The sequence below is a fragment of the Aeromonas sp. sif2416 genome, assembly GCF_019218665.1.
Classification (GTDB): Bacteria; Pseudomonadota; Gammaproteobacteria; order Enterobacterales; family Aeromonadaceae; genus Aeromonas; species Aeromonas encheleia.
In genome coordinates, this window is record NZ_JAHUXC010000002.1 from 456,445 (window position 1) to 513,760 (window position 57,316).

49 protein-coding genes and 1 pseudogene (2 of these 50 running past the window's edge) are annotated in these 57,316 nt (G+C 62.1%); 23 read left to right on the top strand and 27 right to left on the bottom strand.

Translation table 11 applies throughout. The features are described from left to right. The 5 genes from KW821_RS05485 to KW821_RS05505 form a co-directional block, all read left to right on the top strand. A protein-coding gene (locus tag KW821_RS05485) for a heme lyase CcmF/NrfE family subunit (protein WP_218290696.1) crosses the window boundary here: on the top strand, positions 1-1,220 show its 3' portion. It extends 736 nt beyond the left edge of the window; only the last 1,220 of its 1,956 coding nucleotides appear in the window; its start codon lies off the left edge, out of view; its stop codon occupies positions 1,218-1,220. Beyond that, positions 1,217-1,747, top strand: coding sequence for a DsbE family thiol:disulfide interchange protein (locus KW821_RS05490; protein WP_218290697.1), 531 nt, complete (start codon positions 1,217-1,219; stop codon positions 1,745-1,747). Before KW821_RS05485 ends, KW821_RS05490 begins: the two co-directional genes overlap by 4 nt. An 11-nt stretch (positions 1,748-1,758) precedes the next feature. Further along, complete coding sequence (locus KW821_RS05495) at positions 1,759-2,238, top strand: cytochrome c-type biogenesis protein (protein ID WP_218290698.1); 480 nt, start codon at positions 1,759-1,761, stop codon at positions 2,236-2,238. Continuing rightward, entirely contained in the window at positions 2,235-3,515 is a 1,281-nt protein-coding gene (ccmI, locus tag KW821_RS05500; protein WP_218290699.1) for a c-type cytochrome biogenesis protein CcmI, read from the top strand. The genes KW821_RS05495 and ccmI overlap by 4 nt, the downstream gene beginning before the upstream one ends. Before the next feature lie 79 nt (positions 3,516-3,594). Next, the gene (locus KW821_RS05505; RefSeq protein WP_218290700.1) at positions 3,595-4,404 is read left to right on the top strand and encodes a VacJ family lipoprotein; all 810 of its coding nucleotides are present in this window, start codon (positions 3,595-3,597) and stop codon (positions 4,402-4,404) included. 104 nt (positions 4,405-4,508) lie between these two features. Here the strand turns inward: KW821_RS05505 and sodB are convergent, their stop codons facing one another. Then, entirely contained in the window at positions 4,509-5,093 is a 585-nt protein-coding gene (gene sodB, locus KW821_RS05510) for a superoxide dismutase [Fe] (RefSeq protein WP_218290701.1), read from the bottom strand. A 286-nt stretch (positions 5,094-5,379) separates the two neighbouring features. Between sodB and KW821_RS05515 the strand changes: the two genes are divergently transcribed. Next, positions 5,380-5,724: a Grx4 family monothiol glutaredoxin gene (locus KW821_RS05515; protein ID WP_042652575.1), complete on the top strand. Its 345-nt coding sequence runs from the start codon at positions 5,380-5,382 to the stop codon at positions 5,722-5,724. 65 nt (positions 5,725-5,789) lie between these two features. On the opposite strand, the gene KW821_RS05520 is transcribed toward KW821_RS05515, so the two are convergent. Next, the gene (locus KW821_RS05520; RefSeq protein WP_042652574.1) at positions 5,790-7,001 is read right to left on the bottom strand and encodes an RsmB/NOP family class I SAM-dependent RNA methyltransferase; all 1,212 of its coding nucleotides are present in this window, start codon (positions 6,999-7,001) and stop codon (positions 5,790-5,792) included. A gap of 213 nt (positions 7,002-7,214) precedes the next feature. On the opposite strand from KW821_RS05520, the gene KW821_RS05525 reads away from it, so the two are divergent. The 4 genes from KW821_RS05525 (at position 7,215) to KW821_RS05540 (ending at position 11,280) form a co-directional block, all read left to right on the top strand. After that, on the top strand, positions 7,215-9,203 hold the full coding sequence (locus tag KW821_RS05525; RefSeq protein WP_042652573.1) for a reprolysin-like metallopeptidase: 1,989 nt from the start codon (positions 7,215-7,217) through the stop codon (positions 9,201-9,203). Beyond that, positions 9,200-9,526, top strand: a complete 327-nt coding sequence (locus tag KW821_RS05530; protein WP_218290702.1) for a hypothetical protein — start codon at positions 9,200-9,202, stop codon at positions 9,524-9,526. Before KW821_RS05525 ends, KW821_RS05530 begins: the two co-directional genes overlap by 4 nt. A 156-nt stretch (positions 9,527-9,682) precedes the next feature. Next, on the top strand, positions 9,683-10,321 hold the full coding sequence (pdxH, locus tag KW821_RS05535) for a pyridoxamine 5'-phosphate oxidase (RefSeq protein WP_042652571.1): 639 nt from the start codon (positions 9,683-9,685) through the stop codon (positions 10,319-10,321). Next, complete coding sequence (locus tag KW821_RS05540) at positions 10,321-11,280, top strand: LysR substrate-binding domain-containing protein (RefSeq protein ID WP_218290703.1); 960 nt, start codon at positions 10,321-10,323, stop codon at positions 11,278-11,280. Before pdxH ends, KW821_RS05540 begins: the two co-directional genes overlap by 1 nt. 207 nt (positions 11,281-11,487) lie before the next feature. Here the strand turns inward: KW821_RS05540 and KW821_RS05545 are convergent, their stop codons facing one another. From KW821_RS05545 to KW821_RS05555, 3 genes are read right to left on the bottom strand one after another with little or no spacing between them, the layout of a single operon-like run. Next, a complete protein-coding gene (locus KW821_RS05545; RefSeq protein WP_218290704.1) occupies positions 11,488-12,669 on the bottom strand; it encodes a M20 family metallopeptidase in 1,182 nt (393 codons plus the stop codon). Then, complete coding sequence (locus KW821_RS05550; RefSeq protein ID WP_042652568.1) at positions 12,669-13,118, bottom strand: hypothetical protein; 450 nt, start codon at positions 13,116-13,118, stop codon at positions 12,669-12,671. Before KW821_RS05550 ends, KW821_RS05545 begins: the two co-directional genes overlap by 1 nt. Then, positions 13,115-13,933 (bottom strand): DUF3100 domain-containing protein, encoded by an 819-nt coding sequence (locus tag KW821_RS05555; protein WP_218290705.1) that lies wholly within the window; start codon positions 13,931-13,933, stop codon positions 13,115-13,117. The genes KW821_RS05550 and KW821_RS05555 overlap by 4 nt, the downstream gene beginning before the upstream one ends. Before the next feature lie 311 nt (positions 13,934-14,244). On the opposite strand from KW821_RS05555, the gene KW821_RS05560 reads away from it, so the two are divergent. Together KW821_RS05560 and KW821_RS05565 are read left to right on the top strand one after the other, a co-directional pair. Then, positions 14,245-15,501, top strand: a complete 1,257-nt coding sequence (locus KW821_RS05560) for a GNAT family N-acetyltransferase (RefSeq protein ID WP_218290706.1) — start codon at positions 14,245-14,247, stop codon at positions 15,499-15,501. Between the two features lie 144 nt (positions 15,502-15,645). Continuing rightward, positions 15,646-16,152 (top strand): GNAT family N-acetyltransferase, encoded by a 507-nt coding sequence (locus KW821_RS05565; RefSeq protein ID WP_042652566.1) that lies wholly within the window; start codon positions 15,646-15,648, stop codon positions 16,150-16,152. 72 nt (positions 16,153-16,224) lie between these two features. Here KW821_RS05565 and KW821_RS05570 read toward each other — a convergent pair whose 3' ends face one another. Continuing rightward, the gene (locus KW821_RS05570; RefSeq protein WP_042652565.1) at positions 16,225-16,725 is read right to left on the bottom strand and encodes an SRPBCC domain-containing protein; all 501 of its coding nucleotides are present in this window, start codon (positions 16,723-16,725) and stop codon (positions 16,225-16,227) included. Positions 16,726-16,906: 181 nt separating this feature from the next. Between KW821_RS05570 and KW821_RS05575 the strand changes: the two genes are divergently transcribed. Further along, positions 16,907-17,338 carry a GNAT family N-acetyltransferase gene (locus KW821_RS05575; RefSeq protein WP_042652564.1) on the top strand — a complete coding sequence of 144 codons (432 nt, stop codon included), beginning with the start codon at positions 16,907-16,909 and terminating at the stop codon, positions 17,336-17,338. Between the two features lie 195 nt (positions 17,339-17,533). Here KW821_RS05575 and KW821_RS05580 read toward each other — a convergent pair whose 3' ends face one another. From KW821_RS05580 to KW821_RS05620, 10 genes and pseudogenes are all read right to left on the bottom strand, one after another. Beyond that, the gene (locus KW821_RS05580; protein WP_218290707.1) at positions 17,534-19,024 is read right to left on the bottom strand and encodes a DUF1254 domain-containing protein; all 1,491 of its coding nucleotides are present in this window, start codon (positions 19,022-19,024) and stop codon (positions 17,534-17,536) included. 17 nt (positions 19,025-19,041) lie between these two features. Next, positions 19,042-20,520: a DUF1254 domain-containing protein gene (locus KW821_RS05585; RefSeq protein ID WP_218290708.1), complete on the bottom strand. Its 1,479-nt coding sequence runs from the start codon at positions 20,518-20,520 to the stop codon at positions 19,042-19,044. Positions 20,521-20,560: 40 nt separating this feature from the next. After that, positions 20,561-20,731, bottom strand: a pseudogene (locus tag KW821_RS21665) (IS3 family transposase); the annotation flags it as partial. A gap of 302 nt (positions 20,732-21,033) precedes the next feature. Further along, on the bottom strand, positions 21,034-22,440 hold the full coding sequence (gene uhpT / locus KW821_RS05590) for a hexose-6-phosphate:phosphate antiporter (protein WP_218290709.1): 1,407 nt from the start codon (positions 22,438-22,440) through the stop codon (positions 21,034-21,036). Between the two features lie 450 nt (positions 22,441-22,890). After that, on the bottom strand, positions 22,891-24,795 hold the full coding sequence (locus tag KW821_RS05595) for a fructose-specific PTS transporter subunit EIIC (protein ID WP_218290710.1): 1,905 nt from the start codon (positions 24,793-24,795) through the stop codon (positions 22,891-22,893). Between the two features lie 444 nt (positions 24,796-25,239). Then, a complete protein-coding gene (locus tag KW821_RS05600) occupies positions 25,240-25,698 on the bottom strand; it encodes a GNAT family N-acetyltransferase (protein WP_218290711.1) in 459 nt (152 codons plus the stop codon). 526 nt (positions 25,699-26,224) lie between these two features. Next, positions 26,225-27,019 (bottom strand): hypothetical protein, encoded by a 795-nt coding sequence (locus tag KW821_RS05605; RefSeq protein ID WP_218290712.1) that lies wholly within the window; start codon positions 27,017-27,019, stop codon positions 26,225-26,227. A 65-nt stretch (positions 27,020-27,084) separates the two neighbouring features. After that, the gene (locus KW821_RS05610; RefSeq protein ID WP_218290713.1) at positions 27,085-27,633 is read right to left on the bottom strand and encodes a hypothetical protein; all 549 of its coding nucleotides are present in this window, start codon (positions 27,631-27,633) and stop codon (positions 27,085-27,087) included. 504 nt (positions 27,634-28,137) lie between these two features. After that, positions 28,138-28,419: a hypothetical protein gene (locus KW821_RS05615; RefSeq protein WP_218290714.1), complete on the bottom strand. Its 282-nt coding sequence runs from the start codon at positions 28,417-28,419 to the stop codon at positions 28,138-28,140. Positions 28,420-28,592: 173 nt separating this feature from the next. Next, positions 28,593-29,807: an ROK family transcriptional regulator gene (locus tag KW821_RS05620; protein WP_256353329.1), complete on the bottom strand. Its 1,215-nt coding sequence runs from the start codon at positions 29,805-29,807 to the stop codon at positions 28,593-28,595. A gap of 119 nt (positions 29,808-29,926) precedes the next feature. Between KW821_RS05620 and KW821_RS21820 the strand changes: the two genes are divergently transcribed. The 4 genes from KW821_RS21820 to KW821_RS05640 all read left to right on the top strand — a co-directional run bounded on the left by KW821_RS21820 (position 29,927) and on the right by KW821_RS05640 (position 38,199). Beyond that, positions 29,927-33,205, top strand: coding sequence for a DUF5107 domain-containing protein (locus KW821_RS21820; protein ID WP_218290715.1), 3,279 nt, complete (start codon positions 29,927-29,929; stop codon positions 33,203-33,205). 92 nt (positions 33,206-33,297) lie between these two features. Beyond that, positions 33,298-34,728 (top strand): sugar porter family MFS transporter, encoded by a 1,431-nt coding sequence (locus KW821_RS05630; RefSeq protein ID WP_256353330.1) that lies wholly within the window; start codon positions 33,298-33,300, stop codon positions 34,726-34,728. Further along, entirely contained in the window at positions 34,725-35,582 is an 858-nt protein-coding gene (locus KW821_RS05635; protein WP_218290717.1) for an aldose 1-epimerase, read from the top strand. Before KW821_RS05630 ends, KW821_RS05635 begins: the two co-directional genes overlap by 4 nt. A 286-nt stretch (positions 35,583-35,868) precedes the next feature. After that, the gene (locus KW821_RS05640) at positions 35,869-38,199 is read left to right on the top strand and encodes an Ig-like domain-containing protein (protein ID WP_218290718.1); all 2,331 of its coding nucleotides are present in this window, start codon (positions 35,869-35,871) and stop codon (positions 38,197-38,199) included. Between the two features lie 128 nt (positions 38,200-38,327). On the opposite strand, the gene KW821_RS05645 is transcribed toward KW821_RS05640, so the two are convergent. Further along, positions 38,328-40,223, bottom strand: a complete 1,896-nt coding sequence (locus KW821_RS05645; RefSeq protein ID WP_042653869.1) for a PTS fructose transporter subunit EIIC — start codon at positions 40,221-40,223, stop codon at positions 38,328-38,330. A 675-nt stretch (positions 40,224-40,898) separates the two neighbouring features. On the opposite strand from KW821_RS05645, the gene KW821_RS05650 reads away from it, so the two are divergent. Further along, positions 40,899-41,048 (top strand): hypothetical protein, encoded by a 150-nt coding sequence (locus KW821_RS05650; RefSeq protein ID WP_218290719.1) that lies wholly within the window; start codon positions 40,899-40,901, stop codon positions 41,046-41,048. A gap of 139 nt (positions 41,049-41,187) precedes the next feature. Here KW821_RS05650 and KW821_RS05655 read toward each other — a convergent pair whose 3' ends face one another. Both KW821_RS05655 and manA read right to left on the bottom strand, forming a co-directional pair. Then, positions 41,188-41,736 (bottom strand): YgjV family protein, encoded by a 549-nt coding sequence (locus tag KW821_RS05655; RefSeq protein WP_218290720.1) that lies wholly within the window; start codon positions 41,734-41,736, stop codon positions 41,188-41,190. Positions 41,737-42,031: 295 nt separating this feature from the next. Further along, positions 42,032-43,231: a mannose-6-phosphate isomerase, class I gene (manA, locus tag KW821_RS05660; protein WP_218290721.1), complete on the bottom strand. Its 1,200-nt coding sequence runs from the start codon at positions 43,229-43,231 to the stop codon at positions 42,032-42,034. 129 nt (positions 43,232-43,360) lie between these two features. On the opposite strand from manA, the gene KW821_RS05665 reads away from it, so the two are divergent. Beyond that, a complete protein-coding gene (locus tag KW821_RS05665) occupies positions 43,361-44,236 on the top strand; it encodes an AraC family transcriptional regulator (protein WP_042653866.1) in 876 nt (291 codons plus the stop codon). Positions 44,237-44,438: 202 nt separating this feature from the next. Then, complete coding sequence (gene icd / locus KW821_RS05670) at positions 44,439-45,692, top strand: NADP-dependent isocitrate dehydrogenase (protein WP_218290722.1); 1,254 nt, start codon at positions 44,439-44,441, stop codon at positions 45,690-45,692. A 73-nt stretch (positions 45,693-45,765) separates the two neighbouring features. Here icd and KW821_RS05675 read toward each other — a convergent pair whose 3' ends face one another. From KW821_RS05675 to dsdX, 3 genes are all read right to left on the bottom strand, one after another. Further along, the gene (locus KW821_RS05675; protein ID WP_126623380.1) at positions 45,766-45,942 is read right to left on the bottom strand and encodes a hypothetical protein; all 177 of its coding nucleotides are present in this window, start codon (positions 45,940-45,942) and stop codon (positions 45,766-45,768) included. 330 nt (positions 45,943-46,272) lie between these two features. Further along, positions 46,273-47,604, bottom strand: a complete 1,332-nt coding sequence (locus KW821_RS05680) for a D-serine ammonia-lyase (RefSeq protein ID WP_218290723.1) — start codon at positions 47,602-47,604, stop codon at positions 46,273-46,275. 16 nt (positions 47,605-47,620) lie between these two features. Continuing rightward, on the bottom strand, positions 47,621-48,958 hold the full coding sequence (gene dsdX, locus KW821_RS05685) for a D-serine transporter DsdX (RefSeq protein ID WP_042653863.1): 1,338 nt from the start codon (positions 48,956-48,958) through the stop codon (positions 47,621-47,623). A 230-nt stretch (positions 48,959-49,188) separates the two neighbouring features. Here dsdX and dsdC point away from each other — a divergent pair, with 230 nt between their 5' ends. The 3 genes from dsdC (at position 49,189) to KW821_RS05700 (ending at position 51,221) form a co-directional block, all read left to right on the top strand. Further along, a complete protein-coding gene (dsdC, locus tag KW821_RS05690; RefSeq protein WP_042653862.1) occupies positions 49,189-50,133 on the top strand; it encodes a DNA-binding transcriptional regulator DsdC in 945 nt (314 codons plus the stop codon). 422 nt (positions 50,134-50,555) lie between these two features. Beyond that, the gene (locus tag KW821_RS05695) at positions 50,556-50,963 is read left to right on the top strand and encodes an H-NS family nucleoid-associated regulatory protein (RefSeq protein WP_042653861.1); all 408 of its coding nucleotides are present in this window, start codon (positions 50,556-50,558) and stop codon (positions 50,961-50,963) included. 33 nt (positions 50,964-50,996) lie between these two features. After that, entirely contained in the window at positions 50,997-51,221 is a 225-nt protein-coding gene (locus tag KW821_RS05700; protein ID WP_218290724.1) for a hypothetical protein, read from the top strand. 243 nt (positions 51,222-51,464) lie between these two features. Here the strand turns inward: KW821_RS05700 and KW821_RS05705 are convergent, their stop codons facing one another. The 5 genes from KW821_RS05705 to KW821_RS05725 form a co-directional block, all read right to left on the bottom strand. After that, positions 51,465-52,571: a 3-deoxy-7-phosphoheptulonate synthase gene (locus tag KW821_RS05705; RefSeq protein WP_218290725.1), complete on the bottom strand. Its 1,107-nt coding sequence runs from the start codon at positions 52,569-52,571 to the stop codon at positions 51,465-51,467. Positions 52,572-52,831: 260 nt separating this feature from the next. After that, positions 52,832-53,638: a siderophore-interacting protein gene (locus KW821_RS05710; RefSeq protein WP_218290726.1), complete on the bottom strand. Its 807-nt coding sequence runs from the start codon at positions 53,636-53,638 to the stop codon at positions 52,832-52,834. A gap of 132 nt (positions 53,639-53,770) precedes the next feature. Next, positions 53,771-55,186, bottom strand: a complete 1,416-nt coding sequence (locus KW821_RS05715) for an efflux transporter outer membrane subunit (protein ID WP_218290727.1) — start codon at positions 55,184-55,186, stop codon at positions 53,771-53,773. A gap of 2 nt (positions 55,187-55,188) precedes the next feature. Then, positions 55,189-57,201 carry a MacB family efflux pump subunit gene (locus tag KW821_RS05720; RefSeq protein ID WP_218290728.1) on the bottom strand — a complete coding sequence of 671 codons (2,013 nt, stop codon included), beginning with the start codon at positions 57,199-57,201 and terminating at the stop codon, positions 55,189-55,191. Then, on the bottom strand, positions 57,198-57,316 hold the end of the coding sequence (locus tag KW821_RS05725) for an efflux RND transporter periplasmic adaptor subunit (protein ID WP_042653856.1). It continues 1,045 nt past the right edge of the window; 119 of the gene's 1,164 nt are visible here — the last part of the coding sequence; the start codon falls outside the window, past its right edge; it ends in the stop codon at positions 57,198-57,200. Before KW821_RS05725 ends, KW821_RS05720 begins: the two co-directional genes overlap by 4 nt.

The window sequence follows — 57,316 nt, forward strand, 5'->3', positions numbered from 1 at the left end:
AAAACGCCTCCTTCATGCCCTGGCTGGCGGGCACGGCCCTGCTGCACTCGCTGGCGGTGAGCGAGAAGCGCGCCACCTTCAAGGCCTGGACAGTGCTGCTGGCGCTGTCCGCCTTCTCCCTGAGTCTGCTCGGCACCTTCCTGGTGCGCTCCGGCGTGCTGGTGTCGGTGCATGCCTTCGCCTCGGATCCGACCCGCGGCCTGTTCATCCTGGGCTTCCTGCTGGCGGTGATCGGCAGCTCCTTGCTGCTGTTCGCCTTCAAGGGTTCCCAGGTGAAGAGCCATGGCAAGCATGAGCTGTGGAGCCGCGAGACCCTGCTGCTTGGCAACAACATCTTGCTGGTGGCCGGACTGTTGACCGTGCTGCTCGGCACCCTGCTGCCGCTGGTACACAAGGAGCTGGGGCTCGGCAGCATCTCCATCGGCACCCCCTTCTTCAACCACATCTACAGCTGGCTGATCATCCCGTTCGCCCTGCTGCTGGGGGTAGGCCCGCTGTTCCGCTGGCGCCGCCAGGAGCTCGGTGAGCTCAAGGGCAAGGTGGTGCTGGCGCTGGGACTGAGCCTGGTCGCCGCCTTCGGGCTGCCGCAGCTGTTTGCCGGGGAGTTCAAGCCCTGGGCCGCGCTCGGCATAGGTCTTGGCAGCTGGATCATCATCACCAGCGTGCAGGAGACCTGGGTGCGTGCCACCCACAAGCACAGCTTCAGCACCGGGGTACGCCGGCTCGGCAACAGCCACTGGGCCATGATCCTGGGTCACGTGGGGCTGGCGGTCAGCATCATCGGCATCGCCTGCACCCAGAACTACAGCATCGAGAAGGACCTGCGCATGCAGGCCGGTGATCGGGTGCAATTCGCCGATTACGAATTCGTGTTCACCGGGATCAGCGAAAAGAACGGCCCCAACTACGATGGCTTCAAGGGTGTGCTGGAGGTGCACAAGGATGGCAAGCAAGTCGCCCTGCTCAAGCCCGAGAAGCGGATGTACAAGGTGAGCCGCATGCCGATGACGGAAGCGGCCATCGACGCCGGCATTACCCGGGATCTCTATGCGGCGCTCGGCGAGCAGCTCGACAACGGCGCCTGGGCGGTGCGGATCTACTACAAGCCGTTCGTGCGCTGGATCTGGTTCGGCGGCGTCTTCATGGCCATCGGCGGCGTGCTGGCGATGCTGGACAAGCGCTACCGTTTCGGCCGTCGTGAAGAGGAGGCCAAGCCATGAGCAAGAAGACCTGGTTGTTTCTGCTGCCCTTCATCATCTTCCTGCTGGGGGCCGTGTTCCTGTTCAAGGGGCTCTATTCCGACCCCACCAAGCTCGAATCCGTGATGGTGGACAAGGAGGTGCCGGTGTTCACCCTGCAGGATATCTATGACCTCAACAAGCAGCATGACAGGAGCATCCTCAAGGGGCGCCCCATGCTGCTCAACGTCTGGGCCACCTGGTGCCCGACCTGCTATGGCGAGCACACCTACCTCAAGCAGCTGGCGGGGCAGGGCATCTATATCGTTGGCATGAATTACAAGGACGAGCGCGACAAGGCCATCAAGTGGTTGGCGGAGCTCGGCAACCCCTATCAGATCAACCTCTATGATCCCGATGGCATGCTGGGGCTGGATCTGGGGGTCTACGGCGCACCCGAGACCTTCTTCATCGACAGCCAGGGCATCATCCGCTATCGCCATGTGGGGGATATCAACCCCGATGTCTGGGCCTCGACCCTCAAACCCATCTTTGATGCCATGAAGTGAGGGCGCCCCTGATGAAAACGCTTATTGCGTCTCTGTTGCTGCTGGCGGGCCTGTTCGGTGCCGGTCAGGCCCGGGCCGCCATCGACGTCTATAGCTTCGACAGCGATGCGCAGGAGCAGACCTTCCGCGAGCTGACCAAGGAGCTGCGTTGCCCCAAGTGTCAGAACCAGGACATCGCCGACTCCAATGCTGGGCTGGCCAAGGATCTGCGCGACAAGACCTACCAGATGGTGCGCGAGGGCAGGGACAAGCAGGAGGTGGTGGATTACATGGTGGCCCGCTACGGCAACTTCATCCTGTATGACCCGCCCATGATGGCCTCGACCCTGATCCTCTGGCTAGGCCCGCTGCTGGTCATCGTCATCGGCGCCACCACTGTGGTGGTGCGCAGTCGCCGCCGTCCCCTTGCCGCCAAACAGACCGAGGGCGCCCTGAGCGCACAGGAGCAGGCCCGGCTGGCCGCCCTGCTCAAAGAGGAAGAGAAACAATGACCGCATTTTGGATACTTATCGCGGCCCTGCTGGTGCTGGTGAGCCTGGCCCTGATCCTGCCGCTGTGGCGCGGTGAGGGCAGCCAGAGCATCAGCCGCTCGGCGCTCAACAAGCAACTCTATCGCCAGCGCCTGCTGGAGCTCGGTGAGGAGCGTGAGCAGGGCATACTGGCCGAGGAGTCCGAGTCGGTGGTGGAGCTGCAGCGCAGCCTGCTCGACGACATCCCCGACGTGGAGCAGAGCGCCCGTGGTGGCAAGAGTCTGGTCTGGATCCCGGGGGTGCTGGTGCTGGTGGTGGTGAGCCTCGGCCTCTACTACCAGCTCGGCGCCTGGCGAGAGGTGCAGCGCTGGCAGGATGCCAGCAGCCGTCTGGGGGAGCTGAGCAACCGCATCCTGGTGGAGCGCGATGCCGAGGTGACCGAGCAGGATCTGCTGGACTTCACCTTAGGCCTGCGCACCCGCCTCAAGGATGAGCCGGACGACTATCGTGGCTGGCTGCTGCTGGGTCGCCTGACCCTGGATGGCAACGACCCAGAGATGGCGCGCGAGGCGCTGGAGCGGGCCTATGAGCTGGCGCCGCAGAAGGCCATGGTGGCGGTGCCCTATGCCCAGGCACTGATGATGACGGGGGAGGAGGCGCAGGCGGATCAGCTGCTGCAGGCGGCCATCGCCCAGGATCCCGCCAACATAGAGGCGCGCTCCGTCTACGCCTTCATGGCACTGCAGAAAGAGGACTTCCAGACCGCACTGAGCCGCTGGCAGGCGATGTTGCCGCTGCTGGAGCAAGGCTCGACTCGCCGTACCATGGTGGAGCGCTCCATCGAGTATGCCGAGCAGCAGCTGCGTCAGCGTGGCATCGCGGTGATGGCCGCGCCGGCCGCTCAGGGCGAGCAGGGCAATGCTCAGACGCAGGCCCAGGTCCTGGCGGTGAAGGAGGGGGAATTCCCGCTGCACATCACCCTGGCTCCCGGCATTCAGTTGCCGGAGGATGCCCATCTGTTTGTGTTTGCGGTGATCCCCAACGGCCCGCCTATGCCCATCGCGGTCAAGCGTATTCCCGGCCCCGGTTTCCCGCTGACTCTGTCGCTGGGTGACGGCGATGCCATGCTGGAAGGCAGCAAACTGGCCAGCTATCCCGAGCTGCAGTTCAAGGCCCGCCTCTCCCGTGGCGGCAACGTCATGAACAAGGAAGGCGCCTTCGAAGGGGTCTCAGTAACCGTCCCCACCACCTCAATTCCTGCGGCGCCGATTGACATCCGCATCGATCACGCCCTCTAATACTCCCTTGGCCCGCCCCTGGAGGGGCGGGCCGCCTATAATTCAGACTGATTCAAAATAAAAAGCTTAGGACTTTCATATGTATCTGCGTTCAGGAGCATTGGCAGTGGCACTGCTATTGGGGGGCTGTGCGGGTGGCCCTCCCAAGCCGGGCCCAGAGAGCCTGGATCTCGAAGAAACCCCGAACCGTCCCGAGGCGACCAGCACGGCCAGCGATCCTCGCGATCCTTTCCAGGGCGCCAACCGAGCCATGTGGGCGGTCAACTATGACGTGCTGGAGCCCTATGTGGCGCGCCCAGTGGTGCATGGCTATGCCCGCTATGTGCCGCAGGGGATGAAGGATGGCATCGACAACCTGGTGGAGAACTTCGACGAGCCGAGCAGCATGGTCAACCACCTGATCACCGGTGATCTCAAGGGGGCGGGGACCAACCTGGGCCGCTTCACCCTCAACACCACCATAGGTCTGCTCGGGATCTTCGACGTGGCCAAGCACGCCGGCCTCGAGCGCAACATGCTGGAGATGGACACCGTGCTCGGCAAGGCCGACATCGGGGATGGGGCCTACATCATGGTGCCCGTCTACGGCCCGACCACCACCCGGGAGCTGGTGGGTGACACCATCGATACCATCTACTTCCCCTATGCCCTGCTGACCTTCCCGTTGCGGGTGGTGCACTGGGCGCTGGATGGGCTGGGTACCCGTGCCAAGCTGATCGATCAGGAGCGGATCATCGACAACGCGCTCGATCCTTATGCCCTCACCAAGGACTTCTACCTGCAGTACAACGATGGCAAGGTGACGGGTCGCCAGCCTGAGCTGAAGCAGCAGAAGAAGCAGGAAGACGACAGCAATCTGGATGAGTATCTGGACGAGATCGACCAGTAATCACTCGTTGTGAACATAAAAAGGCGCCTGCGGGCGCCTTTTTATGGTGTTCCGGCCATAAAAAACGCCCCGCGATGCGGGGCGTTTTGGCAAGAAGGGGCTGATTAGGCAGCCAGGTTCTTGGCCACGAATTCCCAGTTGACCAGGGTCCAGAAGGTTTCCATGTACTTCGGACGCAGGTTGCGGAAATCGATGTAGTAGGCGTGCTCCCACAGGTCGACGGTCAGCAGCGGGGTGGTCCCGGCTTCGGTCAGCGGGCAGCCGGCGTTGGAGGTGTTGACGATGGCCAGGGAGCCGTCGGCTTTCTTCACCAACCAAGTCCAGCTGGAACCGAAGTTGCCGATGGCAGACTTGGTGAACGCATCCTTGAACTCGGCGAAGGAGCCGAACGCCTTGTTGATGGCATCGGCCAGGGCGCCAGTGGGCTCGCCACCGCCGTTCGGGGAGAGGCTGTGCCAGTAGAAGGTGTGGTTCCAGATCTGGGCGGCGTTATTGAAGATGCCACCAGTGGAGGTCTTGATGATCTCTTCCAGAGACTTGCCTTCAAACTCGGTACCCGGCACCAGGTTGTTCAGGTTGACCACGTAGGTGTTGTGGTGCTTGCCATGGTGGTATTCCAGGGTTTCCTGGGAGATGTGCGGTTCCAGAGCATTGATTGCATAGGGCAGAGCGGGAAGTTCGAATGCCATTTTCTACTCTCCATTGGCTGGACCGTGCGACAGCGACGGTTGCAAGACATTGCGTACTCTTTTCTATTTTGAAAAGAATTGTTCTTGAAATGATAAGGCCTGTGGCCCAAAGCCCGTCGATTGTAGCAGTATCAAAGATGGGCTAACAACTCTTGATTCTCGCCATGACTTGGATCAAGCTGCCGCCTGTTGACCCGCCCTATCTTGCACTTCCCATGGTTTGCCAGTTTGTGGTCTGCCTGGATTGCAGTAGAATGGCCGCCGAAATCGCTCTAGTGAGGCATCTATGGAAACTATTGAAAAGATCAAACAGCAGCTGGCTGACAATCCCATCATCCTTTACATGAAGGGTTCCCCCAAGCTACCCAGCTGCGGTTTCTCTGCCCAGGCTTCCCAGGCCATGATGTCCTGCGGCGAGCCGTTTGCTTACGTCGACATCCTGCAAAACCCGGACATCCGCGCCGAGTTGCCGAAGTTTGCCAACTGGCCCACCTTCCCCCAGCTGTGGGTGGAAGGGGAGCTGGTCGGCGGCTGCGACATCATGATCGAGATGTTCCAGGCCGGCGAGCTGCAGACCCTGATCAAGGAAGTGGCCGCCAAGCACAAGCAGGATGACGCCGTCGCCGAATAAGGTCGCAGCAGCATCATGCAAAAGGGGGAGCCAATGGCTCCCCCTTTTTTATTCAGGCCGATGGATCAGCCGATGCGCTCGATGCGCGCCATGTAGAAGCCGTCGAAGCCGGTCTCGGACGGGCTGACGGTGTGATCGTCACGCAGCCGGTAGTTGTCGTTGGCGGCCAGGAACTTGTCCACCTGCTGGCGGTTCTCCTGGGGCAGGATGGAGCAGGTTGCATAGACCAGCAGACCACCGACCTTCACCATCTGGCTGTAGCGCTGCAGGATCTCCTCTTGCAGGGCGACCAACACCGGCAACCGCTCGGCGGTGTCGCGCCACTTGGCATCCGGATTGCGCTTGAGCACGCCGAGGCCGGAGCAGGGCACGTCCAGCAACACCCGATCGGCGGTGCCTTTCAGGCGCTTGACGGTCTTGCTGCTCTCGATGACACGGGTCTCCACGTTGTGGGCACCGGCACGGCGCGCACGCTGCTTGAGGCTCTCCAGCTTCCACTCTTCTATGTCCATGGCCAGCAGGCGGCCCTTGCCGCTCATCAGGGCGGCGATGTGCAGCGTCTTGCCACCGGCACCGGCGCAGGCATCGATGACGCGCATGCCGGGGCTGACCTCGAGGGCGGCGGCGACCAGCTGGGAGCCCGCATCCTGCTGCTCGAACCAGCCATCGGCAAAGGCCTTGGTGCGGAACAGGGCGGCGTCAGTGGTAACCTGCAACGCGGTGGCGACCCCCTCGACCGGAATGGTGGAGACGTGCTCCTTGGCCAGCACGGCCTGCAACTCTTCCCGGGTGCCCTTGAGGGTGTTGACCCTCAGGTAGCGCTTGGGCATCCAGGCCAGGGCGGCCCGCTCGGCAGGCCAGGCCTCGCCCAGCTGCTCGCTGCCCAGCTGCTCCAGCCAGCTCGGGCAACCATCCATCAGCACCGGATTCTTCTTGGCCTCGGTGAGACGACGGCGGAAGGCCTCTTCATTGAAGCGATCCAGGCTGGGATGGTTAGACTGGGTTATCTTGTGGAAGGCGTGCCAGCTGTGCAGCAGCGGCCAGACGTTCTTGGCGGCCTGACGCACCTGAATGCCGGTGAGGAAGCAGTAGAGGCTGAGGCGGCGCAGCAGATCGCCGGTGACCAGGGCAATCCTTGCCTGTTCTTGCGGTTTGAGTTCGATGCCGGAGAAGTGACGGGCATAGGCTCTGTCCAGGGTGAGACCCTGAGCCAATACATCGTCAACGATGGCAACGACCAGATCCCCGGAACGGGGCAACAGTGGGGACTTGAGCATGAGATTAACCTTGGCCAAATAAAGATGAACCGACGCCGGATCGGCTGGGGTTCTGAAACTGACAAATCCGCGCAATGATAGGGGCTAGACCGAGTTGGCGCAACCGTCCCCATACGGGGAATGTACAGCGGATGGTGCTGGACTTATCGCCACAGCAGGAAAATGATGCCGGGGCAGTTCGGGCGAACGCATTCAAAAAAGGAATTAAAAAAGATGCAGGTGATGAAATTTTCCCCGCTGGCCCTGATGGTGGCCGGTCTGATGGCCTCCGGCGGCCTCGCCGCCAAGGAGTGGGACACCGTGCTGGCCCGCGGTGGTGCGGCGGATGGCTATGAGGTGCGTGCAACCCAATACCGCGTCGCCAGGGTTCCCGCCGACTACTTCGCCGGCCTGCAGGTCGGTGAACGCCGGCTGACTCTGCCCCTGCCGGACGGCGATGAGGTGAGCTTCACCTTGCGCCCTTATGATCTGCTGCCGGCGGACTTGGCCGCCAAGTATCCCGGCATCTTGACCTTCAAGGGCCACAACCTGGCCGCGCCGGCGGAGACGGGGCGCTTCGATCTGGGACCCCAGGGCTTCCACGCCATGTTCAGCCACCAGGGCAAGACGGTGTTCGTCGATCCCCTGCGCAACGGTGAAGGCTACGCCATCTATTACCAGCAGGACGCCCACGGCCGGCTGGATGAGGAGGCGGACAGGGTCATCGGCAGCGAGGCCAGGAAGCTGGCCCGTCAGGTGTTGGTGGCGGGCAACGAGCGCAAGCGCTACGTCATCGCCGTCTCGGCCGCGGGGGAGTACACCCAGTATCACGGTGGCACCGTCGAGGGCGGGCTGGCGGCCATCACCACCCTGCTCAACCGGGTGAACGAGGTGTATCAGCGCGACGTCGCCGCCGAGTTCCAGCTCGCCAGCGGCAACGACACCATCATCTTCACCGATCCCGTCACCGATCCCTTCTTCAATGGTGAGGACCCGTCTGGTTCAGGCCTGACCGATACCGACGTCAACATGAAGGTGCAGGCCGACGCGCTGGCCAAAGGGCTGGGCCCCTTCGATATCGGCCACGTGGTCAACACCGGCGGCGGTGGTCTGGCGGGGTTGGGGGTGCTCTGCACGGCGGAGAAATCGGCCGGCATGACGGGCTCGGCCACGCCGGAGGGGGATGCCTTCTTCATCGACTACGTGGCCCACGAGATCGGCCACCAGTTCGGCGCCGATCACACCTTCAACGGCACCAGCGGCAGCTGCGGCGGCGGCAACCGGGAGGCCAGCCAGGCCTGGGAGCCGGGCAGCGGCAGCTCCATCATGGCCTATGCCGGCATCTGCGGGGAAGAGAACCTGCAGGCCAACAGCCTGCCCTATTTCCACAGCAAGTCCATCGAGCAGATGCGGGCACACATGGGGACAGTGGCCAGCTGCGGCACCCGGCTTAGCCTCACCAACAACGCGCCCCAGGTCGCCGCCGGCGCTGACTACGTCATCCCGGCCAACACCCCCTTCGTGCTCAAGGGGGCCGGGGCCGATCTGGATGGCGATCCCCTGACCTACAACTGGGAGCAGATCGATCTGGGCACCGAGTCCTTCAACGCCGCCAGCATGATAGACGACGGCACCCGCCCGCTGTTCCGCTTCGTGGCACCGACCGCGCTGCCGGAGCGCACCCTGCCAAGCTTTGCCTCCCTGCTGACCAACACCCTGGCGAAGGGGGAAACCTGGCCCGCCACCAACCGGGATCTCAACTTCCGGCTCACGGCGCGGGATGGCAAGGGCGGCGTGACCAGCGACGAGATGAAGGTCCAGGTGATCGATACCGGCAGCGCCTTCCGCCTCACCAGCCCGCTGGTGACCCCGCTGGCGGCCGGCCAGAACCAGACCATCGGCTGGGATGTCGCTGGCACCAGGGAGGCCCCCATCAACTGCAGCCGGGTCGACCTCTCCATGACCCGGGACGAGGGGGTGAACTGGACCCTGCTGGCCAGCGGCCAGCCCAACTCGGGGTCGGCGAACGTGGCCATCCCCGCCGGTGAGGACGGCACCGCCCGCCTGAAGGTCGCCTGCAGTGACAACCTCTTCTTCGCCATCAGCCCGCTCAAGCTGTCGGTGACCCAGCGTGCGGCAGAGGGCGGCGGTGGTGGCGGTGGCTCCCTCGGATTCGGCACCCTGGCATTGGCCCTGCTGGGCTGGGTGCGGAGGCGGGCATGAGGCTCGGTTACGCCCTGTCGCTGATGCTGCTCGCGGGCTGTCAGGCCGATGCCGGCACCCTGGAGCAGGCGCTCGATGACAGCCTCGCCAGGCAGGATTATCGGCTGATCGTGCGGGCGGGGCGCGGCGAGGTGGCCCCCGGCATACAGCAGGAGGCGCAGCTGGAGGCCAAGGCGCGCTGTGGGGTGCGCTACCTCGAGGGGCTGGGGGATGTCATCAAGCCGGACCAGCAAGAGGCGTATGCCAAGCTCAGCGCCTATGCCGCCGAGTACAACCGGCGCATGCTGGCGCACTGCCCGCCGGCCGCGGTGCCCGCGAACTGAGGTGGCAGCCAGCCATGACGCAACCAAGGGAGGCCTAGGCCTCCCTTCGCTTTTTGGGGTTTCCCATTTGCGCGCCGCCGGACTTGTACCCATGGCCCGCTCGTCGCACAATGCCTTCATAGCCGCCTTGGCGGGAAAGAGAGAAGGAAAATCAAGATGATGGATGTTGCCGATCTGCGCCGCGAATACACAAGGGGCGGATTGCACCGGGCCGATCTGCCGGCCCTGCCGCTGGAGTTGTTCGAGAAGTGGCTGGCTCAGGCGTGCGAGGCCAAGCTGACCGACCCGACCGCCATGGTGGTGGCGACCGTGGATGCCGAGGGGCAACCCTGGCAGCGCACCGTGCTGCTCAAGCACTACGATGCCCAGGGCATGGTGTTCTACACCAACATGGGCAGCCGCAAGGCGGCGCAGCTGGAAGGCAACCCCCGCATCAGCCTGCACTTCCCCTGGCACACCCTGGACCGCCAGGTGCACGTCACCGGCCGGGTGGAGAAGCTCGGCACCCTGGAGGTGATGAAGTATTTCCACAGCCGTCCCAAGGACAGCCAGATAGCGGCCTGGGTCTCGCAGCAGTCATCACGGATCTCCGCCCGCGGCGTGCTGGAGGCGAAGTTTCTCGAGTTGAAGCAGAAGTTTGCCAAGGGTGAGGTGCCGCTGCCGAGCTTCTGGGGCGGCTACCGGGTGGTCATCGATACGGTGGAATTCTGGCAGGGTGGTGCGCACCGGCTGCACGATCGCTTCTACTACAGCCGGGAAGGAGCTGGCTGGCATATAGAGCGGCTGGCGCCCTGATGAACATAGCCCGGCTCAAGAACTTCACCGAGATAGTGAAGAACAACTTCAACATCTCGGCGACGGCGGAGAAGCTCTACACCTCCCAGCCGACCCTCAGCAAGCAGATGAAGATGCTGGAAGACGAGCTGGGGCTGGCGCTCTTCACCCGCAAGGGCAAGAACCTGATCGGCCTGACCCGGATGGGGGAGCAGGTGATGGAGCTTGCCAAGGGGGTGGTGGCCCAGGTCGATCAGATAGGTCAGCTCTCGGTGCGGGAACAGCTGGCCACCAGCGGCGTGCTGCGCATCGCCACTACCCACACCATGGCGCGCTACAAGCTGCCGGCGGTGATCACCGAGTTCTCCCACCGCTATCCCGAAGTCAGCATCCACCTGCATCAGGGGGCGCCAGCCCAGCTGGCGCAGATGGTGCAGAACGGGGACGTGGAGATGGCCATCGCCACCGAATCCATGCACCTGTTCGACGAGCTGGCCGCCGTGCCCTGCTATCGCTGGGGCCGCAGCGTGGTGGTGCCGCACGGTCACCCGCTGATCGCGTGCCAGCCGCTCGCCATGGCGGACTTGGCCCGTTATCCCCTCATCACCTATGTGTTCGGCTTCACCGGCAACTCCAAGATGGACAAGGCATTCGGCCGTCATGGCCTCAGCCCCCGCATCGTGCTGACGGCCACCGACACCGACATCATCAAGCACTATGTGCGGCTCGGCATGGGGGTGGGGGTGATCGCCACCTCGGCTTTCGACGAGGCGGACAGGGAGAGCCTGGTCAGCCTCAACATCGATCACCTGATCGCCTCCAGCACGGCCCATGTCTGCCTGCGCAGACATGCCCACCTGCGCGACTACATGTACGACTTCATCCACCTCTACGCCCCCCACGTGAGCCGCGAGACGGTGCAGCTGTCGCTCATCAATCAGCCGGCGGCGGGCAACATGGCGACCCTGCCCTGGTTGTGATGTCATGTCCGAGTGGTGACCCATAAAAAAGAGAGGCCATTGGCCTCTCTTTTTTTACATCAGTCAGCAGGTTCAGGCTGCCTTGGTCGCCAGATTGACAAATATCTGGGCCCCGATCAGCAGGCAATCATCGTCCAGGTAGTAGGGGGATTGGCATCCAGGTAGTTGCAGATCCCCCTGGCCTGGCCAGACGCGTGCTGTCGATGGTCAGGCGTTTCGGGTCGCCAGATTGACAAAGATCTGGGCCCCGATCAGCAGGCAGTCATCGTCCAGGTAGTAGGGGTTGGCGTGCAGATAGTTGCAGATCCCCTTGGCCTGGCAGCCGCTGCCGAGGAAGAACATGGCCCCCTTGCGATCCGGCGTGGCGTTGATCATGTAGCTGAAGTCCTCGCTGCCGGTCATGGGCTGGCCCTGACCGTTGATGCCCTCGGCGGGCAGCACGCTGGCGGCGGCCTGTTGCAGGCGCTGGCAGGCCAGGGCATGGTTCTCGACCGCCGGATAGCCGGCATAGACCATGCTGGTCTTGAAGCCGCGCAGCTCGCTCTGGGCGACGATGTCCTTGAAGCTGTTTTTCAGGATCTGGTCGGTCTCCGCATCCATGGCGCGGATGGTGCCACGGGCCTGCACGTGATCGGCGACCGCATTGGGGATGGTGCCGCCGTTGATCATGCCGCAGCCGAACACCGCCGGGCTGAACGGACTGGTGCGCTTGGCGACTATGTAGTCCATGTCCTCTATGATGCGCACCGCCTCGCGGATGGCGTCCAGCCCCTTGTGGGGGGTCGAGCCGTGGGCGGAGATGCCGTGCACCTCCAGGGTCCAGGCCGAGCCCCAGGAGGACATGACCCCCTGGTTGAACTTGATGGTACCTGTCTCCATGGCGCCATCGTTGTGCAGCGCGTAGATCTCGTCCACCCCCTTCATGCAGCCGAGCTCGACCATCTTCTCGGCGCCCGGCACCCGCATGTCCTCCTCGGCCATCTGGAAGATGATGCGCACGTTGTAGCGCAGCCGCTCCCTGTGCTGGGCCAGGAATTTCGCCGTGGTCAGCGCGATCGCCATGTGGGAGTCGTGGCCGCAGTTGTGGGCCATCCCCTCGTGGGTGGACTTGAACGCCACCTCACTCATGTCGTGCATCTCCAGGCCGTCCATGTCGGCGCGAAAGGCGATGGTGGGCAGGCTGGGGTCGACGGCGAGATCGCCGTGGAAACCGGTGAAGCCAGGATAGTCGGTGATCCGGTAGCCGAACTCGCTCATCAGCTCGCGGCAGTAGGCCGAGGTCTTGAACTCGGCGCCCGAGTACTCCGGGATACGGTGCAGGTGGTGGCGCACCTCGTGGCTGAAGTCACGCAGGGCAAGCAGCTCAGGTTCTATTTGGTAGTGGTGCATCAGATGATCCCTTGAATGGAGAAGCCGAGTTGGGCAACCAGCGAGGCGCCGAAGAAACAGCAGGTGGAGACGATCATGAAGATGAGGATCACCTTCCACGACATCTTCTTGAGCTCTTCGAGCTGACCGCCCACGGAGAGGCCGGCGAAGGCCAAGAGCGGCACGCAGCAGGAGAGGAAGGAGATCTTCGCCACCGCGTCGATGAACAGGCCGCGCACCGGGGTTTCCGGCAGGCAGATGAGAATGCCGATGATGGTGGCATAGGCAAAGGCCGGCAGGGAGGAGGGCAGGTAGCGCTTGGCCACCAGGGAGACGAACACCACCAGCGCCATGGCGACGAAGCTGTCACCCATCTCGTACAGGGGCAGGCCAGTGGTCAGGGTCTGGGTAAACATGGCCAGCAGGATCGCCAGGAAGACGAAGCGCATATCCATCACGATGCTTTTCATTGGGCTTCTCCTTTGGAGGACATGGCGAAGATCTTCTCGGCAAGCGGCAGCCCCAGATAGGTGAGGGAGAGCGCGCCCAGGGCGGAGGAGAGCAGGTTGGAGGCGGCGGCTATGCTCAGCACCTGTTGGGCCATCGCCTCGTCGAGGCCGTTGATGAGGGCGCCGGAGGCTGCGCTCAGCATGGAGCCGGAGCCGACCCCGGAGCCGGCGGCCAGGGCCAGCGGGTGCAGACCGGTGAGCGGGGCTATGCTGCCGAGCACGCTGAACCAGAGGGTGCCGATGACGGAGCCGCACAGGTAGATGGCGAGCACGCCTATGTACTCCTGGGAGCCGGTACCGAACTTGCCCTGGATCACCGCGACCGATGGCTCACGGCTGATGGAGGAACAGGCCCCGATGGCGCGGCGACCGAAGCCGAACTTCACCGCCAGCGGGATGGCGATGAGGATGGGCAGCAGGTTGCCGATCTCCTGCAGGAAGAGGGGCACCCCGACGCTCAGGATCAGCTTGAGGTTGGGGATGATCATACCGGCATACTGGGTGCCGAGGATCAGCAGGCTGAAGCCCACCATCTTGCCGCAGAAGCCCTCTTCCCTGGCGGTGAAGAGCTTCCTCCAGCCGGGGATGCGATCCTTGATGGGCTTGGCCGAGATGATCATGCCGATGATGACGGCGAACAGCATGGGCAGAATGGGGATGATGGCGATGCCGATCTTGATCTCTTGTTTCCCTATCAGGTATTGGGCCACGAAGATCAGCAGGGCGGTGGCCAGGGTACTGACCACCACCGTTTTGAGGGGACTGGTTTGCTGCATAGTGTTGTCTCTTGTTATGCGTTGGCTGTCATGACCGGCGCTGGCGGGTGCATGATGGGGGCATGATAGGAAGGGAGGGGGGCCATTAATGTGACGTTCATCAAGCCGGACATATGGCATTTTTTCATGGGGTATGCCGTTTAACCCTGATAAGCACATGGATTAACAGTGCATGATCAGTGAGTTGCACCGCATGAGCGAAAAGGGCGCCTGGGCTGGGCATGGCTGCCGGAGATGGGCATACTGCTGGGTTCGGATCAGGCCGGTGCGCCGGGTCGCTCGAGAGAGGATGGGGGTAGGATGGGGGTAGGATGGAGTTGTTGATCGAGGGGGAGCTCTGGCAACCCCACTGGCGGGCGCCATTGCAGGAGTGGCAGCGACAAGGGCACCGCTGGCAGCTGCTGCTCGGCAAGCGGGCCGAGCGCCAGCCCTGGAGCCTGGCCGCGCCCTGGGCGGACAGCCCACCCGATGGCATCCTCACGGCCAGTGCCTTGCTCGCGAGCTGGCTGGAGGGGGACGGGGCGGCCGTCTATGCCGACCCGAGTCGCCAGATCCTGATCAGCGCCTCCTCCGTCCTGCTGACCCTGGCCAAGGAGAGCGGCCTGCTCACCCTGGGCCCCAGCGGCGCGGATCTGCGACTGAGCGCGGACGACGAGCTGGACGATGTGCTGCAGCGGTTGCTCGCGCGGCGCCTGTGCATCCCCACATTGCATGAGCCATCGTCCGATCCGGCCTCTCGCTTGGTGCTGCGGCCACTGCGGGCCGAGGATGAGGCCGACATAGTACGCTACTGCTCGGATGCGGCGCTCGCCCGTTACACCCTCAATATCCCGCATCCCTATCCTGCGGAGAGTGCCCGCGACTGGCTCGCCCTGAGTGACCGCAAGGGGGCGCTCGGCATGGGCTGGACCTGGGCCCTGACGCTGGATCCAGAGGATGAGCTGGCCCCCCTGCTCGGGGTGATCTCCCTGCACTGGAACGGTGAGCTGGCCTGGTGGGTGGGCGTGCCCTGGCAAAACCGCGGGCTGGCCACCCGGGCGGCGCGGCTGGTCAGGGACTTTGCCTTCGAGCAGCGGCAGTTGCCGGCCCTGACCGCCCGCCACATGCCGGCCAACCTGGCCTCGGGTCGGGTGATGGCCAAGCTCGGCATGCACTATTGCGGGCTACGGCCGGGGACGGATCGCTACCCCTGCGAGCTGAGTCACTGGCGGCTGAATCGCGCCCCCCGGTTGCCCGACGACATTCGGGCGAAATTGGCGCCCTGGCTCGCGGACAGGCGCGTGGTTGTGGCCATACTGCATGGGGCCTGGGCCAGGGGGGAAGCGGGCGGCGCGCTGGAGCTGGCCCTCTTCACGAATGATCCGCGCGCGGGCGGCGAGCCTCTGTGGCAGGATGGTATTGAGCTGGTGGCCCGCCGTCACCCTCTCTCCTGGCTGGAGGGGGACCAGCTGGCGCGAGGCTCCCATCTGGGTGGGGTGTTGCTCAAGGATCGGGGGGAGCTGGGGCTCGCCTATCTGCATCGGCTTATCCGCGCGCAGATCGGTGGGAGCGGGAGCCTCCCCATATGATGCGGGAGTGGCGGTTTTGCACCGTTCGGTCCCCTCGCTAATCGTTTTCCTGAGTCCGTCCTCCCATTTTCGGACAAAGCCATTCAAAGTGGCCGCCGCTTCTGTGAAATAATGGGTGTCCTGCCGTACGAGGAGTAACGCTGTATGCTGAGAACCGAGCGCCCCGGTGACATGTTGCCGGTCTATGAGCTGGTGAGCGCCGCCTTTGGCCGTAGCGACGAGGCCGAACTGGTCAATCGCCTGCGCGAGTGTGGCGCCGCCGTGGTGACCATGGTCGAAGAGGAAGAGTATGAGTTCATGGGGCACCTGATGCTGAGCCCGATCACCATTAACGGTCAGGAAGGTCCCTGGCTCGGGCTTGCGCCGGTTGCCGTGCACCCGGACTGGCAGGGACAGGGCATAGGTTCGGATCTGGTGCGAGAGGGGCTCGATACGGCGCTCGAGATGGACTGGAAGGCGGTGGTGGTGCTCGGTGACCCGACCTATTACGGCCGTTTCGGCTTCCGGCCGGCCAGCGACTTCGGCCTGCGCTGCATCTACGAGGTGCCCGCCGACTGCTTCATGGCGATGGAGCTGCAGCCAGGTGGCCTCGCCGGCATGGAGGGCGAGGTGCTCTATCATCCCCTGTTTGATGAGGAACCGGTGGAATAACCGACGCATTCGACCTGAAAAAGGACCCGTAAAGGGTCCTTTTTCATCTTGTTCGGGGGCGCTGGTGCCGGCTCACTGGGCCAGGGATTTCAGCTGCTGCTTGTTGGGCGGACAGTTCCAGTCGATGGGGCCGTGGGTGAAGCGGTATTGCAGCCTGGGCAGGTTGATCTCCAGCCACTCCTCCCTGAAATAGTCATAGCCCAGATCCCAGTCCGGATCATTGGCCCAGCCGGTCTGCAAAAAATGGAGCCGGGTGCCCTGACCCTCCGGCACGAAGCGCAGGCTGACCAGGGTCTTCTGTTGGCGGATATGGGGAAACTGGGAAGGGAAATTCCAGCTGAAGCTGAGCAGATCATGGGGCATCACCGCCATCACCCGGCAGCCTTCGCTGCCACGCTCGCCCAGGGGCGCATCCGGTCTGAAATAGATCTCGAACGGGCCATTCGGTTCCGGGACCATCAGGCATTCCGGGGCCAGGAAACTGCGCAGGCCACTCTCGGTCGTCCAGGCCCGCCAGACGTCGTCGATGTGAGCCGGCACCAGGATGCTGCCTTCAATCTGCTTGTTATCCATAAGTCGGTAAACCTCAAATCAGTCATGGATGGAACTCAGGCAGTATAGCCCCTCAGGCGATAAAATAGGCAGCCCTGCATCACACCATCTATGTTCGAGTGGGTCCATTCCCGCCATTTGACATGGCGGCGAGATCCATCGAGAGTGGGCATCTGTGCTCAAGGAAATTAAGGAAGCCTTCATGATCAGAATGATGCGAGACACGGATGCCCCCCTGCTGGCACAGCTGTTCCTCAAGGGGCGGCGCCAGGCCTTTCACTGGGTCGAGCCCTCCCTGTTCCTGCTGAGTGACTTTGCCGAACAGACCCGGGGTGAGCAGATCTGGGTGGCCGAGCAAGGGGGCGCCCCCTGCGGCTTCATCTCCATCTGGGGCGAAGAGAGCTTCGTGCATCACCTCTACGTGGTGGCCGACTGGCACGGACAGGGCCTGGGGCGCGCCTTGCTGGCGCAGGGGTTGGCCGGGCATGCCAAGCCGGCGTCCCTCAAGGTGGCCAGCCGCAACACCACGGCGCTGGCGTTTTATCACCGCCTCGGCTGGCAGAATACGGACGAGACGGGCGACTGCGACATCACCGGGCCCTGGCGCCGGCTGGTGTTGTCAGCCGACGATTAGTCGCCGTAGCGTCTGCCACGGGTTCGCAGAAAAAAGGCCACTTCGCATGAAGTGGCCTTTTTCATTTATTTACCTTCGATCTGACGGTTTCCATTACCTGGACTCAAGGCTAGCGGCGCTAGGTGGCATCGTGCCAACCATCACCGGTAGTGAGGTGAACGCACCCGCGCCCACCTCGCCCCGGGGTCTCCCGCCTTACTGCTTCTGCAAGTCGCTGGGTTTCCACGCCTTGTCGAAGAAGGCCTTGGTCGGGCCGTACAGCCGCAGGATCACGAAGAAGCCTTTGCCGGGCAGGGTGCGGATCCAGTTCTTGCCCTCACCCGGCGAGTTCGGGCCGAAATACACATCGGTCGAGCCATCGGCATTGACCAGTGGCTTGTCCATGGCATTCAGGGAGGGGAATGGCTGGCCGTTGTCCAGGCCCGAGGCCGTGATCGAGTCATACGCGGTCACCGACCAGAACAGCGCCGCCGGAATGCCCTTGGGCAGATTGACCCTGTAGCTGTTGCTGCCCGAGAGGAACTCGCCCTTGTCATCGACGAAGGTGGCCGGGTACTTGGCCCCGACATTCTCCATGTTCGCCGCCATGCCGGGACTGGCCGAGTAGGCATTGGTGAAGAAGCCGGTGCGCGGATCTATGTAGTTGAAGGTGTCGGCGGTGAAGGTGGCGTTGCCGGGGAACACGTTCAGCCACTTGCGATCCGGGTACCAGGTGCCATTGGTCTCGATGGTTTGCGGGGTGTAGGAAATGGCGTGGCCGATCTTGCTGGCGGTTTTCGCCGCCTTGTCCAGCAGGTCGCGGGTGGCCGTATCCGGCTGGAATGGCTTGCCCTTGACGATGCCGAGCGCGGCGAGCATGCCACGCATCTCCATGTCCTGCGGGTCGACGTATTCGTGGTCGATGAAGCGCGACAGCATGTCGAACGCGCGGCCATCTGTGGGGTAGAGCATGTTGACCGGGACGTTAGAGGCGTTCGGGAACACCATCGCCTTGGCCGTGGCGGCCTTGCCGAGGGGGTAGATGCGGGTCTGCTCCATGACCTTGACCGGCCCCTCTAGCTGCTTCGGATCCTTGAAGAAGCCGCGCCAGAACACAAACACGCCGTAGGTGCGGGAACGGAAGGTCAGGTAGCCTGAGGGCACCTCGCCCTCGTAGTCTGGCGGCAGCACCAGATACTGGGCGCCCTTGCCTCCGTCCGGCCCGGGCAAGCCGACATCGCCGCACCATTGGCGGCCGTCAATCATGCCTTCCGAGCAGATCGGGCGCTGGAAGAAGTCATCGAGGATGCCCTGCAATCCAGGCGGCACCTCGATCACCATGGGGCCCTCCTTCTTCAGATCCAGATAGCCCATGGCATAGATCACGTCGGAGTTCGGGGTGGTCACCAGCGTCTTGGCGTTGAGCCTGTCCTTCCAGATAGGCAACACGTTGTAGCCGGCGCCGAACGCGTTCTCCGAGCCTTCCTTCATGGCGTACATGTTCAGTGCCGGCAGGGCCCAGATGTAAGACTGCACGGCGCGCTGGAACAGCAATTCGTTCTTGAGCTGAGCCACGCCTTCCTGGGTGGGATAACCCCCGGCGAACGGCAGGTTGGCCAGCTGTTCATAGCGGGTGGCGGCCTGGGCGGCGACGCTGGCCGAGATGCCAAGGGCCAGCGCGATGAGTGTCTTCCCTACGGTGTTCATGCTTGAGGTCCTTTTCATCAGTTGGCTTTCACCACGGGTGGCGGGGTCCATTGACCGTCGAGCGCCTCGGCCTGGGGCCAGTAGGCACGAATGTAGAGCGAGAAGTCGGCGCCCTTGGGGGCAGGCAACCAGTTGCTCTCCTTGTCCTTGCCCGGCGATGTGCTCTGCACATAGATCGTCAGCGAGCCGTCGGCATTGGCTTTCAGGGATTTGTTCTTGGTGCCGATGGAGTAGCGCTTGAGATCATTGGGCGCGAAGAAATGCTGTGCGTTGTAGAGCGTCAGCGACCAGAAGCCTTGCACCGGGGGCAGCTTGCCCTTCGCGAAGGTCACGCTGTAGCCGTGCTGGCCATTGAGACGGGTGCCCGCCTTGTCCAGATCCTGGTAGAAGTACTTGGTCTCTTTCTGCTGGTTGACGAAGATGTTCGAACGCGCCACTGCGGTACGGCTGAAATAATCGGTGCCGAACGCCGCGCCGTTGCTGATGGTGCTCCAGTGATGGGGTAGCTGCAGGCCATAGTTGCGGAACTGCAGCAGGGGGTCTATCACCTCGCTGTCGGCTCTCTTCGCCTCATCGATCATCGCCGCCTTGAGCCTGGGGTCGGCCTTGGCGATGGCCGCCAGGGCGGCCATCTGTGCGTAACGGGCCTCCTCCCCGGGCAAGGGCTTGGCGTCCTTGAGCAGGGCCGGCAGCTCGTCGAAGAACTTCTCCGGCATCACCCACTTGGTTTCACCGTTGCCTGCGGCGGCCTGGGCCGGGAATTTCGGCAGCTTGGCCCAGTCACGGCTCTTGACCTTGCCGTCGTACTTGGACAGCGGGTACATGTCGATGCCGGCCAGCGCCGGCTGTATGGCCTTGCGGTCGGCGTCGGAGTCGTCCTGGAACACCCGGGGGATCACGAAACCTGTGTTGGTGCGCGCGCGGAACACCTTGGTGATGCCGGCCGGCACCTTGCCTTGCCAGTCCGGGCCCACCAGCAGGTAGAAGCCCGGTTTTGTGTCATACATCTTGCCGAGTTCGGCGAAACTGTCGGAGCGCAGGTCCACCACCTGATACACCCAGAAGCGGCTGCCGAAATCCGGCACTTGCAGCACCACAGGCTCGAGGTCCAGGGCGATGCTGCCGGCGCCGTACACCACATCCTGGTTCGGGCAGGCCACCAGCCGTTCGGCCGGATCTATGTAGTCACTGAGCAGGGATAGCTGATTGATCGGGGCCACTGGGACTATACCGCCCATCAAGCCAGGCTCGGGCAGGTCTTTGAAGGCCTGGCGCCGATTGAAGATATTGGCCATTGGCCAGCCCCAGAAGTACGCCTCGCGGGCCATCATCCGCACGTAGGCCTCGGTCACCTTGGTATCAGCCACGGGCCCGGTCACAGGCCCGGCGGTGGCGGCTTCGGCGGCGTAGCCAGGCGTGGCCCACAAGGCCGTGGTCGTGAGCGTGGTCAGGAGGGTTAGCGCGAAGAGGGACTGGCGATGGGGCAATCGATTCATAAAGCATCCTTTCTTGATGGTGGTCACCGATGCAGGTTGGCTACCCTGTTGCTACGGACGGCTGTAATAAAATTGTTAACATCTGAGCCTGACTTGCAACTCTACGACGCATTCCTGGGTTGTGAAAGCATTCAATGTAATCAAACAGGTCTGTATCAGCCTCATCCAGTGTACGCCCTGTACAGCGAGCCGTACGCTCTCGCTTGAGTATCCACAAAGCCTTGGCCGGCCGCGTGGTGTCGTGGCATGACAGTGGAGGCAATCACAGCGAGTCGGCCGCTGAGCGGTAAGCGAGATGATGGGATAGGGGGCAGTGAGCTTATGCGGCTGGCACAAGGTGCGCGGTGGGAGGAGAGAGTGAAGATGATGAAGGGCGGGCGTTCCAGAATGGCGGTTTCAGCGTGGTCTGTTCCAAGGTGAGCCTCTCGACAGGTTGTTGGGCCCGGACCTGAAAAAACGGCCCACCAAAGGGCGGGCCGAATGCACACTACGGAGTGGAACCTGTTGTGTCTATCAGGCGGACTGGGTCGCCAGTTCGGCGGCGCGCAGTTCGCGTTTGATGCGGCGGATCTTGCGCTCCTCGGCCACGGCCACGCAGGCCATCAGCACCAGGCAGGCGGCGGCGGCCATGTCCAGAGCGGCGAAGGTGCCGGTCCAGCCGGTCAGGCCGAAGATGGGGGTGCCATCGGCGATCATGCCAAGACCCAGCTTGGCGAAGCTGTCACCGATGAGATAGGCGAAGGTGCCCTTGACGCCATCGGCCACGCTGATGCCCTGTTTCGGTACGAAGCCCACGGCGGCGACGCCGATCAGCAGCTGCGGACCGAACACCAGGAAGCCCAGGGTGAACAGGGAGCCCAGGAACATGAACTGGGTGGTGGCGTGCTGGTAGAGACCCAGGGTCGCGATGATCAGCGCCAGTGCCACGCAGGCCACCAGACCGCGGCGACCGTTCGCCAGATCGGAGAGATAACCCCACATCAGGGTACCGACCAGGGCGCCCACTTCGAAGAAGGTGAAGCCCTGGATGGCGACTTCCTTGGAGAAGCCGAGCTCCTGGTGGGCGTAGACGGTGGACCACTGGTCGATGCCGATGCGCACCACATAGAGGAAGATGTTGGCAAAGCAGAGCAGCCAGATCACCTTGTTCATCAGCACGTACTTCACGAAGATCTGACCCTTGGTCAGCTTCTGCTCCTCGGTGGCGATATCTTCTTCGCTGGCCACCTCGTCAAACAGCTCCTCCACCTTGCCCAGACCATAGGCTTCCGGCGAGTCGCTGCCGAAACGCAGGCCGACGAAGCCGACGATGAGGGCGATGATGGACGGGAAGATAAACATGCCGAGCACGTTGCCATCGAACAGGTAGTTGGCACCGAACAGCGCCACACCGGCCGCACCGGCGCCGCCCACGTTGTGGGAGAGGTTCCACATGCCGAGGTAGGTGCCGCGCTTGTTGCGGGGAGTCCACTTGGTGATGGTGGAGTAGCTGCAGGAGCCGCCACAGCTCTGGAAGAAGCCGCTCAGCGCATAGAAGAAGATCATGAAGTAGAGGCTGAACCCGGTGCCCCCCATGCTGGCACTGAAGCCGAGCATGCAGAGGGCGGAGAGGATCAGCATCAGCGGCAGGAACTGCTTGGTGTTCTTGCCGTCGGCATAGTAGGAGACGACCGTCTTGCCCACCCCGTAGGTGATGGAGAAGCCAAGGCCTATCATGCCGAGCTCGGTCATGGAGAGACCGTACTCCTGGATCATGTCATTCTGCGCAATGTTGAAGTTCTTGCGGATCAGATACATGGTCAGATAGCCAATGAATACAACCAGATAGGATTGCATAAAGGGCTTGAACCAGAGTTTGCGCCGGGCTGCGACCGGCAAGTCCAGGGTCGGGACCCGCACCTGCTTGAGAAAATCCAACATATTCATCCTCTGCGAGATAGTCGGTGTTTCCGCCGCGCCCCTCATTTGTGTATTGAAATAATTCAATCTGTTATGGGAGGTCGCGCCACGGAAAGGACAACAGGGAAGGCGCGGACTGTGCGCTTCGCCGCCCTGTCGATTGAACCCATGCCAAGCCCTGCGCCAGTGCGAGGGGCGGGTTACTACATCAGGTGAGCCGACTGTAATGAGGCGCGGCGCGGATGGCGTGAGAGCCATCCCTAGTGGGCTTAAGAAAATTTCCTAGTTTGGCGGCGGTTGACCATGAAGTGTGAAGGGGATCACGCCATCGCCGCTCTGGTGGTGACGGTTTTGGCGGTCGGGAGCATGTAAGTGCGGGGGTTCAGGGGGGCGGGGATGCAATGAAAGAGGCCACCTTGCGGTGGCCTCTTGGTTTACTCGGGGACGTCACTGAGGGCGTGACGCCCTGACTCAGGCGGCCTTGGCCAGCTGCACTTCGTCTGTCTTCTTCACCCGCAGTTTCTTGAGGGCGACGGCGGTGACGCCGGTGACGATGGCGCCGCAGATCATGCAGAGCAGCGCCAGCAGCGGCTTGTTGACGGCGCCGAGCAGGGCAACGATGGGGCCACCGTGGGCCACGCTGTTGGTGATGCCAAACAGGAAGGCCATCACGGCGGCGGTCATGCTGCCCAGTATGTTGGCCGGAATGACGGCGAGCGGGTCACGGGCGGCGAATGGGATGGCGCCTTCGGAGATCCCCACCAGGCCCATGGCACCGGCGGCCTTGCCCGCCTCGATTTCGGAGGCATCGAAGATCCCCAGCTTGCGACCGAGCACTGTGGCCAGCGACATGCCGAGCGGTGCGGCCGGGATGGCACAGGCCATGGCGCCCATGAACTGGGTCTGGCCGGAGGCTATCATGCCGACCGAGAACAGGAAGGCCACCTTGTTGACCGGGCCACCCATGTCAAAGCCCGCCATACCGCCGAGCACTATGCCCAGCAGCACCAGGCTGCCACCGCTCATGGAGAGCAGCATGGCGTTGAGGCCTGTCATCATGTCGGCGATGGGGGCACCGATGATGAAGATGAAGACGGCGGCGATAAACAGGGAACCGACGATGGGGGCGATCAGGATCGGCACCAGCGGCTGCACCATCTTGTGGTAGTGACGGGTGGCGATCCAGCGCACCAGATAACCGACCAGGAGGCCAGCGATGATGGCACCGATGAAGCCGGTACCGGCGTCGGCGCCGTAGAAGCTGCCGTTGTTGGCGATCCAGCCACCGATAAAGCCCGGGGCCAGGGCGGGGCGATCACCGATGGCGTAGGCGATATAACCGGCCAGGATGGGGATCATCAGGGTGAAGGCGGCCACGCCGACGTTGAGGATCTGGTTCCACATGCTGCCTGCCGGGATCTGCATGCCGCTCGGGGTCGGGTCGCCACCGATGGCGAGCGCCAGGGCGATCAGCAAACCACCCGTGACGACAAACGGGATCATGTGGGAGACGCCGTTCATCAGGTAGCGATAGAGATCCGCGCTGCCGCCCGCACTCTGCTCTTCCCCTTTCTTATCCTCCTTGTCGGCCACATAGGCGGGGGCCTTCAGGGCCTGTTCGATCAGCCCCTTGCCATCCTTGATGGGAGCCTTGACCCCGGTCTTGATCAGCGGCTTGCCGTTGAAGCGGGCCATGTCCACCTGCTTGTCACAGGCCACCACGATGGCGCTGGCGCGGGCTATCTCGGCCGCGGTCGGGCTGTTCTTGACGCCGATGGAGCCATTGGTCTCCACCTTCACCTCGTACCCCAGCTCCTTGGCGGCGCGCTCCAGTGACTCGGCAGCCAGATAGGTGTGGGCTATGCCGGCCGGGCAGCCGGTGACGCCGATGATGAAGCCCTTGTCGGGGGCGGGGGCGGCCTGCTCCTCCTTGCGCTCAAGCAGCAGGGCCAGCGCCTCGGCGGAGGTCTTGGCGGCCAGCAACTTGGCGATGAAACCCTCTTCGATCAGCTTGGCGGAGAGCTCGGCCAGCACCTCGATATGGTGATTGGCACCGCCGGCCGGGGAGGCAATCATGAAGAACAGTCGGGACGGCTTGCCATCCTCGGCGCCGTAATCGATACCGGCGCGGCTGATGCCGATGGCCACCGCAGGGGTGCTCACCGCCGCGCTCTTGGCGTGGGGCAGGGCAACGCCCTCCTCGAAGCCGGTGTTGTCCAGCTCTTCCCGGGCCCACAGGTCCTTGATGAACTGCTGCTCGTCGCTGACCTTGCCCTGGGCGACCAGCAGGCGGGCCATCTCGCTGAAGACCTCTTCCTTGCGCGTCGCTTTTAAATCGAGATTGATCAGATGTTCGTTGATCAGTGTGGTGATCATGGCGCTCTCCCGCTCCTTGATGAAGCCTGTTGGCATGCCGACGCCCGTTGACGGGTCGGGGCATGCGGACAAAATTGACACTCATATTATGGCGGCACGGTGTCAACCGCCCTATCGGACAAATATGCGAATCACTGGATTTTTGTGCGGTAAAATCCCGAGTGTGAGCAGGATCTCAAAGTGATAGATTGAGCGTGAGGCGTATGCGTTTCGTATTTTTATGCATTAAATCATTAGGTTAGTCGCTGTTTTTTTGTGGTTGGATAGATGTGGCCTTACCAGTGGGAGCTGGAGAGAGAAGCCTCTTCTGTAAATTTGTGAGATGAAAGGAGTCGGCAGGCTGTGAGCCAGCGCACATAAATGACGACCATCAGGGGAGGATAGGGGAGAGCAAGCTGGAGAAAAGTCGCAGGCCATCGAGGGGATAGCCATATGGATGGCGGGTTAAAAGTAGCTGGGCGGCACACCCGCATAGTGTGGGTGTCTGAGAGAGAAGAACATGCAATCACCACTCTGGATGCGCTGATACCCCAACTTCTCGTAGTAGTGATGGTCGATATCCGCATGCAGAAAAGTGGCGATGGCCTCTGGAGCGTTCAGGAGCTTTTCTGTCACGCCGCGCAGCAGCTGGGAGCCAAAACCCTTTCCTCTCATCGCCGGATCCGTTGCCAGGGAGCCGATACCAAAACAACCCTGGCCGAGGCCAAATAGGTCGCTATAGACGATAAGGGAAGAGACCGGCTTTTCATCGACAACCAATACATACCAAACACCGGACTGGTATTTCTTGCTGCTTTGACAACCAGCAAGATATTCATCTCGAGACAGACCCTCACCCCAAACATCGAAACCCATAAGATAGATAGTATCCAGTTCATGATGGCTGGCTTTTCTTATTTGCATCTTCTCTTAATCCGTTTGTGAGAATTGTGGTGCAATGCGCTGTACTTGTTGTTCCCTGTGATGTTCTATGATTGTGTGATAATCCCTTTTCTTGTTACCCGCGAATCCCTCCATTGAGCCCCACTTTCTTTCGCTTGTTTATATGGCGATGAATGAGTCACGCCATTCTAGTATAAATAGAGGTGCAGAGAATAATAACGAGGTAGCAGCGACCGGCCTCTGACGAGAACAACCAAATATGGGAGTTATGCTAGATAAATGCAGAGAGTAGGTCGATAGGCGCCGTAATGGTCAGATCGGGTTTAAACTGACGATAAAACTATTTTCAGGTTTTTTAGTTTATTCGTGTAGGTTCATTTTAATATCGATTCGTTATGTTAATAGTTATTGTGTTGATATTTGTGAAGCTCTAAAGATGGGAGCTCATCGGCCTGGTGTTTCACGGTAAAGTTGTGCTTAGCTCGGTCAGCACCAATCTACGCAGTCTGTAAGTCGGCGCTGAGATTGTGAATAAAAATATGTGGATTTATCCCTCTCTCGTTGCTTCAACAAGAGAAAGCCAGCTAACCAGTGGCCCTTTTCTCGAGGCGTAACGAATTTGAATCCAGTCATCTTTTTGAGCTAGAATCTCTACCTTGTCATTACGAATAAGGTAGGCTTTTGTTTTCGATTTTTTTTCAGGAGAAAAGTAGAGAAAAACCTTCTCGGCTTTGATTGACCATATGAATTTCTTTCCATCAAAATCAATCGCAACCTTGTCCAGTTGCTCTCCATTTTGATTGAATGTGATCTCGTAAAGAGGGAAAGTATCTATTTCTGAATTTTGAATCTGATATTCTGTTGTTTTATATAGCCAGAGCTCACCCTGATCGTTGTATCTATATAAGTCGTAATACCAGACAGGACCTGACCGGCAGGTACTGAATAGTGTGAGGGTCTTGGGCTGAACATCTAAGTTATAAAACTCACCACAAGCTGATATAGGCTTAGTTGGATTGGCTATCTTTATTTTCTTAAACTCTTTACTTTTATAATCATAAATAAAAATGTAGTAGATATTGTTTACCATTCCGAGAGCGTTGTAGATGGAAATATCTTGGTAACCATCAAAATTATAATCTTTGATGGTGAAACCTGACTCCAGCTCATCATCAACACAGGCCAATGGTTTTTTATTTCCCTCATCTTCATGCCAATAATAACACTCTTTTTCTTTAACAATACTAACTTGCTTGCCATCAACCAGGGGTAGTGTTTTTAATGTTTTTGCATAAACAGGAAAGAAAAATAAGAACAATATAATAGAAATAAAAACGTGCATCTTGGTAACTCATATTTAAAAAGGTTTGAAGAATAGAAAGTCACGACAGCTATCTCAGTATCGTGTTATTGATCCTGAACCATTTTTATAAGCTCAAGTTTACCATTGTTGATGAGGTAAAATTTAGTGAAGGATATGAACGATTTTCCATCATTACTCTCTTGTACTTCGGTTGTTGTGAGTAGACGACTATCAATATTTGCAGTTCCAATCCATTCACCCACACGAATATCATCGCCGCTAATCGTGTCCTGTACATTATAAGCACTGAATGTTGTCTCAAGTACCTTACCGGTGCGCTTGTTTAAAAGTACTTCATAATAGCAACCGGAGGAACCACATCCCCAGCCAGTCCTGACATATTCCCCAGCATAAAATGGATCTTGTGACAAGGCTGCTGTAAGTCTGGTGCGAAATGTCTTAGCCAATTCCGAATCAAGCGACAGTTTTGCCGGTTTACCTTTATAAATAGGTGGTGCAGGATAGTCCTCGGAGTGAGGTTGTGTGATCAAGTTCTGCGTTTGAGCAACATTGGTGTTTATTTCGTTTCCTAGCGAAAAATAGCTGTATCCCGACAATATCAGAAAGCATGTAGTGATTAATGTTTTGTTCATTAAGAGAGTCTCATTTTGTATATTATTACTTATGTACCTGCGATGCAGTTAATATGTGAGAAATGGATTTAACTTCGTTCAGAACCAACGCAAATAATTTATGTATTGGGCTTGAGAAGCCCAATACACGAGACTGGCAAGAGTCGTAGGTTCGATTAGCGCAGCGTAATCGGACTTTCGCGAAGACATATTCAAGACCTTCACCTTTTATCAGACTAAGCTACCGCCCCTGGATCTCAGCCTCCAACTTGCTGCTTTTCATCTGCGATTGACCTGAAATGGCGTAATAGATCCGTGTCATGGATGCGACTCCACAAAGGCATTGGTAGCCAAGTGGAACATCTTAATCAAAGCGGTGCGGTAGCAACACAGGGAACCGATAAAAACCGGCTCGGGATCAACAAATGGCTTGTTCAGGGGGGCGGCCAGCGCGGAATTGGCGGGGCTGACTCGAGTTACCGCAGAGGCGCCAGCCGCTCAGCGATCCGGCGCTAGGAACAGGGCTCAATACTCGAGAAATTTCTCGCCGCAGCGCTCGCAGATAAGGTGGCGCACATGGGTGGTCTGATAGGCCAGGGTCGAGCCGAATGCCCAGTTGGTGAGGGTGCTGGTGCGAAAGGCTTGCCAGAAGGCCTTGCGCGGGTCTTTGGGCATGATGTCCTGACTGTGGTCGCGGGCGACCAGCACCACTATATGGCGGGTGCGCTCACCGCACTTGTCGCAGCGATGGATTTCGCTCTGCTCCTGCTGTTCACTCTGTTTTTGCTGTTCACGCTGGGCTGTCACAATGCGCTGGCTCCTGTTCTGGATGGTGCGCCCATCATATTCCTCTCCACTTGGCTCTCATACTCCCCATACGGAGTTCTGCAATCGGGAGCGGGCTCACTTTTTATCTGCCGGGGGAAAGGGCGGCAAGTTTCCCTGATTGAAATCAGTATCATCTGTCGGGGCAAGGGGCGTCACTGGCTAAAGCCTGCCGCATCACGCCGCGCCAGCGCCCGCTCCACGTAGAGATAGCCGATGCCCATCACCTGCTGGGCGCGGTTGAGCTCGCCGAAGCGCAGCTGGGTCGCATTGACCGCATCGCTGCAATCGAAGGGGTTGGCGCCGGTCTGGCTGATGATGGTCTGCAGCCAGGGCTCGCCGAAGTCGCAGCTGCGGCCATACAGGTAGATGCGGTTGATGTTGAGGATATTGAGAAAGTTGTAGAGGCTCAGGCCAATGGCGCGGGCCCCTTCGTCCACCAGGGCGCGGATCATGGCATCCCCCTGATGGTAGAGCGCGAGCAACTGGGCCGTGTCGAGCTCCCCGCCCGCCGGCGCCGGGTTGTCGGCGCTGGCTTGCTGCTTGAGAAAGACCCTCGCCCGTTTCTTGATGGCAAACAGCGAGGCGACCGTCTCCAGGCAGCCGTAGCGGCCACAGGCACAGGCGCTGCCATCCGGGTTGATGATGGTGTGACCTATCTGGCCGCTGCCAAACAGGGCGCCCCGGTAGATCTGGCCGTTGATGATGAAGGCGGAGCCGATGCCGTAGTCGACGTTGATGACGCAAAAATCCCCGCTACTCTCCCGGCCCTGCCACTTCTGGGCCAGCGCCAGCATGATGCAGTCGTTGTCCACCATCACCTCGCAGCCGAGGCGCTCCTCCAGCAGGTACTTGAGCTCGACCGGCGCGTGCCAGGGGGCCTGCGGCATGGTCTGGGAGACCCCGGTGGCCGGGTTGACCTGGCCGTGCACCGCCAGCGCCAGCCGGATCGTCAGGCCCTTGTGACGGCGCTTGTGCTGGTAGTAGTGCGCCTCGATCAGGCGCAGCAGCTCATCCGGGGTCTGCGGCGCTATCTTCTGGCCACTGAACTCATCCAGCGGGGTGATCAGGTTGTCCACCAGTATGCTCTCCAGGCTGGTGGGGCTGATGTTGAGGCAGAGGATGGCCCCCTTGCCGCTGGCGATGCGGTAGCTGCCGCCGTTGATGCCACGCAGGGAGAGGTTCTGCTCGCTGTGGCTGATGGCGCCATCGGCCACCAGCTCGTCGAGGATCTTGCTGACCGCCGGGATGGAGAGCTCGCAGTGGCGGGCCAGGGTGGACTTGCTCGCCTCCTTGAGCTGGTAGAGCAGCGCCAGCAACACCTGTTTGTTGTGGTGGCGGACTTTCTGGTTGTTCAGGCCGACGATCATCTGTTCACTAAACTCCGCTTACTGTATTGCGTGATCTTTAAGCAAAAATCGCTGTAATGACCATTCTAAACTGGCCTCATCCAAACGTTTACTAATAAATGTTGAATGAGGCGAGATTGATGAGAGCTGATGTAAGAGTCTGGGTCGAAGCCGTCACCCTGCCGACCTACGAGGTCGGTGCCGAAGATCCCAACCCCATGTTTCTCGAGAAGCGGGTCTATCAGGGCTCCTCGGGGGCCGTCTATCCCTATGGGGTGATCGACACCCTCACCGGTCAGAAGCAGATGAAGTCCTATCAGGCGGTCTGGCTGGAGAACGACTTCATCAAGGTGATGCTGCTGCCGGAGCTCGGGGGTCGCATCCACCGCGCCTACGACAAGGTGATGCAGCGCGACTTTGTCTACTACAACGAGGTGATCAAGCCGGCGCTGGTGGGGCTGGTGGGGCCCTGGATCTCCGGCGGCATCGAGTTCAACTGGCCCCAGCACCACAGGCCCACCACCTTCATGCCGGTGGATGTCAGCATCCAGGAGCGGGAGGGCGGCGCCAAGACCGTCTGGCTCGGCGAGGTGGAGGCGATGCGCGGCCTGCAGGTGATGGCCGGCTTCACGCTCTACCCGGACAAGGCGCTGATCGAGATCACCGGCAAGGTGTTCAACGGCAACGACACCCCGCGCCACTTCCTCTGGTGGTCCAACCCGGCCGTCAAGGGCGGGGACGATCACCAGAGCGTCTTCCCGCCGGATGTCACCGCCGTCTATGACCACGGCAAGCGCGACGTGAGCGCCTTCCCCATCGCCCGCGGCACCTACTACAAGGTGGATTACTCCGCCGGGGTCGACATCTCCCGCTACCGCAACATCCCGGTGCCCACCTCCTACATGGCGGACAAGTCCGACTACGACTTCGTCGGCGCCTATTGCCATGGCGAGCGGGGCGGCCTGCTGCACGTGGCGGATCACCACGTCTCCCCCGGCAAGAAGCAGTGGAGCTGGGGCAACTGCGACTTTGGCCTGGCCTGGGATCGCAACCTGACCGACGACAACGGCCCCTACATCGAGCTGATGACCGGGGTCTACACCGACAACCAGCCTGACTTCACCTGGCTGGATGCGGGGGAGGAGAAGGTGTTCGTCCAGAACTTCCTGCCCTACAACACCCTGGGCACCCTGCAAAACGCCAACACCCGCGCCGCCATCAAGCTCGAGCGCACCGATGACGGGCTGCTGTGCGGCGTCTACGCGGTGGCGCCGCTGTGCGGAGCGCGCTTAGAGGTGAGTGACGAGGGCGGTGTGCTGCTCAGTCAGTCCCTCGATCTGCAACCGGGTCAGGCCTGGCTTGAGCCGTTCGCCCTCACCGGTGAGGGGCGCCTGCAAGTGCGCCTGCTGGATGAGCAGGGCCAGCCGGTGCTGAGCTATCTCGAGCATCAGCCGGCCGGCGAGGCCTTGCCGGATCCGGCCTCGGCGCCCTTGGCCGCGGCGGATCTCGACTCGGTCGATGAGCTCTACTTCATCGGCCAGCACCTGGAGCAGTACCTGCACGCCAGCCGCTCCCCCTTTGACTACTACCTGCGGGCGCTGGCGCTGGACGGGGGCGACTATCGCTGCAACCTGGCGCTGGCGACGCTGGAATACAACCGCGCCAACTATGAGCAGGCGCTGGCGTATGCCAACCAGGCGCTGACCCGGGCCCACCGCCTCAACAAGAACCCCCAGTGCGGCAAGGCCAGCCTGCTGCGCGCCCATATCGAGGAGCGCCAAGGCCTGCTGGACGCCGCCTTCGACGACTTCCACAAGGCGACCTGGAGCGGCAACGGCCGGGATGCCGGCTTCCTCGGCCTGGCCCGCATCGCCATGGTGCGCCGCGATCCGGTGCAGGCGCTGCAATTTGTCGAGCGCAGCCTGGCGGTCAACGGTACCCACTACGGCGCCATCGCCCTCAAGGGGCTGGCGCTGCTGGAGTGCGGCGAGCGGGAGGCGGCCCTCGCCTACATAGACGAGCAGCGAGTCCGTTACCCGCTCCACTATCAGCTGGCCTTCCTGCGTTGGCAGGGGAGCGAGCAGGCGGTGGATCTCGAGGCGCTGCGGGCCCTGTGCAATGGGCGTGGGGTGAACCTCTGCTTCCTGGCGAGCAACCTGCTGGAGCTGGGTCGTCCCGAGCTGGCGATGGCGCTGCTGGTGGCACTGCCGGTGGAGGAGAGCCTGCCACTGCTGTTCCAGGCCAGCCTGCTGCCGGCAGGGGAGCAACAAGAGGGGCTGCTGCAACGGGCCGAGCGGGCCTTTGCCAGCAAGGTGCGCTTCCCCAACACCCTGGGGGAGGTGGCCATGCTCGAGCGGCTGCCCCACAGCGGTTTCGCCCGCTACCTGCTCGGCTGCTTCCACTACAGCAAGCGCCGCTATGAGCCGGCCATCGCCCTGTGGCAAGGGGTATGCGAGCAGACCCCGGGGTTTGCCCCTGCCTGGCGCAACCTCGGCATTTATCACTTCAACAAGAGCGGCGATCTGGCGGCGGCCGAGCAGTGCCTGAGTCGCGCCTTCGCGCTCAAGCCGGACGATGCCCGCCTGCTGTTCGAGCTGGATCAGCTGCACAAGCGCCTGGCCATGGCACCCGCCGAGCGGTTGGCGCTGCTGGAGGCACACCGGGAGGTGGCCCTCAAGCGCGACGATCTGACCGCCGAGCTACTCAGTCTCCAGCACATCGAGGGTCGACTGGAGGCGGCGGCCGAGATCTTGCGGCTGCGCCAGTTCCACCCCTGGGAAGGGGGAGAGGGCAGGGTCACCGGCCAGTACCTCATCAACCAGCAGCGCCGGGCACTGGCACTGATGGCGCAAGGGCAGCATGAGCAGGCCATCCCGCTGCTGCAGCAGGCGCTGCACTATCCCCTCAACCTGGGAGAGGGGCGCCTGGTGGGGCAGAGCGACAACGACATCCACTACCTGCTGGCGCTCTGCCACCTCGCCTGCGACCAGCAGAGTCTGGCCGAACAATGCCTGCATCAGGCCTGCCTCGGCCAAGGGGAGCTGGGGGCCAGCCGTTACTACAACGATCAGCCGGTGGATTACCTCTTCTATCGGGGCATGGCGCTGGCCCGCCTCGGTCACAAGCAGGAGGCGCAGCGTCTGTTTGAGGGCATGGTGGCCTGGGCCGGGCAGGCCATGGACGAGCGGGTCGGGGCGGATTTCTTCGCCGTCTCCCTGCCCGATCTCATCGTGCTCGACGACGATCCCCAGCACAAACACCGCCAGCACTGCCTGCTGGTGCTGGCCCTCGGCCAGCTGGGGCTGGGGGAGCAAGCGCGCGGCGAGCAGAGCCTGCGCGAGCTGCTCGCCCTGAACCCGGCCCATGACAAGGGGCACCTGTTCAGCCTGCTCTGCCGCCAATCTCAGCTCCACTCATAACAAAAACCGGCGCTCCGCCACGGTGCGGAGCGCCCCAGTACCCTACAATCACAAGATAGCGAGAGTGAGTCATGAAAAGTTCGCGAAATCAAATGGATACGGGTGGGCTCAATATGGGCTACATCTGGATGATCTGCCTGGTGGCCGCCTGCGGTGGCCTGCTGTTCGGCTACGACTGGGTGGTGATAGGCGGGGCCAAGCCCTTCTATGAGGCTTATTTCGCCATCACGGATCCGGCCCAGTCCGGTTGGGCCATGAGCTCGGCGCTGGTGGGCTGCGTGCTGGGGGCCGCCATCTCCGGCTGGTCGTCCGATCGCTTTGGCCGCAAGAAGCCGCTGATCCTGGCGGCCGTCCTGTTCACCATCTCGGCCTGGGGCACGGCCGCGGCCGGCAACTTCGATCTGTTCGTGGTCTATCGCATCATCGGCGGCATCGGGATAGGTCTCGCGTCGGCGCTCTCCCCCATGTACATCGCCGAGATAAGCCCGGCCGACAGGCGCGGCAAGTTCGTGGCCATCAACCAGCTCACCATCGTCATCGGGGTGCTGGCCGCCCAGCTGGTGAACCTGATGATCGCCGATCCGGTGGCCAGCAGCGCGACCCAGGCCGATATCTTGGCGACCTGGAATGGTCAGTCCGGCTGGCGCTGGATGTTCGGCGCCGAGCTGGTGCCCGCCCTGGCGTTTCTGGTGCTGATGTTCTTCGTGCCGGAATCCCCCCGCTGGCTGGCCAAGGATGGGCAGTATGAGAAGGCCTCCCGCATGCTGAGCAAGATAGGCGGCGATGCCTATGCCAAACAGACCCTGGACGAGATCCGCCAGACCCTGGTGGGGGAGACCCACAAGGTCTCCCTGGCGGAGCTCGGCAAACCCTCGGTGCGCCCCATCCTCATCATCGGCATAGTGCTGGCGGTGTTCCAGCAGTGGTGCGGCATCAACGTCATCTTCAACTACGCGCAGGAGATCTTCGCCTCCGCCGGCTTTGACATCGACAGCACCCTCAAGTCCATCGTCGCCACCGGCCTCATCAACCTGCTGTTTACCCTGATAGCACTGCCCATGGTGGACAAGATCGGCCGCCGCAAGCTGATGCTGATCGGCTCCGCCGGCCTCACCATCATCTACGGCATGATGGCGGCGGCCTACGCCAGCGGCGTGTTGGGCCTGCCGGTGCTGTTGCTGGTGCTGGCGGCCATCGCCATCTATGCCCTGACCCTGGCGCCGGTCACCTGGGTGCTGCTCTCGGAGATCTTCCCGAACCGGGTGCGGGGTCTGGCCATGTCGGCGGGCACCCTGGCGCTCTGGATCGCCTGCTTCGTGCTGACCTACACCTTCCCGCTGCTCAATGCCGGACTGGGGGCCGCGGGTAGCTTCCTGCTCTATGGCCTCATCTGCTTCGCCGGCCTCATCTTCATCTACCGCAAGGTGCCCGAGACCAAGGGCGTGACCCTGGAGGCGCTGGAAGCCCAGCTGGCCCAGGGCAAGGTGGAGCTGACCCAGGCTAAGGCGAGCACCTCTGCATGAAGGTGCACAACCTGAACAACCCGCATCTTCGGATGCGGGTTTCAACCCAGGGGGCCTGCCTGCTGGGGCTGGAGGATGACAAAGGGCGCCCGCTGCTGCGGGACACCGACCCCGAGGCCCCCTGGCAGCCGGGGCAGAGCGCCCTGTTTCCCATGTTGCCGCTGGCCAACCGGGTGGCGGGCAATGGCTTCGAGCTGTGGGGGGAGGCGCAGCCCCTGCCCGAGAGCGACGCCGATCCCGACTTCTTCCTGCACGGGGAGGGGTGGCTGCGGCCATGGCAGACGGTGGCGCAGACCGGCAGCTCGGTGACGCTGCAGCTCACTGGCCATAACGGCCCCTTTCACTATCTGGCGGAGATCGACTATCGCCTGCAGGGGCCTAGCCTGGTGGCGCGCATCGGCTTGACCCATCTGGGGGAGGCGCCCTGCCTCTATGGCGCGGGCTTTCACCCCTTCTTCTGGCGCGATGAGCAGACCCGGCTGCGCTTTCTGGCGAGCGGGGTCTGGCAGGAGGGGGCGGATCACCTGCCGACCCGCTGGAGCAGCGCATTGGCGCCCAACCTCGACTTTCGCCAGTGGCGGCGGCCACAGGGGTGGCTCAACCACTGTTATGGCGGCTGGCGCGGGCAGGCCGAGATCGAGCATCCCGCCCGCCGGCAAGGATTGCAGATCTCCAGCGATGGCGGCTTCCTGATGCTCTATCAGCCCGACGAGGGCAGCGGCTTCGTCTGCCTTGAGCCCCAGAGTCACGCCGCCAATGCCCACCATATGGCCGGTCACCCCGGCCTGCGGCTGCTGGCGCGCGGCGATCGCATGAGCCTCGGCATGACCATCAGCCTGCTGACGACGCCATGAGTCGGCGCCTCGTCCCATCCCTATTTCGAGGCCCGCAAGGGCCTCAATCTTTGGGGCCGACGCGGGGGCCAGGGTGGGCGCTGGGCGAGCCGTCAGCGGGCTGCCGCGCCAGGCGCAACCTTTTGTTGACGCTTTCTTAACGCAGCCTGTATCTGCCGTGGCTTTCGGTGGACGACGACAGGCCCCGTTGCTCTACTCCGCGCCAGGTAAAAACAGCCGCGGTGACCAGCGGCCCCGGCTCACCCTGAGTGGTCCGGGCAAGGGAGTGATAGAGGAAGGAGTGGCAATGAAGTTGGCTAAGTGCTTGATGATAGGATTGGCGGCCCTGGCGCTGCTGGGTTGTGGTGATGACGATGAGGGAGGCTCCACGGGGGATGGTCATCCCCTCTCTTCGTTGCAGATAAGCCCGGGGGAGGCCAGGGTCCCCGTCGGTTTCGAGCAGCAGTTCCAGGCGCAGGCGACCTGGGAGGATGGCTCGGTGCAGGACGTGACCCAGCACCCCGACGTCGTCTGGAGCAGCAGCGATGCCGCCGTGGTGACAGTGGATGAGCATGGCCTCGCCAAGGGGATCAGCCCGGGCACGGCGGTCATCACCACGACCGCCACGGTGAACAGCGAACCCTACAGCGCCACCGCCAGGGTGGAGGTCATCGACACCTATGTGACCGAGCTGCAGCTGACCCCGGCCAGCGCCACTGTGCCGGTGGGCTTGAGCCAGGCCTTCGTGGCCACCGCCAGCTTCTCAGACGGCCAGTCGCGGGATGTGACCAACGCCTCGGCTCTGAGCTGGTACAGCAGTGACGACAGCCTGGCGCAGGTCAGCAACGAGGAGGGCAGCAAGGGGCTGGCCACCGGGTTGGCGGTCGGGGCACTGACCCTGGAGGCCGTCGCAACGGTCAATGGCGAGCCAATCCAGGCCTCGGCCCCGCTGGAAGTGACGGATGCCCTGATCACCGGGCTGGATATCCATGCCCCGCAAGATCCGCTGCCGGTGGGGATGAGTGCGCAGCTGAGCGCCTTCGCCAGCCTGTCGGATGGCAGTGCCCCCATCGATGTGACCGAGCATGAAGCCCTGAGCTGGAGCAGCAGCGATCCGGCGGTGGCGAGCATCAGCGACAGCGGGCTGGTCACCGGACTGGCGCAGGGCGGCAGCACCATCAGGGTGAGCGGCACCATCAACGGGGTACCCCTCGATGCGACCGAACAGCTCAGGATAAGCTCGGCCTTCGTCACCCGGCTCGAGCTGCAACCGATGGAAGGGACAGTCCCGGTGGGGCTGCAGCTCGCCTTCACCGCCACGGCGCATCTGTCCGACGGGACATCGTTCGACGTCACCGACAACCCCCTCGTCCAGTGGCACAGCAGCCAACCCGAGATCGCGACCGTCAGCAACCTCGAGGGCAGCAAGGGGCTGGTGACGGGACAAACGGCGGGCGTTGCCACTATCACGGCGAGCGGTACTGTCGAGGGCATGCCGTTCAGTGCCTCTGCCCCGGTGGCGGTGTCATCCTCCGTGGTGACCAGTCTGGCTGTGACGCCGCCAGCGGCGTCCTTGTCCATCGGGAACCGGCTGCAGTTCCAGGCCATAGCGACCCTGTCCGATGGCAGCAACCGGGATGTGACGGGCGATGCCACCACCATCTGGTACTCCGATGCCCCCACTATCGCGACCATCAGCAATCTGGATGGCAGCCGGGGAGAGGCCCACGGCCTGAGCGAGGGGCTGGCGCTCATCACCGCCAGCCTGGCCGGCGTCACCAGTACGGCGGCGCAGCTCACTGTGATGCCGGTAGCACCCGTGGCACCCATCGTCATAGAACCGCGGTATAACCAGATCGCCTCGTTGCAGCTGAGCCAGGCGGAGTTCGCATTCTGGAATGCGACCTCCATCAACTCGCCCGAGGGACAGAGCGCCCTCAAGGCGCTGAGCGGGCGGGTCTACGAGCAGTTCCGGGACGAGTTCGACTTCATCACCGTGGTGATGAACAACGAGGAGGTTCCCACTACCCCTGTAGATATGCCCACCGGCGAGTACGCCCACGTCAGGAACGATGTGGCGGGCATCGGCCTTGGCATGTTTGATAGCTCGGCGGAGTTTCACTCGGATGGCAAGTTGCAGGGTATCTGGTTTTTGTACGCGAAAAGGTACCTGTCGACCTCGACCTACGGCCCCATACTGCACGAGATGGCCCATCGCTGGGCAAACTGGGTGGTGCCGCCGGCCACCGGCCACTGGGCGCCCTGGCTGGGCATCGTCGGGCAGCTTAACAACGCGAGCGCCAATTTCGCCGACATCGAGCTCTACCTGATGGGGTTGATGGAGTCGTCCGAGATGACGGACCCCGCCAGCCTGGCCGCCTACGCGCTGATCCCGGCCGACCAGAAGCCCAGGGTGCCTGACGCCGCGAGCGCGCAGAAGGAGTTTCGTACTCTGCTGCTGATCCTGTCGGATCGGGCGCTTACCGCCACCGAGATCCAGAACTACAACAACGGTGCCACCTTGCTGGCCCGCACCGACAACCCTTCCCAGCAGGGCACCAACTTCCACAAGATGACGGGAGGCAGGGGCACCCTGGTGGTAAGCGGACTCGATACCCTGGTCAAGCCGGCCCCCTGATCCGGCACCGGGTGGGATATCCCGAGGGAGCCACAGTCAGCATCATGGCGGGCTCGCGGTACGCTGACATACAAGAAGGGGCCCTGAGGCCCCTTCGTTTTTTTCATCTGCAGTCAGTGCCAGTCTCGTCAGGCTACCTTGCTGCTGCCTGCCAGGGTGCGGGCCAGCAACCCTTCCGGATTGTGGATGGCCTCCTTGGTCTTCACATCGATGATCTCGATGTCCTTGAATCGCTCCCGGTTCTTGATGGCCACGTCGTGGGCCAGGATGACGTAGCGCGCGTTGGCCACGTCTTTGGCGGTGATGCGGTTGATGATGCCGTTGGCGCCCTGGGTCTCGACTTTCAGCTTGATCCCCTGTTTGGCGGCCGCCTTTTGCAGGCTCTTGGCGGCGAGGAAGGTGTGGGCCACGCCGGAGGGGCAGGCGGTGATGGCGAGCACGTCCGCCTCACCCTCGGCCTCGATGGCCTGGTAGTCGCTGTCGGGCTGGCTCACTTCTTCATCCTCGGTCACCGGCTTTTTCAGCAGGTTGACGATGAGGGCCGTGGTCAGGGCGCCGAGCACTGTGCCCAGGATGTAGCCCATCTTGCCTTCCACCACCGGCAGCACTATCCAGCCGCCCCAGGGGGCGTGGTTGATGCTGTGCATCATGAAGCCGGTGATGTTGCCGACGATGCCGCCCGCGACGATTGCCGGGATGACGCGCACCGGGTCGGCGGCGGCAAAGGGAATGGCCCCCTCGCTGATGCCGATCATGCCCATGATGGCGGCCGCCTTGCCCGCTTCACGCTCCTCTTTCTTGTAACGACGGGGCGAGAGCAGGGTGGCCAGCGCCATGCCGAGTGGCGGCACGCAGATGGCGATGCCGACGCCGCCCATCAGCCAGGGTTGGGTGTTGACCTGGGTCTGGGCGAACAGGGTGGCGACCTTGTTGACCGGGCCGCCCATGTCGAAGGCGGTCATGCCGCCCAGGATGGCGCCCAGCATCACCTTGCCGGAGCCTGCCATGCTGGAGAGCCAGTGGTTCATCCCGTCCATCATGGCGGCGATGGGGGCGCCTATCACCCACATCACTATGCCGCACACCAGGAAGGTGCCGATCAGCGGATAGATGAAGATGGAGCCGAGCGAACTCATGGAATCCGGTAGTTTTATGCGTTTGAGCTGATTGACGATGAGGCCTGCGATGAAGCCCACCAGGATGGCGCCGAGAAAACCGGTGTGGAATTGCTGTACCGCGATCCAGGAGCCGATCATGCCCGGAGCCAGGCCCGGTTTGTCTGCCATGGAGTAGGCGATGTAGCCGCCGAGCACGGCGGTGAAGAGCGTCAGCCCCGCGATGCCCATGTCGGCCATGTCCTTGAGCACCCCGGCCTCGGGCACCGCGCCCTTGCCGCTCATCATCACCGACAGCGACAGCAAGACGCCCCCCGCGACGATGAAGGGGATCATGTGGGAGGTGCCAAACAACAGGTGCTGCTTGAGGGTGCCGAGCTGGGCCTTGATGCTGCGATCCTGGGGCTCAGGCACGCTGGGCTTCGCCAGGGCTTTGGCTTGTGGCCGCGGCTTGGGGTCGGGCTGGGCGCTGGTCAACAGGCTGAGCACCTCGGCCTTGCTGCTGGCCGCTTGCATCTGCGGGATGAAGCCTGGCTCAAGCAGCTTGGTGGAGAGCTCGGCCAGCACCTCGATATGGTGGTTGGCGCCCCCCGCCGGGGAGGCAATCATGAAGAACAGCTTGGAGGGCTGCCCATCTTCGGCGCCGTAGTCGATCCCCTGGCGGCTGATGCCGATGACGATGGCGGGGTGGAGTACTACCTCGCTCTTGGCGTGGGGCAGGGCGACCCCCTGCTCGAAGCCGGTGTTGTCGAGATTTTCCCGTGCCCAGAGGTCGCGCACGAACTGATCCTGATTGGCAATCTTGCCGCTGGCCTTGAGCCGGGCGGCCAGCTCGACAAACAGCCCCTGCTTGTCTTTGGCGGCGATGTCGAGGCAGATCAGTCCTTCATCTATCAACGAGGTGAGCATATGTGTCTCCTAGCTCCTTCGTGGAGCCGTTGCGATGGGTAACAATTGACCCGTCTATTGTTTCGCCCTTGCCGGCTCATCGAAATCGGACATATGTGCCCTTTACTGGATTTTTGTGTCAGTGCGCCGGGCCTGTGACCCTGCTCGCATTTTGGTTTCGAGAGGGGAGTCTGCTGGTCCGCATTTAATATCATTTAAAAACATATGGTTATTGTGGTTTTTTGAATAAGAGCCAAGAGGGGAAGGTGCCATCTGTCTCGCCGGTCAGCCACGGGGGATGGAGATTTGTGTGCTATTGCCACCCCCTGAAATGTGAGCCGTCTGGCAAAAATGCGGCTGGCGGGGGCGAGGGAAGGCGACTGCCGTCGCGGTTTGAGGTGGCCAAACCGGAGGCGTGCACGGGCCAGCAGCAGGGGAATGGCGGTGAGAGCCGTGGGGATAGGTGGCTGATATTGCTGCGCAATTGGAACGGGCAGGGGTGGCAAGCGCCCTTACTCTGGCCCTGTTGGCCTGCTTGCAGGAGAGTCTTCACCCAATTTTTAGATTGGTTTACGGATAATCAATCGTTTATTTCGTTGGACAGTTGGGGGGATAGTGGTGTCACACTCTGTGAGCAGGTTGGCCAACAGTGCCGTCAGCCAGTGTGTAACCCTATTGATGTAAGGAGACATCCTGATGGAAAAACTTGACCAAGAGATCGATACCATGCGCCATGAGTTTGAGTCACAAGGGCAGAAGCAGGCCCATGACAAGTGGCAGGCCAGGGTCGATGAACTGCAGCGGGAGCGTACCGAGGTTCCCCAGCCGGAAGCGGCAGAACACTAGCCTGCCGACGGCCATCATGGCTACCGGTTGCGCAGATAATCAAAAACCACCGCCCCGAGACAGGGCGGTGGTTTTTTTTCAAGCTTATCTCGGCCTTGCTCGGCTCTCTCAGACCGCGGGCCGGCAATGCCGGGCGGGGTCAGGCCGGGCTCGACTGCGGTTGCCGCCACATGCGGTACATGGTGTGGCAGTTGACGAACAGGAAGCTGACTTCGATCAGGCTGCCCCCGATGGAGCCTATCAGTATGTTGTGGCTGGTCCAGCACAGGCCCCCCGCCAGCATGCTCAGCCGCAGCGTGATGCCCTGGGCGCGAAACAGTCCCCAGGTGCCTATGGTGGTGCCTAGGATGGGCAACCACTGCACCGGGTTCGTGATCTGGGGAATGCCGAGCGCCCAGACCAGGATCAGGAAGAACAGCATCACCCAGGGGCTGCGGGTGTGCCCCGAGGCGGTGGTTCGAATGCAACTGAGACCTGCGCTGAGGGCCGCCGTGCTGGCGCCCATCAGGAAGAAGTGGAGGGCGATGGCCGCCTGATAGAGGCAAAGCCGCAGTCGAAAACGCCCGTCGTCCCGTTGCCTAAAGGCGCTGATCCCGACCAGCATGGCGGCAAGGCCTATGCCCTGCGCCAGGGGTTGTTGCTGGAACAGCGTCCAGAGCGGCATCAGCCCGCTCGGCTCGGCGCTCACAGGAGAGGACCCTTGCAGAGCAGCCTTGGCTGGCAGTCATTGTGTTGGCTGTGGGTCGGCTTGCCGCAGGCGAGCGCGATTGTGAGCGCAACGGATCGAGTCAGGGGGTCATTCATGGGGAGCTTCTATCAGGGGGCCGTGGCCGGTGCGGAATCGTACCATGTGACGGCCGGCGCCCGTCAAGGCACCGCGCTGCGGGAGGGCCAAGAGAGGGAGGCCAGGTCGGGATCTGGCACCAATGACAAGGGCCATCGATGATGGCCCTTGTCCGGTTATCGCTTTAGCAAGACAGTCGTCAGCAGCGGTTGCCGGCGCGGGCGACCCGGCCCTCGGCCAGCAGCCGATAGTGGCCGGTGGCGGCGGGGACGAAGGCAGACTGACCCTTCTCCAGCCGCAGTGTCTGCTCACCCTGCCTGAGCGTCACAGTGCCATCGATGGCAAACAGGATCTCGGCGCTGGCGGTAGTGAGGGCATGCTCACCGGCCGGGTAGACGCTGAAGGTGAAGTCCGGCACCGGCACCTCGAAGTGCTGCACCTCGCCCTTCAGGCGGGGAGCAAGCAGGATCTGATCGTCGGGTTTGGCGACGCAACGGGTGCAGTCCAGCAGTTCGGCCACGTCTATGTACTTGGGGGTGAGACCGGCGCGCAGCACGTTGTCGGAGTTGGCCATGATCTCGAGGCCGGTGCCGCGCACATAGGCGTGGGGGGTGCAGGCATCGAGGAACATGGCCTGGCCCGGCTTGAGGGTCACAACATTGAGCAGCAGCGGCGAGAACAGCCCCACATCCCCCGGGTACTGGGCGGCCAGGCTGGTGATCAGCGCGAAGGTCTCCTCGTCCCGATGCTCGGCGGCATAGGCCAGCAGCCCCGCCAGGGCTTCCTCCTTGCGTGCGCCTGCCAGGATCAGCAGCTGGTGGAAGAAGTGTTGCAGCCCCGCTTCGCTCTGGTTGGCGGCGAGGGCCGCGACCAGCTCGGCCAGGGCCGGCAGCTTGACCCGCTCGAACAGTGCCAGGATGGCGGGAATGGCGCGAAAACCGTTCATCGCCTGATAGGGGGTGAGGGCAAACACCAGCTCCGGCTTGTGGTTCGGATCCTTGTAGTTGCGATTGCTCGCCTTGGCGTCGATGCCGGCGGCCTCTTCCCTGGCAAAACCGGCTTCAGCCTGCGCCTTGCTGGGATGCACCTGGATGGAGAGCGCCTTCTCGGCACAGAGCACCTTGAACAGGAACGGCAGGCTGCCGAAGCGGGCGACGGTGGCCTCGCCCAGCACGGCGCTGGGGGCGGCCTCGATAACGGCGGAGAGCTTCTGTGCACCGCCCGCCAGGTTCACCTCGGAGCAGCCGTTGGGATGGGCGCCCATCCACAGCTCGGCCTGGGGTTTGCCGTCCGGATTGGGGATGCCAAACAGGGTGGTGAGGGCGTCATGGCTGCCCCAGTCATAGCCTTGAATCGGGTTTTGCATCAACAGAAAGGAGGGCAGATCTCGACTGCTCATAAGGGACGCCTCATTGAGTTTGAAGAAAGTGGTTTGCAGAAAAGGGTGGAATTGACGGTCCGGCCCGGACTATAACATGGGCGACCTTTGCCGCCGCAATCGCTTGCCTCTCTCTTGATCGGGATCATCATGTCACTCATCTTCAGCCAGCTGCTCGACGGCGCCCTCCACGAACAGGTTCCTTTCGAGCAGATCTGGTTCGCCAGCGAACAGGGGGTTCCACCCGGCTTCAGCTATCAGGTCAACTTTCCCCGCCTCGAACTGGTGTTCAGCGGCGAATACCACAACCAGGTCTGGGACAAGGAGCTGGGCTGCAAGGAGATCAGCGTACTGCCGGGGCAGGCGCTCTACATTCCCCCCAACGGCTGGAACAAGCCGCAATGGACCACCGACTGCTCGGTGCTGAGCCTGCTGTTTGGCAAGCGCCAGCTTGGCTTCAGCCTGGTGAGCAAGCGGCGGGAGGACCCCGACTTCTTCGATGTGCAAAAGCACAGCATCATGGCCAGGGCCGGCCATGTGCTCGAACACATCTTGGCGGCGCTCAACGTGCTGACCGAGGATCCCGGCCGCTCCCCCACCGACAACCACCTGCTGCAGGCGCTGCTCACCAGCGCCCGCCAGCTGCTGGCCGAGTCCGCCGCCGAGCGGCCCAGGGGGGCAGATCTGTTTCACGGCATCTGCATCTACATTCAGGAGAATTTTCACCGCCCCGTCACCCGGGACTCCATCGCCCACCGCTTCAACGTCTCGGCCAGCCATCTCTCCCACCTGTTTCGCGAGCAGGGCCACATGCGGCTGGCGGATTACATCAGCTGGGTGCGGATCGACAGGGCCAAGTTCATGCTGAAAAAGTACCGCTTCCGGCTGGAGGAGGTGGCGAGCCGCTGCGGTTACGGCGATGTGAACTATTTCTGCCGGGTGTTCAAGCAGAAGACCGGGCTGACCCCGTCCCAGTACCGCTCCCTGAGCCAGCCCCAGGGGCAGCCGGAGGACCTGGCGGGATGAGGACGGATGCCATTGGACCCGCATCGGCGCTGGCGCCGGCGGGCCTCGCCGTGTGCCGGATGCGCACGGACAGAGCGCACTGTGATCCAGTACTCGACTATGGTCGGACATGCACGCTCGCCATTTGATTATGAAAATGGATGGGCTAAGATGGCCGCGCGCAACGATCAGATTTATAACAAACGGAAGTTAGGAGATGCCGATGGAAAGCAAAGTAGTTATCCCGACCCAGGGTCAGAAAATCACAGTCGATGCCAACGGCAAGCTGAAGGTTCCCAACAACCCGATCATTCCGTTTATCGAAGGGGATGGCATCGGTGTGGACGTGACCCCGGCCATGTTGAGTGTGGTGAATGCCGCGGTCGAGAAAGCCTACAAAGGCGAGCGCAAGATCGCCTGGATGGAGATCTATACCGGCGAGAAATCGACTCATGTCTATGGCGAAGGTGCCTGGCTGCCGGCCGAAACCCTGGATTTCATTCGTGAATACTGCGTGGCCATCAAGGGCCCGCTGACCACCCCGGTCGGTGGCGGTATTCGCTCCCTCAACGTGGCCCTGCGCCAGGAGCTGGATCTCTACATCTGCCTGCGCCCGGTCCGTTACTACGAAGGGACCCCGAGCCCGGTCAAGCGTCCGGATCTGACCGACATGGTGATCTTCCGCGAGAACGCCGAAGACATCTACGCCGGCATCGAGTGGAAGGCGGACAGCGATGAAGCGAAAAAGGTCATCGCCTTCCTGCAAAACGAGATGGGCGTGAAGAAGATCCGCTTCCCCGAGTCTTGTGGCATCGGCATCAAGCCCATGTCCAAGGCCGGGACCGAGCGTCTGGTCCGTGCCGCCATCGAGTACGCCGTCGACAACGATCGTGACTCCGTGACCCTGGTGCACAAGGGCAACATCATGAAGTTCACCGAAGGTGCCTTCAAGGATTGGGGCTATGCCCTGGCCCAGAAAGAGTACGACGCCCAGTTGATCGACGGCGGCCCCTGGTGCTCCTTCAAGAACCCCAAGACCGGCAAGACCATCATCGTCAAGGACGTCATCGCCGATGCCTTCCTGCAACAGATCCTGCTGCGCCCGGCCGAGTATGACGTCATCGCCTGTATGAACCTCAACGGTGACTACATCTCCGACGCCCTGGCCGCTCAGGTCGGTGGCATCGGCATCGCCCCCGGCGCCAATATTGGTGACGGTGTGGCCCTGTTCGAGGCGACTCATGGCACCGCGCCCAAGTATGCCGGTCAGGACAAGGTCAACCCGGGTTCGCTGATCCTCTCCGCCGAGATGATGCTGCGCCACCTGGGTTGGGTCGAAGCGGCCGACCTCATCATCAAGGGCATGGAAGCGGCCATCGCCAACAAGACGGTCACCTATGACTTCGAGCGACTGATGGAAGGCGCCACCCTGCGCTCCTGCTCCCAGTTCGCCCAGGACATGGTCGACCAGATGTAATCGGGTTTCCCAAAAGCAAAACCGGCGCCATGAGCGCCGGTTTTTTTATGGGTGACAGACGAAGGCTCTTGCCTTATTGCGCCTGCTCTATGTGTTGTTGATAACGTTGCTGCCACTTGCTGCTCTCGGCTTCGTCGCCCTGGGCCTGCCAGAACTCGCAGATGGAGTTGGCGAGTTCGGAGGCCATGGCGTGATCGCCATCGCGACGGCTCATCAGATATTGTCCCAGCCAGCTTTGATACTGTTTCATTGCCCGATCTCCTTATCTAAGGTGCCCTTGGTGATTGCCCTCTGGCCGAGCGAACTCGCCAGATATGACTCAACCAGGTCACTTGTTGTGCTGCGCGACTGCTCGTTGTTATCACCGGATTGGGTAGTGATCTCGCCGGATATGGGCGTCAACGGGGCGCAGATGTCAAAAAACGGCCCCTATCGTATCACAAAATAACCAACTTGGGGGGATTGACGGCTGGGGGAGGGGCGTGGGTGCCGGCAGAGCTTGGGTAAAGAGCATGCCATCTTGCTGATCCCAGAAGAGAAAAACCCGCCAGGGTGGCGGGTTTTTCGGCTTAAAAAAAGATCAGATGTTGGCGGTGGCGAGGTATTTCTCCATCTCCTCCGCCGGCACCATGCCGCCGCCGGTGGCCCACACTAGGTGGGTGGCCTGTGCCATGCGCAGGGCATCCAGACCGCGGGATGCCTGCCACTCGCCATCGGCGCTGACCCGCCAGGGGCCCGGCATGCCGGCGAGGGCGGAGGGCTCGAGGCGGATCTGCTCGTCCCGCGCCAGCAGCCCCAGCAGATCGTACATCTCCTGATCGCTCAGGGTGTAGAAGCCATCCAGCAACCGCTCCATGGCGCGGCCGACGAAACCGGAGGCGCGCCCCACCGCCAGGCCATCGGCGGCGGTGAGGTTATCGATCCCCAGATCCTGCACCGCGATCTGATCGTGCAGGCCGGTGTGCACCCCGAGCAGCATGCAGGGGGAGTGGGTGGGCTCGGCGAAGAAGCAGTGAACGTTATCCCCGAATGCGAGTTTCAGGCCAAACGCCACCCCGCCCGGACCGCCGCCCACTCCGCAGGGCAGGTAGACGAACAGCGGGTGTTCGGCATCCACCTCGATGCCCATCTCATCGAATTGCTTTTTCAGCCGCTCGCCCGCCACCGAGTAGCCGAGAAACAGGGTGCGGGAGTTCTCGTCATCGATGAAGAAGCAGTTGGGATCGCGCTCGGCCTCCTTGCGCCCCTGCTCCACGGCCACCCCGTAATCCTCGGCGTATTCCACTACGATGACCCCGTGTTCGCGCAACTTGCGCTTCTTCCACTCCCGCGCATCGGCGGACATGTGCACGGTGACGGTGAAGCCGAGCTTGGCGCTCATGATGCCGATGGACATGCCGAGGTTGCCGGTCGAGCCCACGGCGATGCTGTATTGGCCGAAGAAGCGGCGGAACTCATCGCTGAACAGCTTGCTGTAGTCGTCGTCTTCGCGCAGCAACCCGGCCTTGATCGCCAGCTGCTCGGCGTGGGTCAGCACCTCGTAGATGCCGCCACGGGCCTTGATGGAGCCGGAGATCGGCAGGTGGCTGTCTTTTTTCAGCAGCAGCCGGCCGGTGAGGTCAACGCCGTAGCGCTGGTTGAGGGTCGCTTGCAGGGCGGGGATGGCCGCGACTTCGGACTCCAACATGCCCTGCATGGCACGGGTCTCGGGGAAGGCCTGGCACAGGTAGGGGGCGAAGCGGGCCAGGCGGGCTGAGGCGTCCGCGACGTCGCGTTGTTCCAGCCCCACATGGGGCAGGCCGGCCGCCAATGTGGTGGCATTGGGGTTGAACCAGGTCACAGGCTCGAGAGAGATCAGCGTCTGAACCAGCGGGTACTGAGCGATGAGCTGCGCAATGTCGGTATTTTTCATGGGATGTCTCTGTCTTTTACACGATATAGGAGAGCAGGAAGGTGCCGGCCAGCGCCATCAGGGAGGCGAGGAGGGTGGCACTGGTGTAGTACTTGAGCGTTTCGTTCAGGGTAGCGCCGCAATACTGCTTCACCAGCCAGAACAGGGAATCGGTCACCATGGTGCAGCCGATGGCGCCTGAGCCGATGGCGAGGGTCATGATCTCCGGGCTGATGTTCGGGTAGTGCACCATGATGGGGGCGACGATGGCGGTGGCCCCCATCATGGCGACGGTGGCGGAGCCGACGGCGGCGTGCAGCACTATGGCCACCAGCCAGGCCAGCAGTATGGGGTGCATGTCCAGCTGGGAGAGGATGGTGGCGAGGCTATCCCCCAGGCCACTGGCCTTGAGCACGCCATTGAAGGCGCCGCCGGCCCCGATGATCAGCAGTATGTTGGCGATGGAGGAGAAGCACTGCTCGGTCTTGTCCAGCAGCCCTTCCATCTTCATGCTCTGGCGGATCCCCAGCACGTAGTAGGCGGTGAAGGCGGCGATGAACATGGCGGTGATGGGGTTGCCGATAAACTCCAGCAGGGTATAGAGGATGGAGCTCTGATCCATGTTCAGCTCGGCCACCGTCTTGGCCAGCATCAGCAGTATGGGCAGCAGCACGGTGAAGAGGGAGGCGCCGAGGGAGGGGAGCTCGGCCTCATCGCGCGCCTCTATATTCGCAAAGGCGGCGGGCACGCTCTTGAACGGCACCCGCTTGCCCAGCAGCTTCAGGAACAGGGGGCCGCCGACCAGGGAGGCAAAGAGCCCGACCGCGAGGCCATAGACGATGACGGATCCGATATCGGCTCCCAGCTGATTGGTGACATAGAGCGCGGCCGGATGGGGCGGCACTATGCAGTGCACGGCCATCAGGGCGGTGCAGAGCGGGATGGCTAGCGTCAGCAGCGAGGTGTTGGTCTTGCGGGCGATGGAGAAGGCGAGCGGGATCAGCAACACCACTCCCACCTCGACGAACAGGGTGATGCCGCACACCAGGCCGACCAGCACCATGATGACCTGAGGCGAGAGCCAGCGGCACTTCTGCAGGGTGAGACCGATGCGCTCGGCGGCGCCCGATACCTCCATCATCTTGCCGAGTATGGTGCCAAGGCCGATGACGGCGGCGAGGAAGCCCAGGGTGCCGCCTATGCCTTCTTCCATGGCATTGACCATCTTGACCGGGTTCATCCCCATCATGGTGCCGACGTAGAAGCTCGCCAACAGCAGGGCGAGGAAGGGGTGGATCCTGCCCTTCACTATGGTGAAGACGATCAGGATGATGCTAGTCAGCAAGGTACCGACGACCCACATTTCAGAATTCATACTGCGCCTCGACAAGGGTGATAAGAGATGAACGATGGGCCTATTGAACGGGAATGGCGCCGGGCTGACAAATGATGAAAATGGCGTCTTGGATGAGCTGGGTTGATGCAAAGGTGCCACATTCATCACATTTAGCTGTGGATCTGTGACTTGGATTCGGTTGCTTCATCCTAAAGCGGGCTTTCCGGGATATCATGACGGCGATCTTTAGCCGGTGATGGGGAAGGCGGATGTATACCGAAGACAACTATGTATCGAGAAACAAGCTGCTGAGCGGCTATCAACTCTCCAAGCTGCACACCTTCGAGGCGGCGGCCCGTCACTGCTCCTTCGCCCTGGCGGCGGATGAGCTGGCGCTCAGCCCGAGCGCGGTGAGCCACCGGATAGGTGCGCTGGAAGAGGAGCTTGGCTTCAAGCTGTTTCAGCGTTTTCACCGCAAGGTGATGCTGACGGCGGAGGGGCAGCGGATCTTCTGGGCGCTCAAGTCCTCGCTGGAGTTCATCAATCAGGAGATCCTGGAGATCAAGAATCAGGAGCTGTCCGGTTCCCTGACCGTCTACTCCCGCCCCTCCATCGCCCAGTGCTGGCTGGTGCCGCGGCTCGCGGACTTCTCCCGCCTGCATCCCCAGATCGATCTCAACATCATGACCGGCAACGAGAACGTCAACCTGCACGGTTATGGCATCGATCTGACGATCTATTTCGACGACAAGATGCCGGAGCGGCTCGCCATCCACCCGCTGATGGATGAATACATGGTGCCGGTATGCAGCCCCGACTATGCCGAGCAGCATGGGCTGCTGGATAACCCTGACAACTTGTCTCGCTGCCGCCTGCTGCACGACAGGCAGGCCTGGGGGTACGACTCCGACACCGACGAGTGGTGCAGCTGGGCCCGTCAGGCCGGGATCTCCCTCGACGGCTGTCAGTCGAGCATGGGCTTCGATCGCTCCGATCTCGCCATCATCGCCGCCATGAATCACGCCGGGGTGGCCATGGGCCGCAAGAACCTGGTACGCCAGCGGCTGGAGCGCAACGAGCTGGTGGAGCCCTTCCCGGGCAGGGAGGTGCGCTGCGAGCAGCGTTACTACATGGCGACGCTCCCCAACCGCCAGTGCCCCAAGATCCAGGCCTTCATCGACTGGATAGGCGCCCAGGCCGCGATGGCGTGCTGAGTCGGAGGGCTGCAAGGCGGGGTATTCCTGTGGCGGGGCTGGCTGGCTCACCGCGGCTTATTTTATCCGGTGAGTGGATAATGCCCTTGGTATTCGCAGTGGATGGCAGACTGACATGAGTCGGGAGAGATCTGGTGTTTTATCATCCCCCGGTGCTTGGATGACTCCATGCTCATTTATCGGGTCGACGAATATCCTGGCTGAGGATCTGACCGTGATTAACCAAGGCTGAAGAAAATAATGTCTAGCTGCCCTCTTTTTCAATAACGACAACAGTGTGAATTAACGGCAACGAATAATGGTCATGATGTTGTCAAGCCTCCTGCTGGCACTATAAAATCATTATGTTGTTATCGAGCGGACATGCTATTCTCAAACTGTGTTATCCCTGTGACATACAAAAATAATTCTGTGAGGAAGTAATGAACGAGTTTCTGAAAGTTCTACTGAACATTCGCAGCTTGCGTGCTGCCATTCGTGAACTGCCGTTTGAGCAACTGCAAGAAGCGAAAGAAAAGTTTGATCTGGTATATAACGAGCGTGCCGAGTCTGTTGAACAGGAACGTGCCGAGCAGGAAGAGCGTCAGCGCAAGCTGAGCGAATTTACCGAGATGCTGCAACAAGCCGGTATCGACCCGCGTGAGCTGATCGGCAGCGTCGCTGCCCCGGCAGCCGCTGGCGCAGCCAAGAGCAAGCGTGCTCCGCGTCCTGCCAAGTACAAGTATCAGGAAGATGGCCAGGAGAAGACCTGGACCGGTCAGGGCCGTATGCCGAAAGCCATTGCCGAGCAGGTTGCGCTGGGCAAGGATCTGAACGACTTCTTGATCTGATTGTCTGGATCCGCTTGTCAATAATGCCGCCCAATGGGCGGCATTATTATTTTTGGGATAATACAAAATCACCCCCATGGCGCCGCTGCGCTATTTGCGCCGGCATATCTGGATCTGCATGATCATCTCGATCCAATAAAGAAGATTCCTCCTGCTGGAAGCAATGGGATCAACCTTGACCCCATCATTGCCGGCGACTCAACGCTGGACTCATACAGCCCATTTATTTTCACCTATGAAACTCGCAGAACCCTGTGACGGACCCCCTCATCGAGGAAATGAGAGGGCACTCTTTCAGTCAGACTTCTTCGTTCTCCCCGAGATGCTGTTCGCGTGGCCATAAAGGCATTAACTCATGTCGGGTTATTTAACTCGGGTTATCGCAGGTCTATTTGACCCTCGGCGACTGGCGATATGCTCAGTGCGTCTGGGGGATAATGATGGCGGCTATTTAATGCAGGGATCTGGAGCGATCCCTGGCATTAACAAATAAGCGGTCGATTAACTGACCGGCAACGCCTCTTCGCGGCGGGTCGACGGCGAGCTTGTCCCCTGGGATTGCCGGCGAGCCTCGACGGCATCGGCCAGCATGGCCAGCAGCGTCTGGCTGTCATCCCAGCACAGACAGGCGTCGGTGACCGACAGGCCGTACTGGAGTTCACTCAGGGGGGCCGGTTTCTGGCTCCCCCCCTGCAGGAAGCTCTCGACCATGACGGCGGCGATGGCCTCGCTGCCCTCGCTCAGCTGGCGGCAGAGCTCCCCGGCGACCCGGATCTGGTTCTTGTGCTGTTTCTGGCTGTTGCCGTGGCTGCAATCCACCATCAGCTGATGGTTGAGCCCCTGCCGTGCCAGCCGCTCGGCGGCATCCATCACATCGCTCTGGTGATAATTGGGCAGGGTGCCACCGCGCAAGATGATGTGGCCGCTCGGATTGCCCTCGCTCTTGATCACCACTATGCCACCCTGGCTGCCGGGGGCGGTGAACAGATGGGAGGCCTCGCTGGCCTGGATGGCATCGATGGCCACCCGGATATTGCCATCTGTGCCGTTCTTGAAACCGACGGGACAGGGCAGGGCCGAGGCCAGCTGCCTGTGTACCTGGGACTCGGTGGTGCGTGCCCCTATCGCCCCCCAGCTGATGAGATCGGCCAGGTAGAGGAAGCTGGTGGTATCGAGAAACTCGGTGGCGGTGGCCAGTCCCAGCCGGTTGATGTCGAGCAGCAGCCGGCGCGCCAGGCACAGACCCAGGCCGATGTCGTTGCTGCCATCCAGATGGGGGTCGAATACCAGACCCTTCCAGCCGACGGTGGTGCGTGGTTTCTCGAAATAGGTGCGCATCACTATCAACAGCCGGTCCTGATAGGCCTCGGCGAGGCGTGTCAGGCGCCGAGCATAGTCGAGCGCGGCGAGGGGATCATGGATGGAGCAGGGGCCGATCACCACCAACAGGCGATCGTCTGCACCGGTCAGGATCTGGCGAACCTGGTGACGGTGCTGGTCAATCTGCTCCGCCATCTCGGCAGGGCAGGGATGCTGTGCCAACAGGTCGGCAGGAGTGGGGAGCGCCTCCACCGCGAAGGCGCGCATTACCGAATTCAAAACTGCCATCTGGGATTACCTTGCTGTGCAAATGGGGTCGATGAGGTGTCTGCGAAACCCGGATGCCGGATCAGGCGGCGAGGGACGCTGACACATCACCCATTGTTGAGAGTGATTATCATTATCTTGTTGTCAGTCTCAAATGCAAGCACTAGAACGAGGATCACCAGAATGGGGGGTAGGGGGTAAAAAGGGCAGAAACCGGATTGCAATCGGGCCAGATCCCGAATGGGAAAAGGCCCGATAACCATAATAAAAATAAGGCGTTATCAGCTATCCATCACGACATGGCGATCCTGATGGTAGGCGTCCTCATCCTTGCCGTGGCGCCAGTAGGGCACCGCATAGACCTGGGAGCGATCCACCTCCAGCGCGCGCCTGACATGACGGCGCAGCGGCACCACCAGCCCCTCTTCCCCACCGAACCAGAAATAGCTCTGCTCAGAGGCCATGGGCAGGGCCGTGAAATGGTTCACCAGGGGCTCGGTCTGGTCGGGAGTACCGACAAACCAGCGCAGGCTGACACCGACGGGCAGCGACAGATCCTGCACATCTTCTCTATGGGGCACCAGCAGCGCGATATGGCCCCGGGCTTCGGCCGGCATCACCTCTGCCATGGCGCTGATGGCTGGCAGGGAGGTGAGATCCCCCGCCATGTAGTAGTGCAGGGCCGGCTGCAGCATGGGATCCGGGCCGCCGGGGCCTGAGATGGCGAGCAGATCGCCAGGCTGGACCCGCAGGGCGAAGCGGCTGGCCGGGCCGGTATCGCCGTGCAGGGCGAAGTCGATGTCCAGCTCCAGCGCCTCACGCCGGAAGGCGCGGATGGTAAAGGTGCGGAGGATGGGTTTCTGGCTCGGGTCTTCCCAGCGGGGCCCCTTGGGGGTAGGGGTCGGCAGCACGGCATGGGGCTGGCCCGGCTGGGGCAGCATGATCTTGACATGGGCGCCGCCACAGCTGAAGGGGTAGTCGGCCAGCTCAGGGCTGGTCAGACAGACGCGGCGCAGATGGGGGCCCACATCATGGACCTGTTTGACTGTGAGCAGGCGAGGGCGATTGACCGGGGCGGGCTGTGACATTTGAGTACTCCTGACAGGCAATGGCGCTCATTCTTCATCAAATGAAAATTATTATCAATTGGTTTGTGGGTGAGAAGGGGGCCACGGCCGGGAGGGATATTTACCCCGGCCGTGGCACAGAGAGGCGGCTGACTAGCCCCGATCGCTCCCCCCCAGCGCCTGGTAGATCCCGGCCATGGTGTTGAGCTGGCTCTGCTGTTGGGTCAACAGGCTGAGCTCGGCATCCCACAGCCGATTCTGCTCATCCAGCCAGGGCTGTACCCCGGTGGCACCGGCCTGGAAGCGGGCCCGGGCTAGCCGCTCGGCCTCCCTGGCATAGCTCAGCTGTTGCCCCAGATAGCGCAGGCGTTGCTCGCCCTGATGGCGGGCGGCCAGCCCATCCTCCACCTCCAGCAAGGCGCCGTAGAGCTGCTTGCGAAACTCGGTCTCGGCGATCTGGTAATCGACCTCGGAGCTGGCGATGGAGAGCTTGGTCTTGTTGTACTCGAGGAAGGGCAGGGCCAGGGTGGCCCCCAGGGTCCCCACCGGATTCTGCAGCACCTGGGTCAGGGTGTCCGAGGTGGTGCTGGCGCTGCCGGTCAGGTTGAGGCTGGGGTAGAAGCTGGTGCGGATCTCGTCCCCCCTGGCCAGCGTCTTGCGCAGCCGCAGCTCGGCGGCCCGCACATCGGGGCGCCGGGCCAGCACGTCGGCCGGAATGCCGACCGCCAGCGATGGGATGGGGCTGGTCGTCAGGGCGGCCGGGGCAAACTCCAGCGGACCGCTGCTGCGGCCGAGCAAGAGCCGCAGGGCATTGCCAGCCTGCTCCCGCAGCAGGACGAGGGAGGCGAGCTCCGCCTGCTTGCCGGCTTTCTGCTGGCCGGCCTGCACCAGATCGAGCCGGGTAACGGCACCGGCGTCATATTTGGCGCGGGTCAGCTGCTCGGCGCGGCTGTAGTTGGCGAGCTGGCGCTCGCCGAGGGAGATGGCCGAGCCGAGATAGGCCAGCTGCCAGTACTGCTCCAGCGCCTTGCCGATCAGCATCAGACGGGTGGCCGCCAGATCCTGCTCGCTGGCCTGGGCCTCCCAGCCGGCCTGATCCCGGACCGAGGCGAGTTTGCCCCACAGATCCACCTCGTAACCCAGGTTGAGGGAGGGGCCAAGATTGCGGCTGGTCACGCCGGTGCCCATGTTCTTGTTGCCACTGACCCCTATGCTGGCGTTGACCGAGGGGGTGAGATTGGTGTCGGCCAGATCGGCGCCAAGCAGGGCGTTCTTCAACCTGAGCCCTGCCACCTGCATATCCGGGTTGGCGGCCAGCACGGCATCGACCAGCCGGTCGAGGGCGGGATCCTTAAACCCCTGCCACCAGAGGCCCGCCTGCTGCTGGGTGAGCCCCTCGTCGGCCTGCTGCCAGCTCGGCGCCACGACCAGATCCGGTTGGTGATAGGTACTCTGCTGACTGCAGGCGCTGAGGACAAGGCCGGCGGCGAGGCAGAGCGCTGGTCGCGATAAGAGGCTGCGGCCCTGTCTGGATAAGAGGCGGCGCCTCTGTCTGGACAACTTGTGCATCATCATTCCCTCGCCAGCGCCTCGACCGGATCGAGCCGGGCCGCGTTGCGGGCAGGCAGGTAACCAAACAGGATCCCGATGAGCGAGGAGCAGCCAAAGGCCATCAGGATGGAGAAGAGTGAGAAGTGCATCTGGAAGCTTTCCACTATCAGTGAGAACACGAAGCCGATGAGCAGGGCCAGGCCGATGCCGAGCAGGCCGCCCAGCAGGCTGACCATCACCGCCTCGATCAGGAACTGTTGCAGTATGTCGGACTGACGGGCGCCGACCGCGATGCGGATCCCGATCTCCCGGGTGCGCTCCACCACGGACACCAGCATGATGTTCATCACCCCGACGCCGCCGACGATGAGGGAGATTACCGCGATGGCGGAGACCAGCAGGGTCATGGTGGCGGTGGTCTTCTCCACCGACTTGATGATGCTGTCGCTGCTGAAGGTGAAGAAGTCTTTCACCCCGTGGCGTTGGGTCAGCAGCGCCACGGCGGCCTGCTCGGCCAGGGCGGGCTGGATCCCGTCCTTGACCCGGATGGTGATCTGGCTGAAGTGGTTCTGGGAGATGAGACGGCTCATCACGGCGCTGTAGGGCAGCCAGACGGTGACCGACTGGCTGCTGCGGCCAAAGCCGGTCTCCTGCGCCACCACGCCGATGATGCGCACCGGCAGGGTGCCGACCAGCACCACCTGGCCGATGGGGTCCTCCTTGCCGAGCAGGCTCTCTATGGTCTTGCCATCCACCACGGCCACCGCCGTCCGGCTCTGGATATCCCGCTCATCGAACAGCCGGCCCTGGGTGAGCGTCATCCCCTTGACCCGGAAGAAGTCGCTGCCGACCCCGACCACGTTGCCGCTGCTGGTCTTGTTGCGATAGCGCAGCTGACCCGAGGTCGCGATCTGGGGACTGGCCCCCTCCAGATAGGGCTGGCCGAGCAGGGCGTCGAGATCCCGCTCGTTCAGGGTCTGGATGCTGGCCGCCTTCTCATCCCCCCAGTCCTTGCCGGGGAAGATGTCGATGGTGTTGGTGCCCATGGCGTTGATGTCATTGATCACCTTGGCGCGAGCCCCCTGGCCGAGGGCGACCACGCTGACCACGGCGGCGATGCCGATGATGATGCCGAGCATGGTGAGGAAGGTGCGCATGCGGTGTGCCAGCATGGCGTGCAGGGCCATGCGGCCCGCTTCCCGGTAGCGATCCCAGCCCTGGCTGCCCCGTTTGGCGATGGATGCCGCAGGCTGGCTGGCGGCGTGGGTCGGCGTGGGTTCGCGCTTCTCCACCGGCTCTGCGGGCAGGGGGAGGCCTGGTTCGGCCTGGTCTGTGGTCGTCGTCGCGGGCTGGCCACTGTCTTCCACTACCCGTCCATCGCGCAAGGTAATGATGCGATCGGCGTGGTTGGCCACCGCCATGTCGTGGGTCACCAGGATGATGGTGTGGCCCCGGCCATGCAGCTCCTTGAGGATGGCCATCACCTCCTTGCCGCTGTGGCTGTCGAGGGCCCCGGTGGGTTCGTCGGCCAGGATCACCTCGCCGCCATTGGCCAGCGCCCGGGCTATGCTGACCCGCTGCTGCTGCCCGCCGGAGAGCTGACCCGGCCTGTGGTGACTGCGATCGCTCAGGCCGAGGCGGGACAGCAGGGTGCGGGCCCGCAGCTGGCGTTCGGGGCGCGAGGTGCCGGCGTAGATGGCCGGGATCTCCACGTTGGCGGCCGCATCCAGATGGGGCAGCAGGTGATAGCGCTGGAAGATGAAACCGAAGTGATGGCAGCGCAGACGGGCCAGGGCGAGGGCATCCAGCTGGGCGGTGTCCTGCCCGCGGAACAGGTACTCGCCCGAGCTGGGGCGGTCGAGGCAACCCAGCAGGTTCATCAGGGTGGACTTGCCGGAGCCGGAGGCGCCGACGATGGCGACCATCTCCCCCGCCTGGATGCAGAGATCCAGCGGGTGCAGCACCGTGACCTCCTGCTCCCCGCTCTGGTAGCGACGCTCTATGCCCTTGAGCCGGATCAGGGGCTCGCTCACGGCCTCATCTCCCCGTCATCGTCCTGGACGGGCTTGCCCTGCTCCAGGGTGACCTTGTCCTGCTCGTTCAGGCCGCTCACCACCTCGATCTTGATGTCGTCCTTCATGCCGGTCT

What these genes read in the sequence shown, in the direction of transcription:
- KW821_RS05490 (WP_218290697.1), top strand. Translation starts at nt 1,217, where the DNA reads ATGAGCAAGAAGACCTGGTTGTTTCTGCTGCCCTTCATCATCTTCCTG.
- KW821_RS05495 (WP_218290698.1), top strand. Translation starts at nt 1,759, where the DNA reads ATGAAAACGCTTATTGCGTCTCTGTTGCTGCTGGCGGGCCTGTTCGGT.
- ccmI (WP_218290699.1), top strand. Translation starts at nt 2,235, where the DNA reads ATGACCGCATTTTGGATACTTATCGCGGCCCTGCTGGTGCTGGTGAGC.
- KW821_RS05505 (WP_218290700.1), top strand. Translation starts at nt 3,595, where the DNA reads ATGTATCTGCGTTCAGGAGCATTGGCAGTGGCACTGCTATTGGGGGGC.
- sodB (WP_218290701.1), bottom strand. Translation starts at nt 5,093, where the DNA reads ATGGCATTCGAACTTCCCGCTCTGCCCTATGCAATCAATGCTCTGGAA.
- KW821_RS05515 (WP_042652575.1), top strand. Translation starts at nt 5,380, where the DNA reads ATGGAAACTATTGAAAAGATCAAACAGCAGCTGGCTGACAATCCCATC.
- KW821_RS05520 (WP_042652574.1), bottom strand. Translation starts at nt 7,001, where the DNA reads ATGCTCAAGTCCCCACTGTTGCCCCGTTCCGGGGATCTGGTCGTTGCC.
- KW821_RS05525 (WP_042652573.1), top strand. Translation starts at nt 7,215, where the DNA reads ATGCAGGTGATGAAATTTTCCCCGCTGGCCCTGATGGTGGCCGGTCTG.
- KW821_RS05530 (WP_218290702.1), top strand. Translation starts at nt 9,200, where the DNA reads ATGAGGCTCGGTTACGCCCTGTCGCTGATGCTGCTCGCGGGCTGTCAG.
- pdxH (WP_042652571.1), top strand. Translation starts at nt 9,683, where the DNA reads ATGATGGATGTTGCCGATCTGCGCCGCGAATACACAAGGGGCGGATTG.
- KW821_RS05540 (WP_218290703.1), top strand. Translation starts at nt 10,321, where the DNA reads ATGAACATAGCCCGGCTCAAGAACTTCACCGAGATAGTGAAGAACAAC.
- KW821_RS05545 (WP_218290704.1), bottom strand. Translation starts at nt 12,669, where the DNA reads ATGCACCACTACCAAATAGAACCTGAGCTGCTTGCCCTGCGTGACTTC.
- KW821_RS05550 (WP_042652568.1), bottom strand. Translation starts at nt 13,118, where the DNA reads ATGAAAAGCATCGTGATGGATATGCGCTTCGTCTTCCTGGCGATCCTG.
- KW821_RS05555 (WP_218290705.1), bottom strand. Translation starts at nt 13,933, where the DNA reads ATGCAGCAAACCAGTCCCCTCAAAACGGTGGTGGTCAGTACCCTGGCC.
- KW821_RS05560 (WP_218290706.1), top strand. Translation starts at nt 14,245, where the DNA reads ATGGAGTTGTTGATCGAGGGGGAGCTCTGGCAACCCCACTGGCGGGCG.
- KW821_RS05565 (WP_042652566.1), top strand. Translation starts at nt 15,646, where the DNA reads ATGCTGAGAACCGAGCGCCCCGGTGACATGTTGCCGGTCTATGAGCTG.
- KW821_RS05570 (WP_042652565.1), bottom strand. Translation starts at nt 16,725, where the DNA reads ATGGATAACAAGCAGATTGAAGGCAGCATCCTGGTGCCGGCTCACATC.
- KW821_RS05575 (WP_042652564.1), top strand. Translation starts at nt 16,907, where the DNA reads ATGATCAGAATGATGCGAGACACGGATGCCCCCCTGCTGGCACAGCTG.
- KW821_RS05580 (WP_218290707.1), bottom strand. Translation starts at nt 19,024, where the DNA reads ATGAACACCGTAGGGAAGACACTCATCGCGCTGGCCCTTGGCATCTCG.
- KW821_RS05585 (WP_218290708.1), bottom strand. Translation starts at nt 20,520, where the DNA reads ATGAATCGATTGCCCCATCGCCAGTCCCTCTTCGCGCTAACCCTCCTG.
- uhpT (WP_218290709.1), bottom strand. Translation starts at nt 22,440, where the DNA reads ATGTTGGATTTTCTCAAGCAGGTGCGGGTCCCGACCCTGGACTTGCCG.
- KW821_RS05595 (WP_218290710.1), bottom strand. Translation starts at nt 24,795, where the DNA reads ATGATCACCACACTGATCAACGAACATCTGATCAATCTCGATTTAAAA.
- KW821_RS05600 (WP_218290711.1), bottom strand. Translation starts at nt 25,698, where the DNA reads ATGCAAATAAGAAAAGCCAGCCATCATGAACTGGATACTATCTATCTT.
- KW821_RS05605 (WP_218290712.1), bottom strand. Translation starts at nt 27,019, where the DNA reads ATGCACGTTTTTATTTCTATTATATTGTTCTTATTTTTCTTTCCTGTT.
- KW821_RS05610 (WP_218290713.1), bottom strand. Translation starts at nt 27,633, where the DNA reads ATGAACAAAACATTAATCACTACATGCTTTCTGATATTGTCGGGATAC.
- KW821_RS05620 (WP_256353329.1), bottom strand. Translation starts at nt 29,807, where the DNA reads ATGATCGTCGGCCTGAACAACCAGAAAGTCCGCCACCACAACAAACAG.
- KW821_RS21820 (WP_218290715.1), top strand. Translation starts at nt 29,927, where the DNA reads ATGAGAGCTGATGTAAGAGTCTGGGTCGAAGCCGTCACCCTGCCGACC.
- KW821_RS05630 (WP_256353330.1), top strand. Translation starts at nt 33,298, where the DNA reads ATGGATACGGGTGGGCTCAATATGGGCTACATCTGGATGATCTGCCTG.
- KW821_RS05635 (WP_218290717.1), top strand. Translation starts at nt 34,725, where the DNA reads ATGAAGGTGCACAACCTGAACAACCCGCATCTTCGGATGCGGGTTTCA.
- KW821_RS05640 (WP_218290718.1), top strand. Translation starts at nt 35,869, where the DNA reads ATGAAGTTGGCTAAGTGCTTGATGATAGGATTGGCGGCCCTGGCGCTG.
- KW821_RS05645 (WP_042653869.1), bottom strand. Translation starts at nt 40,223, where the DNA reads ATGCTCACCTCGTTGATAGATGAAGGACTGATCTGCCTCGACATCGCC.
- KW821_RS05650 (WP_218290719.1), top strand. Translation starts at nt 40,899, where the DNA reads ATGGAAAAACTTGACCAAGAGATCGATACCATGCGCCATGAGTTTGAG.
- manA (WP_218290721.1), bottom strand. Translation starts at nt 43,231, where the DNA reads ATGAGCAGTCGAGATCTGCCCTCCTTTCTGTTGATGCAAAACCCGATT.
- KW821_RS05665 (WP_042653866.1), top strand. Translation starts at nt 43,361, where the DNA reads ATGTCACTCATCTTCAGCCAGCTGCTCGACGGCGCCCTCCACGAACAG.
- icd (WP_218290722.1), top strand. Translation starts at nt 44,439, where the DNA reads ATGGAAAGCAAAGTAGTTATCCCGACCCAGGGTCAGAAAATCACAGTC.
- KW821_RS05675 (WP_126623380.1), bottom strand. Translation starts at nt 45,942, where the DNA reads ATGAAACAGTATCAAAGCTGGCTGGGACAATATCTGATGAGCCGTCGC.
- KW821_RS05680 (WP_218290723.1), bottom strand. Translation starts at nt 47,604, where the DNA reads ATGAAAAATACCGACATTGCGCAGCTCATCGCTCAGTACCCGCTGGTT.
- dsdX (WP_042653863.1), bottom strand. Translation starts at nt 48,958, where the DNA reads ATGAATTCTGAAATGTGGGTCGTCGGTACCTTGCTGACTAGCATCATC.
- dsdC (WP_042653862.1), top strand. Translation starts at nt 49,189, where the DNA reads ATGTATACCGAAGACAACTATGTATCGAGAAACAAGCTGCTGAGCGGC.
- KW821_RS05695 (WP_042653861.1), top strand. Translation starts at nt 50,556, where the DNA reads ATGAACGAGTTTCTGAAAGTTCTACTGAACATTCGCAGCTTGCGTGCT.
- KW821_RS05700 (WP_218290724.1), top strand. Translation starts at nt 50,997, where the DNA reads ATGGGCGGCATTATTATTTTTGGGATAATACAAAATCACCCCCATGGC.
- KW821_RS05705 (WP_218290725.1), bottom strand. Translation starts at nt 52,571, where the DNA reads ATGGCAGTTTTGAATTCGGTAATGCGCGCCTTCGCGGTGGAGGCGCTC.
- KW821_RS05710 (WP_218290726.1), bottom strand. Translation starts at nt 53,638, where the DNA reads ATGTCACAGCCCGCCCCGGTCAATCGCCCTCGCCTGCTCACAGTCAAA.
- KW821_RS05715 (WP_218290727.1), bottom strand. Translation starts at nt 55,186, where the DNA reads ATGCACAAGTTGTCCAGACAGAGGCGCCGCCTCTTATCCAGACAGGGC.